This is a genomic window from Desulforamulus profundi (genome assembly GCF_002607855.1).
In genome coordinates this window covers 115343-173013 of sequence record NZ_AWQQ01000088.1, presented here as the reverse complement: position 1 = coordinate 173013, position 57671 = coordinate 115343, and the positions used below count along the sequence as shown (strand labels likewise).

At 50.2% G+C, this 57671-nt stretch carries 46 protein-coding genes and 14 pseudogenes (2 of these 60 running past the window's edge); 27 read left to right on the top strand and 33 right to left on the bottom strand.

Features of this window, described 5'->3' with window-relative positions; all coding sequences use genetic code 11:
* Positions 1–291: pseudogene (locus P378_RS22005) on the bottom strand (IS66 family transposase) (its annotated part extends 354 nt beyond the left edge of the window); the annotation flags it as partial.
* Positions 292–429: 138 nt separating this feature from the next.
* On the opposite strand from P378_RS22005, the gene P378_RS19750 reads away from it, so the two are divergent.
* The 22 genes and pseudogenes from P378_RS19750 (at position 430) to P378_RS13820 (ending at position 19265) form a co-directional block, all read left to right on the top strand.
* Complete coding sequence (locus P378_RS19750) at positions 430–759, top strand: hypothetical protein (RefSeq protein WP_180261109.1); 330 nt, start codon at positions 430–432, stop codon at positions 757–759.
* Positions 760–780: 21 nt separating this feature from the next.
* Entirely contained in the window at positions 781–966 is a 186-nt protein-coding gene (locus P378_RS13920) for a hypothetical protein (RefSeq protein ID WP_099083667.1), read from the top strand.
* 288 nt (positions 967–1254) lie between these two features.
* Positions 1255–1504, top strand: a pseudogene (locus tag P378_RS13915) (transposase); the annotation flags it as partial.
* A 70-nt stretch (positions 1505–1574) separates the two neighbouring features.
* Positions 1575–2114: a restriction endonuclease subunit S domain-containing protein gene (locus P378_RS13910; RefSeq protein ID WP_207654062.1), complete on the top strand. Its 540-nt coding sequence runs from the start codon at positions 1575–1577 to the stop codon at positions 2112–2114.
* A gap of 4 nt (positions 2115–2118) precedes the next feature.
* The gene (locus P378_RS23125) at positions 2119–2931 is read left to right on the top strand and encodes a class I SAM-dependent DNA methyltransferase (protein WP_274378731.1); all 813 of its coding nucleotides are present in this window, start codon (positions 2119–2121) and stop codon (positions 2929–2931) included.
* A complete protein-coding gene (locus P378_RS23120) occupies positions 2898–3632 on the top strand; it encodes an N-6 DNA methylase (protein ID WP_274378730.1) in 735 nt (244 codons plus the stop codon). Before P378_RS23125 ends, P378_RS23120 begins: the two co-directional genes overlap by 34 nt.
* The gene (locus P378_RS13900) at positions 3629–4852 is read left to right on the top strand and encodes a restriction endonuclease subunit S (RefSeq protein ID WP_099083665.1); all 1224 of its coding nucleotides are present in this window, start codon (positions 3629–3631) and stop codon (positions 4850–4852) included. Before P378_RS23120 ends, P378_RS13900 begins: the two co-directional genes overlap by 4 nt.
* A gap of 2 nt (positions 4853–4854) precedes the next feature.
* Positions 4855–6336, top strand: a complete 1482-nt coding sequence (locus tag P378_RS13895; RefSeq protein ID WP_099083664.1) for a hypothetical protein — start codon at positions 4855–4857, stop codon at positions 6334–6336.
* Positions 6336–7091 carry a type I restriction endonuclease gene (locus P378_RS20215; protein ID WP_207654057.1) on the top strand — a complete coding sequence of 252 codons (756 nt, stop codon included), beginning with the start codon at positions 6336–6338 and terminating at the stop codon, positions 7089–7091. The genes P378_RS13895 and P378_RS20215 overlap by 1 nt, the downstream gene beginning before the upstream one ends.
* Positions 7033–9534 (top strand): type I restriction endonuclease subunit R, encoded by a 2502-nt coding sequence (locus P378_RS13890; protein ID WP_207654056.1) that lies wholly within the window; start codon positions 7033–7035, stop codon positions 9532–9534. Before P378_RS20215 ends, P378_RS13890 begins: the two co-directional genes overlap by 59 nt.
* Positions 9531–10226 (top strand): M48 family metallopeptidase, encoded by a 696-nt coding sequence (locus P378_RS13885; protein ID WP_207654055.1) that lies wholly within the window; start codon positions 9531–9533, stop codon positions 10224–10226. The genes P378_RS13890 and P378_RS13885 overlap by 4 nt, the downstream gene beginning before the upstream one ends.
* 29 nt (positions 10227–10255) lie before the next feature.
* On the top strand, positions 10256–10798 hold the full coding sequence (locus P378_RS13880) for a phosphorothioated DNA-binding restriction endonuclease (protein WP_420796007.1): 543 nt from the start codon (positions 10256–10258) through the stop codon (positions 10796–10798).
* Positions 10799–11501: 703 nt separating this feature from the next.
* Complete coding sequence (locus P378_RS13870) at positions 11502–11828, top strand: hypothetical protein (RefSeq protein WP_099083662.1); 327 nt, start codon at positions 11502–11504, stop codon at positions 11826–11828.
* 118 nt (positions 11829–11946) lie between these two features.
* The gene (locus P378_RS13865) at positions 11947–12501 is read left to right on the top strand and encodes a Wadjet anti-phage system protein JetD domain-containing protein (protein WP_143338494.1); all 555 of its coding nucleotides are present in this window, start codon (positions 11947–11949) and stop codon (positions 12499–12501) included.
* 53 nt (positions 12502–12554) lie between these two features.
* Positions 12555–13832: a hypothetical protein gene (locus P378_RS13860; protein WP_099083660.1), complete on the top strand. Its 1278-nt coding sequence runs from the start codon at positions 12555–12557 to the stop codon at positions 13830–13832.
* A 56-nt stretch (positions 13833–13888) separates the two neighbouring features.
* Complete coding sequence (locus P378_RS13855; protein ID WP_099083659.1) at positions 13889–14164, top strand: hypothetical protein; 276 nt, start codon at positions 13889–13891, stop codon at positions 14162–14164.
* Positions 14161–14870: pseudogene (locus P378_RS24280) on the top strand (DUF6063 family protein). Before P378_RS13855 ends, P378_RS24280 begins: the two are co-directional and overlap by 4 nt.
* On the top strand, positions 14857–15096 hold the full coding sequence (locus P378_RS13840; RefSeq protein ID WP_099083656.1) for a P-loop NTPase family protein: 240 nt from the start codon (positions 14857–14859) through the stop codon (positions 15094–15096). The pseudogene P378_RS24280 and the gene P378_RS13840 overlap by 14 nt, the downstream one beginning before the upstream one ends.
* Positions 15093–16424, top strand: a complete 1332-nt coding sequence (locus P378_RS13835; RefSeq protein WP_099083655.1) for a hypothetical protein — start codon at positions 15093–15095, stop codon at positions 16422–16424. Before P378_RS13840 ends, P378_RS13835 begins: the two co-directional genes overlap by 4 nt.
* The gene (locus P378_RS13830; protein ID WP_099083654.1) at positions 16364–18112 is read left to right on the top strand and encodes a coiled-coil domain-containing protein; all 1749 of its coding nucleotides are present in this window, start codon (positions 16364–16366) and stop codon (positions 18110–18112) included. The genes P378_RS13835 and P378_RS13830 overlap by 61 nt, the downstream gene beginning before the upstream one ends.
* Positions 18113–18348: 236 nt before the next feature.
* Positions 18349–18720 (top strand): hypothetical protein, encoded by a 372-nt coding sequence (locus P378_RS13825; RefSeq protein WP_099083653.1) that lies wholly within the window; start codon positions 18349–18351, stop codon positions 18718–18720.
* Positions 18696–19265 carry a hypothetical protein gene (locus tag P378_RS13820; protein WP_143338493.1) on the top strand — a complete coding sequence of 190 codons (570 nt, stop codon included), beginning with the start codon at positions 18696–18698 and terminating at the stop codon, positions 19263–19265. Before P378_RS13825 ends, P378_RS13820 begins: the two co-directional genes overlap by 25 nt.
* A 75-nt stretch (positions 19266–19340) precedes the next feature.
* On the opposite strand, the gene P378_RS19745 is transcribed toward P378_RS13820, so the two are convergent.
* The 9 genes and pseudogenes from P378_RS19745 to P378_RS13775 form a co-directional block, all read right to left on the bottom strand.
* Positions 19341–19874 (bottom strand): hypothetical protein, encoded by a 534-nt coding sequence (locus tag P378_RS19745; RefSeq protein WP_180261108.1) that lies wholly within the window; start codon positions 19872–19874, stop codon positions 19341–19343.
* Positions 19875–19894: 20 nt separating this feature from the next.
* Positions 19895–20108, bottom strand: a pseudogene (locus P378_RS13810) (FAD-dependent oxidoreductase); the annotation flags it as partial.
* Between the two features lie 229 nt (positions 20109–20337).
* Positions 20338–21819, bottom strand: coding sequence for a glutamate synthase subunit beta (locus P378_RS13805; protein ID WP_099083650.1), 1482 nt, complete (start codon positions 21817–21819; stop codon positions 20338–20340).
* A 29-nt stretch (positions 21820–21848) separates the two neighbouring features.
* Positions 21849–26436, bottom strand: a pseudogene (gltB, locus tag P378_RS13800) (glutamate synthase large subunit).
* Between the two features lie 156 nt (positions 26437–26592).
* A pseudogene (glnA, locus tag P378_RS13795) lies at positions 26593–27926 on the bottom strand (type I glutamate--ammonia ligase).
* Positions 27927–28224: 298 nt separating this feature from the next.
* The gene (gene glnA, locus P378_RS13790) at positions 28225–29559 is read right to left on the bottom strand and encodes a type I glutamate--ammonia ligase (RefSeq protein ID WP_099083649.1); all 1335 of its coding nucleotides are present in this window, start codon (positions 29557–29559) and stop codon (positions 28225–28227) included.
* Between the two features lie 144 nt (positions 29560–29703).
* On the bottom strand, positions 29704–30288 hold the full coding sequence (locus P378_RS13785; protein WP_099083648.1) for an ANTAR domain-containing response regulator: 585 nt from the start codon (positions 30286–30288) through the stop codon (positions 29704–29706).
* Positions 30289–30458: 170 nt separating this feature from the next.
* Positions 30459–32033: pseudogene (locus tag P378_RS13780) on the bottom strand (FMN-binding glutamate synthase family protein).
* A 335-nt stretch (positions 32034–32368) separates the two neighbouring features.
* Positions 32369–32941, bottom strand: a complete 573-nt coding sequence (locus tag P378_RS13775; protein ID WP_099083647.1) for an ANTAR domain-containing response regulator — start codon at positions 32939–32941, stop codon at positions 32369–32371.
* A 298-nt stretch (positions 32942–33239) separates the two neighbouring features.
* On the opposite strand from P378_RS13775, the pseudogene asnB reads away from it, so the two are divergent.
* The 3 genes and pseudogenes from asnB (at position 33240) to P378_RS13760 (ending at position 37947) form a co-directional block, all read left to right on the top strand.
* Positions 33240–35078, top strand: a pseudogene (gene asnB / locus P378_RS13770) (asparagine synthase (glutamine-hydrolyzing)).
* 171 nt (positions 35079–35249) lie between these two features.
* Positions 35250–36635 carry a methyl-accepting chemotaxis protein gene (locus tag P378_RS13765; RefSeq protein ID WP_099083646.1) on the top strand — a complete coding sequence of 462 codons (1386 nt, stop codon included), beginning with the start codon at positions 35250–35252 and terminating at the stop codon, positions 36633–36635.
* 191 nt (positions 36636–36826) lie between these two features.
* Positions 36827–37947 (top strand): annotated as a pseudogene (locus P378_RS13760) (PRK06851 family protein).
* Positions 37948–38336: 389 nt separating this feature from the next.
* On the opposite strand, the gene P378_RS13755 reads toward P378_RS13760, so the two are convergent.
* The 7 genes and pseudogenes from P378_RS13755 to P378_RS21990 all read right to left on the bottom strand — a co-directional run bounded on the left by P378_RS13755 (position 38337) and on the right by P378_RS21990 (position 41513).
* Positions 38337–39020 (bottom strand): metal ABC transporter permease, encoded by a 684-nt coding sequence (locus P378_RS13755; protein WP_274378729.1) that lies wholly within the window; start codon positions 39018–39020, stop codon positions 38337–38339.
* Positions 39020–39181 (bottom strand): metal ABC transporter permease, encoded by a 162-nt coding sequence (locus tag P378_RS23115; RefSeq protein ID WP_274378728.1) that lies wholly within the window; start codon positions 39179–39181, stop codon positions 39020–39022. Before P378_RS23115 ends, P378_RS13755 begins: the two co-directional genes overlap by 1 nt.
* On the bottom strand, positions 39162–39650 hold the full coding sequence (locus tag P378_RS23110; RefSeq protein ID WP_207654054.1) for a metal ABC transporter ATP-binding protein: 489 nt from the start codon (positions 39648–39650) through the stop codon (positions 39162–39164). Before P378_RS23110 ends, P378_RS23115 begins: the two co-directional genes overlap by 20 nt.
* Positions 39620–39946 carry an ATP-binding cassette domain-containing protein gene (locus P378_RS23105; RefSeq protein ID WP_207654053.1) on the bottom strand — a complete coding sequence of 109 codons (327 nt, stop codon included), beginning with the start codon at positions 39944–39946 and terminating at the stop codon, positions 39620–39622. The genes P378_RS23110 and P378_RS23105 overlap by 31 nt, the downstream gene beginning before the upstream one ends.
* Positions 39947–40920: pseudogene (locus tag P378_RS13745) on the bottom strand (metal ABC transporter substrate-binding protein). It abuts the gene before it with no gap.
* Positions 40921–41121: 201 nt separating this feature from the next.
* Positions 41122–41295 carry a hypothetical protein gene (locus tag P378_RS13740; RefSeq protein WP_238473243.1) on the bottom strand — a complete coding sequence of 58 codons (174 nt, stop codon included), beginning with the start codon at positions 41293–41295 and terminating at the stop codon, positions 41122–41124.
* Positions 41235–41513: a hypothetical protein gene (locus tag P378_RS21990; RefSeq protein WP_238473245.1), complete on the bottom strand. Its 279-nt coding sequence runs from the start codon at positions 41511–41513 to the stop codon at positions 41235–41237. Before P378_RS21990 ends, P378_RS13740 begins: the two co-directional genes overlap by 61 nt.
* Before the next feature lie 245 nt (positions 41514–41758).
* Between P378_RS21990 and P378_RS13730 the strand changes: the two genes are divergently transcribed.
* Both P378_RS13730 and P378_RS13725 read left to right on the top strand, forming a co-directional pair.
* Positions 41759–42199: a hypothetical protein gene (locus P378_RS13730; protein WP_238473236.1), complete on the top strand. Its 441-nt coding sequence runs from the start codon at positions 41759–41761 to the stop codon at positions 42197–42199.
* Positions 42200–42842: 643 nt separating this feature from the next.
* Positions 42843–43178, top strand: a complete 336-nt coding sequence (locus P378_RS13725; protein WP_476588330.1) for a DUF815 domain-containing protein — start codon at positions 42843–42845, stop codon at positions 43176–43178.
* 119 nt (positions 43179–43297) lie between these two features.
* Here the strand turns inward: P378_RS13725 and P378_RS13720 are convergent, their stop codons facing one another.
* The 16 genes and pseudogenes from P378_RS13720 to P378_RS13655 all read right to left on the bottom strand — a co-directional run.
* Complete coding sequence (locus P378_RS13720; protein WP_099083645.1) at positions 43298–43690, bottom strand: transcriptional regulator; 393 nt, start codon at positions 43688–43690, stop codon at positions 43298–43300.
* Between the two features lie 102 nt (positions 43691–43792).
* Positions 43793–44299, bottom strand: a complete 507-nt coding sequence (locus tag P378_RS21985) for an HD-GYP domain-containing protein (protein ID WP_238473235.1) — start codon at positions 44297–44299, stop codon at positions 43793–43795.
* Positions 44296–44844: a PAS domain-containing protein gene (locus P378_RS21980; protein ID WP_238473234.1), complete on the bottom strand. Its 549-nt coding sequence runs from the start codon at positions 44842–44844 to the stop codon at positions 44296–44298. The genes P378_RS21985 and P378_RS21980 overlap by 4 nt, the downstream gene beginning before the upstream one ends.
* A 138-nt stretch (positions 44845–44982) precedes the next feature.
* Positions 44983–46545: a methyl-accepting chemotaxis protein gene (locus P378_RS13710; RefSeq protein ID WP_099083644.1), complete on the bottom strand. Its 1563-nt coding sequence runs from the start codon at positions 46543–46545 to the stop codon at positions 44983–44985.
* Between the two features lie 105 nt (positions 46546–46650).
* The gene (locus P378_RS13705; RefSeq protein WP_099083643.1) at positions 46651–47379 is read right to left on the bottom strand and encodes a metallophosphoesterase; all 729 of its coding nucleotides are present in this window, start codon (positions 47377–47379) and stop codon (positions 46651–46653) included.
* Between the two features lie 107 nt (positions 47380–47486).
* Positions 47487–48365, bottom strand: a complete 879-nt coding sequence (locus P378_RS13700; protein ID WP_099083642.1) for a glycosyltransferase family 2 protein — start codon at positions 48363–48365, stop codon at positions 47487–47489.
* Positions 48366–48546: 181 nt separating this feature from the next.
* Positions 48547–48675 (bottom strand): hypothetical protein, encoded by a 129-nt coding sequence (locus P378_RS23100; protein ID WP_274378727.1) that lies wholly within the window; start codon positions 48673–48675, stop codon positions 48547–48549.
* Positions 48676–48886: 211 nt separating this feature from the next.
* Positions 48887–49224: pseudogene (locus P378_RS13695) on the bottom strand (P-II family nitrogen regulator).
* Between the two features lie 39 nt (positions 49225–49263).
* A pseudogene (locus P378_RS13690) lies at positions 49264–50638 on the bottom strand (ammonium transporter).
* 180 nt (positions 50639–50818) lie between these two features.
* Positions 50819–52138, bottom strand: coding sequence for an ammonium transporter (locus tag P378_RS13685; protein ID WP_099083641.1), 1320 nt, complete (start codon positions 52136–52138; stop codon positions 50819–50821).
* Between the two features lie 116 nt (positions 52139–52254).
* A complete protein-coding gene (locus P378_RS13680; protein WP_099083640.1) occupies positions 52255–52593 on the bottom strand; it encodes a P-II family nitrogen regulator in 339 nt (112 codons plus the stop codon).
* Between the two features lie 199 nt (positions 52594–52792).
* Positions 52793–52954 (bottom strand): ANTAR domain-containing protein, encoded by a 162-nt coding sequence (locus P378_RS24275; RefSeq protein ID WP_420796006.1) that lies wholly within the window; start codon positions 52952–52954, stop codon positions 52793–52795.
* A 112-nt stretch (positions 52955–53066) separates the two neighbouring features.
* Positions 53067–53366 (bottom strand): ANTAR domain-containing response regulator, encoded by a 300-nt coding sequence (locus tag P378_RS21970; RefSeq protein ID WP_238473232.1) that lies wholly within the window; start codon positions 53364–53366, stop codon positions 53067–53069.
* A 14-nt stretch (positions 53367–53380) separates the two neighbouring features.
* Complete coding sequence (gene alr / locus P378_RS13670; RefSeq protein WP_099083639.1) at positions 53381–54502, bottom strand: alanine racemase; 1122 nt, start codon at positions 54500–54502, stop codon at positions 53381–53383.
* Positions 54503–54597: 95 nt separating this feature from the next.
* Positions 54598–55721 (bottom strand): annotated as a pseudogene (gene ald / locus P378_RS13665) (alanine dehydrogenase).
* A 686-nt stretch (positions 55722–56407) separates the two neighbouring features.
* Positions 56408–57671 (bottom strand): annotated as a pseudogene (locus tag P378_RS13655) (NAD(P)H-hydrate dehydratase) (it continues 301 nt past the right edge of the window).

The window sequence follows — 57671 nt, the reverse complement described above, 5'->3', positions numbered from 1 at the left end:
GACTTCCGCCAGCAAGAGATAGAGGGGCGCAAGGAGCGGCTCCAGCTTCTTCAGCATCCCTGTCAGGGTACCCTCGCTGATTTCAAGTCCCTGCATCCGCATGATCATGGACATCCGGTGCAATGGGATCTGGAAAAAGAATTTCATGACCAGGATATGGGCCAGAAGAGCGTTGGAGAATTTCCCCTTGGGTATGACCTGGGGCGGCTTGGGAGCGGTGACAGATCTCTGGCCGCGGCAGTTGCAGATGTTGAAGGCCTTCTGGCGTATATGCTTCTTGAGTACGAGCATTATCTCATAGTCGATCTCGTAAGATACTTCATAGAGGTTGGTGATCTTCCGGCGTTTCCCGCAGATATGGCAATACAACTGATCATCCGGGATCTTATGAAACACTTCGACCTCGGGAATGTTGGGGATCTTGCGTCCATGGCCCTTATGACCGAATCTGGCGCCCCGCTTCCTGCCTTGATCTGGCGCACGATCATTGGCGCTATCGCGACCACCTGTTTGTTGATCACTTTGAGCTGCCGGCTTCTTTTCGGAGGAACGGCCAAAAATGGTGCTATTGCGCTTGTTGAGCAGTGCCATCAGGCGCTCATTATCCTCCGCCAACTGCTGTTTTTCTTTCTGGATTTGCTCTATTTGAGCGGTGAGATGATCTATCACGCTATCCTTTTGCCTGACAATCAGGCAATCAGGAAAAGAGCAAATAATGGCGTTTACAAGACGGGTCAGATTTTCTTGAAGGCAAAATAAATATTTTATAGGAGTTTCGTTATGGTAAAAGATGGATATAAGTATAAGTTTACAATTGTTGAGTATTATTTTGATACGCCAGAGAAGATGAAAGTATACGAGTGTATTTGTAACATACTTGAACAATTTGGCATTGACGCTTGGCTAAATTTTAGAAATCAGATGATAATAAGAGAAACAGTAAAAATTGATGAGCGACACGGTTAGTAACGCATCAACCGTTCCTTATTAAATTACTGTATAAGTATCTAAAGGAAGCGAGGTTCGCTCCGTAGCGAACATACCCGCTTCCTTTAATTTTTATGGGAAGGTGGTTGGGTACCAACACGAAAGAAATTGTGGCCGCTGATGAGAGTGGTATGATTACACGGCATTACGGGGACTGCGTGAATTGCGGCGCTAAGGGGACCATGAAGGTTTACGAGTGTAACTTTGCTTCATGGAAGCAGGTTGAGAAGAGCTGCTCTATTTGTTTATTCTTGGAGAGGAAGGTCCAAAACAGAGATTCAGTTATGCGTTATACACCAAATCCGCAATTCCTTGAAATATGTGCCATACAAGGAACAAAAAGAGTTAATGGCGGATCTCAAGAAGATATACCAGGCCCTGACCATCGAGGAAGCAGAGTTGGCCTTTACGCACATTCAAAGAAAAGTGGGGCAAAAGGCACCCCATAATTATCAGGTCATGGGAAAATAACTGGGTTGAACTGACAGCTTATTTTAAATATCCGTATCAGATCCGCTGCAATTGGGACGTACCGCCACCGTCTCATTGGCTCGCCTTTCCGGTTTGTGGTGTCATAGGAAAGTTTGGTGGCCCACCCGTTTGGGAAAAAACTTTCCTTCCTGTGCTGGCTGTTTGATAGTTCTACCCGGAATCATACGTACCGGAAAGAGCCGGTCACTGTGGATGGGATTCTGCAAGAGGAAGATGAAAGTGCAACCTACCGGGATGCCTACCTTCTGATCAGTGATCTCATTTTTCGTTCTCGTGGGCAAGTAACATCATCTGCTATATTGACTGATGATCCTGGTAAAGCAGTTGTTGCAGCTCCCCTTCTGCGGATTCGGGTAAAGAGTAATTTTGTTATTCCCGAGTATCTCAATTGGTTTATCAATCAGGAACCGGCACAAGCCCTTCTGGCCAGTTGTGCGGAAGGAACCGCGCTGAAGATGATTAACAAACAGGCATTGGAGAATCTTGATGTTTTCATCCCCCCGATTGCGCGGCAAAGAACAATTATAACGGTAGCTACTTACGAGGAGGAAGAACAATTTCTGATTAAAAAGATTGCGAGCAAACGCAGGCAGTACATTGCATCAACATTAATGAAACTGGCTAAAGGAGAATGAAAAAATGGATACTATTAAAATCGATCAGAAAGATATTAACAATGCCGCGTGGGCGGCCTGCGACACTTTCCGTGGCGTTGTCGATCCCGCACAGTACAAGGATTACATACTGGTAATGCTGTTTTTGAAATACATCTCGGATGTATGGAAAGATCATTATGAAGAGTATCGCAAGCAGTATGGTGACGATGATGTTCGAATTCGTAGAAAACTGGAGCGTGAGCGCTTTGTTTTACCGAAAGGCGCAAGCTTCTATGACCTCTATGAACAACGTAACGAGGCCAATATTGGTGAGTTGATTAACGAAGCTCTTGATGCTGTTGAAGAGGCCAATAAGGCCAAGCTTGAAGGCGTGTTCCGCAATATCGACTTCAACAGCGAGGCCAACCTCGGCAAAACGAAGGACCGCAACCGCCGCCTCAAGATGCTGCTGGAGGATTTCAACAAGCCGCAGCTTGATATGAGGCCCAGCCGAGTTTCCGAGGATGTCATCGGCAATACGTATATCTACTTAATTGAACGCTTTGCATCTGATTCCGGTAAAAAGGCCGGCGAGTTCTATACTCCTCATAAAGTGTCGGAGCTGGTGGCCAAGCTGGCCGGTCCCAAACCTGGAGACCGCATTTGCGACCCAGCCTGCGGTTCCGGTGGTCTTTTGATTGAAGCGGCCCGTGAAGTAAAGGATCGAAATTTCGCTCTCTTCGGTATGGAGGTGAACGGAAGTACCTGGGCACTGGCACGTATGAATATGTTCCTGCATGGGGCGGACAGTGCCCGCATCGAATGGTGCAATACGCTCACCAGCCTGCGCTGGTAGAAAATGACCGTCTAATGAAATTCAATATTGTAGTTGCCAACCCGCCATTCTCGCTGGACAAATGGGGTGCCGATGAAGCCGAAAGCGATCGCTTCAATCGTTTCTGGCGCGGGGTTCCGCCCAAGAGCAAAGGAGACTGGGCCTTCATCAGCCACATGGTGGAGGCTGCGCTGGAAAAGGAAGGTCGCGTGTCTGTTGTGGTGCCGCATGGCGTTCTGTTCCGTGGAGCTGCCGAAGGCCGTATCCGGCAGAGCATGATTGAAGAAAATCTGCTGGATGCCGTTGTTGGACTGCCGGGAAACCTATTCCCAACCACCAATATCCCGGTGGCCATTCTGGTCTTTGACCGTAGCCGGGAAAAAGGCGGGGCTAACGAAAGTCGCAAGGATGTGCTTTTTATTGACGCCAGCCAGGATTATCTGCCTGGTAAGAACCAGAACGCCCTTTCGGATGAACATATCCAAAAGATCGTAGACGCCTATAAAGCCCGTGAGAATGTAGATAAATATGCTTATTTAGCCACCTTTGAGGAAATTAAAAAGAACGATTTCAATCTCAATATTCCCCGCTATGTTGACACTTTTGAGGAAGAGGAGGAAATCGACATCTATGCTGTGCAGCGGGAAATCGAGCAGTTGGAAAATGAACTGGCTGATGTTCGAGCAAAGATGGCAGAAAAAATCAAGGAGGCTGGAGTATGAGTGCTAATCAACTCTCGTTACATCCACTGAGGAGGGAAAGGTTACCCAAAGGGTGGCAGTTGCTTCCTGTCGGTAAAGTTTTAGTCGATTCTCAGTACGGTACCAATACCTCTGCCTCAGAAAATGGTAACACAAATGTACTAGGTATGAAGGATATTCAAAATGGAAGTATACTGACCACTAATCTTATTTGCGCTAACCTGTCAAAAGAAGAACGATCAAAGTACATTCTTAAAAAAGGCGATATTTTAATAAATAGAACAAATAGCTATGACCTCGTCGGTAAAGTTGGAATTTTCGATTCGGATGATGAAGTAGTGTTTGCATCATATTTGGTAAGGCTTAAAGTCAATGAAAAGTTAATTATCCCAGAATTTTTGAATTACTGGCTTAACAGTTATAGTGCACAAAAGACTATAAAACGCATTGCGACGAGAGCTGTTGGCCAAGCTAACATAAATCCGACTGAATTCAAAAAACACTGCTTTGTTCCGGTTCCGCCACTCTTTGAACAAAAAGAAATTGTTTCTCTTTTAAAATGCTGTTCGAGTGTCATCGAAAAGATTGAGCAACTTATTACAGCCAAGGAGAAGCAGTTTACTTGGCTAATAAAGACCTTAATTAGTGGGCAGTGCGAGCAATGGGAGCATTTAAGAGCAGAAGAGCTTTTCGACAATGTTACAGAAAAACACCACCCTGAGGAAGAGTTGCTTTCGGTTACACAAGATCGAGGGGTAATTCCTCGACGAATGCTTGAAGGTCGAGTAATGTCTCCTGAAGGAAGTACGTCATCTTATAAGCTAGTTCAAGAAGGTGACTTTGTTATCAGCCTTCGTTCATTTCAAGGAGGGATTGAATACTCCCGCTATAGAGGGATAGTTAGTCCGGCATATACAATTCTCCGCCCCAAGGTAGTATTGCATGACGAATTTTACAGGCACTTTTTCAAGTCATACATATTTATAGAAAAATATCTTCGAATTGCTGTAATTGGAATTAGGGATGGTAAACAAATCAGTATTCAAGACTTTTTGACTATAAAGATTCCCTACCCCTCAATGGAGCAGCAACAGATAATAGCGGAGGTCTTGAATACTGCACAGCAGGAAATCAATCTTCTAAAAAGACTGGCTGATTCCTACCGCAAGCAAAAGCGCGGCCTGATGCAAAAACTACTGACTGGGCAGTGGCAGGTAAACACTGACAAGGAGGCATTTTAAAGATGCTTGACCTTACCAATTACAAAAACAGAATCCTATCTGATGATGATATTCCTCTGTTCGAGGATGCTGTGAAGGCAGCTAGTAACAATGCATTAAGGGCTGCATATGTCATGATCTGGCTGGCCTGTGCTGAATCACTTAAACGCCGATTTCGTGAAGCGCAAAAGCGTGATAGTACAGCGGGGAGAATCGTTGGTCAAATTGAACAGAGAGAAGTTGAGCACAAATCAGTTGATAAATTTGTGCTCGAGCAAGCTCGTGTTTACGGATTCCTATCAGATTCAGCACATACAATCTTAACTCATGTTTATGATATGCGCTGTCTCTATGGTCATCCTTATGAAGAAGCTCCATCAGAAGAACAGGTTTCTCATGCTGCAGCAGTAGTTGTGGAATATGTATTGTCTCAGCCAGTGAAGCTTCGCGAAGGGTTTGGAGGGCAATTGCTGAAGAATCTTCTGGAAGATCCCAACTACCTGGATGATCAACGTGACACAGTTGAACAGTTTGCAAAAGAGATTCTTATGAAAATTGACGAGAAAATTTACATATGGTTTCTTGAAAAATACTGGAAAGGTTTGGAGCAAATAGCCGATGATTCAACGATGAAGGTATTCTTCTTTCGCGGCGTTTGGTTTACTCAAGCTTTTCTTAAACAAATTGGTGTAGATATTCTCAGTCATGATCAATGGCATGGACAGGTAAGTAAATTTCCGAAAACTCTCATTCGTGTTTTATCAGATTCAGAACTTTATTCCAAAATTGGTCAAAGAGCTCAAGATTATCTTCTTGGTAATATACTTGATGAGAGTGATAGTCGTCCTAGTCTTTTGCGGATTCTAGAAGACCTTCTAATCTCTAAAGTTTTAACGAACCGTCAGAAAGATCGTTTTCAGGAAAAGATAGAGAGCATTAAATCCACAAAGCTTTATGCTTCTGGGGTAAGCATGACCCGGTGTGTTGGTAGAATCATTGAAGATCTTAAATCGCATAACTGGTACACACAAAACCCGGCAATTAATTTCATTCTCTCGAATGATCCTGAGCAAGTCGCAAAATTATTTACTGATGAACAATGTGTACTTGGTCGAAATATTCTTCAATGCGCCGAAGGGAATGCGAGCTCCGCGATCAATATGCTGGAAGTCATCTCTGAATCAGACAAAAAATGGCCTATAGATTTCGTTAAAGGAATTGTGCTGGAATGCTTTACAAACGAGCAAAATCAGATTCGTTTTAAGAAGGAGCACTTATCTAAAACACTAGACATCTTGGCAGGTCTTGACACAGATGTTCAAAAAAGCATCATAGATGTTGTGACTAATTCAATTGAATGCGGAATCCCAAAATATCATTGGCTCGACAAGGATGATTTTGATTCTGTTATAGAAATAATTAGCAACTATAAATGGGCTATAGAATTACAAGAATGTCTTAAAAGTAAGGCGTCAACGTTGCCAGAACGTGAGGAGGGGGCTTGATGCAAGGATTTCAGTTTAATGAAAAATACCTTTCTCAGATCCCGGCACTTCAGGTCCTGTTGAATCTGGGGTTTGAATATCTCTCCCCTGCACAGGCTTTGAAAGAGCGCCAGGGTAAAAACGGCAATGTGCTGCTGGAGGGCATTCTGCGTGACCAGCTCAAACGGATCAACCGTATCAACTACAAAGGGCGCAAATATCTATTCAGCGAGGAAAATATCCAGTCGGCCATTCAGAAATTAAAGAACGTCAAATATGATGGCCTGCTGAAGACCAATGAGGTAGTATACGATCTGCTCACCCTGGGTACAGCCCTGGAACAGACCATTGAAGGCGATTCGAAAAGCTTTAATTTGAAGTACGTCGACTGGCGCAACTGGGAGAACAACAAGTTTCACGTAACCGCAGAGTTCAGCGTGGAGCGTTCCCGCAGTACGGAAACAGCGCGTCCGGATATTGTTCTCTTTGTCAACGGTATTCCACTTGCCGTAATTGAATGTAAGTCGCCCAAAGTCGAAATTGAACAAGCTATCTCCCAGTCCATCCGTAATCAGAGCGACGATTACATCCCCAAGTTATTTGTCTACTCGCAACTGGTAATGGGAATCAATAAAAATGCCGCACAATACGCCACTGCCGGAACACCCGCCAAATTTTGGGGCGTGTGGAAGGAGCAGCGCGATAAAGAGGCGGACGTTGCCAGAGTGGTCAATTCTGCCCTTTCAAATAAGCAAAAAAGCAGCTTTTTGCGGTGAATTCGCTGTTGCACGCCCATTCTTCGATTCTCTGGAGGCTGAAGGCGAACGTTTGGTTACAGAGCAGGACAAGGCGCTATACAGCTTATGCCGTCCAGAGCGCCTGTTGGAGCTGGCCTTCAAATTTACTGTTTTTGACGGCGGAATCAAAAAGATTGCCCGTTATCAGCAATTTTTCGTCATCAAGTCTACTCTTGAACGTGTCAAGCAGCTAGACGGTCAGGGCAAGCGCAAAGGTGGCATAATCTGGCATACTCAGGGCTCCGGTAAATCACTGACAATGGTAATGCTGGGGAGAAATCTTGCCCTGGACCCGGATGTCACCAACCCGCGAATCGTGTTGGTGACTGACCGTGATGATTTGGATAAGCAGTTGGGGAACACTTTTGCTGCCTGCGGCTTGGAACCGAACCGGGCAACATCGGGAAGGCATCTGTTAGAGTTGGTTGCAGAACACAAAGCGGGCATTATCACGACATTGATTCACAAGTTTGACAAAGCTATGAATATCAAAAAATATCAGGATGATTCTACCGACATTTTTATGCTAATTGACGAAAGTCACCGTACAAACTTCGGCTCATTCTCAGCAAGGATGCGGCAGATGTTTCCGAATGCCTGTTACCTCGGCTTTACTGGTACGCCTTTGATGAAGAAGGAAAAAAACAACTTCGCAAAATTTGGCGGTATAATCGAACCGCACTATTCCATTAGCCAGGCTGTGCAAGACGGGGCAGTCGTTCCTTTATTATATGAAGGCCGTCACGTGGAGATGGAGCAGAATAAAACCGCTATTGATCTATGGTTTGACCGGCATACACAAGGGCTGACCAAAGAACAGAAGGCGGATCTGAAAAAGAAATATGCCCGGGCTGAGATGCTGAATAAGGCAGAACAGGTTATTTACATGCGTGCTTTTGATATCAGTGAACACTTTCGGGCTAACTGGCAGGGAACGGGATTTAAGGCCCAACTGGTTGGGCCGAATAAGGCTGCCGCGTTGAAGTACCACCAGTATCTCAATGAAATTGGTTTTGTAACGTCCGATGTAGTAATTTCCCCGCCAGATACCCGTGAAGGCTATGAGGAGATAGATGATGAGCCGACTGACGAGGTGGTCAAGTTCTGGCAAAAAATGATGAAGCGCTACGGTAGCGAAGAGGAATACACTAAGCAAATTATCAATCAATTTAAGCATGGGACTGAGCCGGAAATTCTGATTGTGGTCGACAAGTTGTTAACCGGATTTGATGCTCCACGCAACGCGGTTCTTTACTTATGCCGTGTTTTACGCGAACACACACTGCTGCAGGCAATTGCGAGAGTGAACCGCCTTTATGAGGGAAAAGAGTTTGGGTACATTGTAGATTATGCGAGTGTTCTGGGCGAACTGGATAAAGCCCTCACTATGTATGGCGCGCTTGAAGAATTCGACGAGAATGATTTGGCTGGTACCCTGACTTCAGTTAACGCGGAGGTTGAGAAGCTTCCTCAGCGGTACTCCGATCTCTGGGATCTTTTCAAAGAAGTCAAGAACAGTTATGACGAGGAAGATTACGAGGTTCTCCTTTCCGATGTTGCCATTAGAGAGGACTTCTATCAGCGGTTGGCGGAGTACAGCAAAACACTGGGGATCGCTCTGTCGACCGAGTCCTTCATTATGAATATCGATGAGGCGAAACTGCGTCGGTATAAAGCAGACTTGAAGCGGTTTCAGAATCTTAAAGCAGCGGTAAAGCTCCGTTACGCTGAAACTATTGATTACCGGGATTATGAGCCCAAGATTAAGAAATTGCTCGATACGCACATCCAAGCAAATGAAGTTATTCAATTGAATGAGCCGGTGAACATTTTTGATGACAAAATGTTCAATCAGGTGAAGGAGGAGCAGGGTTTTTATGGATGTAAAACAACAGCGGCCAAAGCAGACGCCATTGCACATGCGACTAAGCGGGTTATTACCGGAAAGATGAATGAAGATCCGGCATTTTATGAAAAGTTTTCCAAGCTGATTCAGCAGTCTATCGAGGATTTTCGAACAAAACGTATTTCTGATTTGGAATACCTGAGCAAGGTTTCCGATATTCGGAATAAAGTTATTACTAAACATCATGATGACATCCCTGCCAAACTGGCCGGGAACGAAGATGCTATGGCGTACTTTGGCGTTCTCAAGCCATTCTTTGAGCAACATCATCTTGAAGATAGTGAATGCCAGGACATCACTGCAGATGTGGCTTTGGCTGTTCAGGAAATATTGAGCCGTCATTGGAAGGTTCAGTTCTGGGACGATAATGATGCCCAGAAACAGGCTATTAACGATATCGACGACTATCTATATGATGAGGTCAAAGGAAATAAGGGTATTGCATTCAGTCTTGACCAGATGGACGAGATTATAGAGCGAACAATGCAAGTGGCTAAGCACAGGAGCGTGAAATGAGTTTAAATAGCGGCACAATAACCTATGGCAAAGAGATTATTTGTTTCCATGTTTTCTATGTCGACAGAAAGACCCTGGAAATTGCGGTCCATCCAGATGGCAGCGTAGTGATTAAAGCGCCACTGGGGACGGAATACGAAGAAGTGCAAAAGATAGTTGTTAAACGCGCCCGTTGGATCAAGAGGCAACTGGATTATTTTGCGCAATTTAATCCGAGAACGCCTCAAAGACAATATATTGGTGGGGAAACACACCTGTATCTTGGAAGGCAATATCGCCTCAAGATTGCCACCGGTGATAGGGATGAGGTAAAGCTTACTCATGGTTATTTCTATATTACAGTGAAAGAGAATCCTGCTTATGAAAAGGTTAAAAAGCTGCTTGAAGATTGGTACTTAGAAAAAGCCACAGAGAAATTCAGTGAGAGCTTTGAGCGATACTGGCCATATTTTGGAAAACACTTCTTGTCTAAGCCAAGAATCCGGATTCGGCGCATGAAAAAGCGCTGGGGGAGTTTATCTAAGAAGGGAACGCTCACATTAAATGCAGATTTAATCCGTGCGCCCAAGGAGTGCATTGATTATGTCGTTACTCATGAATTGTGTCACTTGCAATACCACGACCACAGTCCAGCTTTTTTCAATTACTGGAAAGGCTTATGCCTGATTGGGAAAAGCGAAAGCATAAATTAGAGCTAGCTATGATCTAAGAGGGGGCAAGAATTGATAAGCGCCAGCCCAAGCCGTTAAATGAAATAATCAGTGAATTGGCAATTATTTTATTAGGGCAAAATTTTCCTGAAACCATGCATGAAGATGTACTCAATGAAGTTGGCTTGGATATGGAGTTAGCCGGAAAGTTACGTCGCGATCCTCAGTTTCGGGAACGTATTTTAAAGTCCTATGAGTACAGATGCGCTGTTTGTGGCTTTAATGTTCGATTGGGGAATATATTAATTGCCGTTGAGGCTGCTCATATAAAGTGGCACCAGGCAGGGGGGCCGGACCAGGAAGAAAACGGAATTGCGTTGTGTACAATGCATCATAAATTGTTTGACCGGGGAGTGTTTACTCTAAACGAGTCATTGAAGTTCCAAGTAGCGGAAGCAGCTCATGGCACAGAAGGGTTTGAAGAATGGCTGATGCGATACCATGGGAAAGAGATACGGCCTCCCCAGAGTCCACTTTACAGGCCGAAGGATTCCTATATTAACTGGCATGTAAGAGAAGTATTTAGAGGGCCACAAAGATACTTGGCCGATTAACTTTTTCAATGTCTGTTGGCTATGGCTGTGGGTACTCAAGGGCTGAGTCCCGATGAAGAGGTTCTTGCCAGGCCCGGCCATGGGCGAAAGGTTTCAGCCTGAGGCAAAGAAAATTACCAGTTGCCTGGTGTATCCCTGCAAAAAGCAAACATGGGAGTCCTTGAAAAAACGTGGGATGCTTTACCACAGGGCTTCTCTCAATGCCGGTAGAAGAAGTGTGAATTTAGTACTGACTGCCATACCCATGAATGCTGAGCTTGAGGAAATAGTCCAAATACTGGCAAGGGCTGTGAGTTGATTTATGCAATAGCTTTACGAGTCTTGTTCTCTTAATACGAAAAATGTCTATTAAAGGGCTTTAAGATGTCTGGATAGGTATTAACCATGGAAAGATTTTTGGATATAATATCTCCTCGGATTAAGGAATGTATCCTGCGTGACAAGCAGGTGATCATTTGAAAAGAGAATTGGTTTTTCTTAATGAACATGGGTTCTAGGAAGTCTTCTTTCAAATAAAAAGAACTCAAGTTAATTATAAAAAGCATATGTGGGCTAAAATGGAAGTCACGAAATTATAAAAATTTGTATAATTATTGTATAATTAGGGTGTGCTGATTCCAATACAGTACACCTGTTTTTTAACCGGATTATTTATAAAGTTAGTAGATATTCAGAATATAAGGATCCAAAAGAGGCGATTGTTATGAGTTCGGTTGAAAAGTTATTTGAATATGGAAAAACAATTCTTACTGAAACAGAACTACAGCAGGTTATCAAAGAAACGGATTATGGTCTTTTCCACCATGTGGTTGAAACACTGGTGGACGATGGAATTCTTGTACCGGTCAAGTCTTCCGGGTTGAACGGCAGGTTGCCGCCTTTGTTCAATAAATATCGCATTATTAAACCGAAGGAAGATTTCTCGGGATATTTTGAATCCATCCGTCATCTTAATCCCGCCTTAAATATCTCGGGTTATCTCAAAAGGCCGGAATTGTATAAAAAACACCGGGAGATTGTAGAGGCTTAAGCCGGTATCTGTGGTACTCGGCGGGATTGCTTGAAGAACCCATGTCGCGCAAGGAACGGTCATTTTCGGTGTGGGGCGGGGAAAAGCTGCTGGACAACCATTTTGCCTTGTAAGGGAAGTGCTGAGGTACAATGGTCTGGGGGAGGAATTCCTGAACTATTACGATACTCCGGAGCCATTTTTTGAGTATGTGCATGCCCGCCCGGAGCAGATGACCGTACTGATCCTGGAAAACAAGGATACCTGGTTTACTTTCCGGAAGCTAATGCAGGATACCGGGAAGAACATAGTCGCCGGCACTCCTGTGGATGTGCTTCTTTACGGCGAAGGCAATAAGATTTCCAAGTGCGGCGCCCTGGAGGAATACAATGCCGTCATGCTGGGGGGCAAAAGGGGACAGGCCGGGCGTTTTCTTTATTTCGGAGACCTGGATCGGGAAGGGATCCGCCTATTTTTCCGGGCCAGGGGGGCCAATCCCAATCTTGACATCAAACCTTTTTCCGCCTTGTACCAGCTGATGCTTAAACTGGCTGAAGGCATGGAACTCCCGGAGTCACCGGATGAAAGAGGGGTGGAGGCTCCCCTGTCAGACTTCACTTCCATGCTGGGGTTTGACAGGGTCGATGTGCTGACGGTTTTTTGGAAAAGGGCAGGTATATACCACAAGAGATAGTCAATTACCAGGTGGTGTCGAGTATCCTGAGTTAGAAACGAGGGAACGGATCAATGGATATGCGGGAGTTGGAGTTTCTCGAAGGTTTTGAGAAACGGATGCAGATTGTGGCGGCTATAGATTCGATTGTAAACCGCGGCAACCGGAAGATGGACATGGAGAGGTTGTTTGAGCCGGGACAGCTTGACAATATTATTTTCTCCGTCCTTGTATTCATCATGGAAAGGACTCTTACAGAGGATGAGGAATGCACCATAGATAGTATCGCAGCCTTTGTTGCAAGGATTGTCCCTGATTACGGCCTGGATTTTCCTTTGATAACCATTCGTAAGATCACGGAGTACATCATCAAGGACATATTGCAAAACGGCGGAGAAGCAAGATATTACCCGGTGATGAGGTACGGGCAGGGTATGGCCCCAACCCGGGTCAGGCTTATTGACGACAAGCTGAAGGAGAGCGACCGGGGATATGTGATGACCTACCAGCTTACGGACCAGGGCTATGATTTACTCTTTAGAACCAAGGAAGTGGAGCAGGAGATCAGCTTCACCATTGAAGAGTTGAAGCTGCGCGAACTGATCAGGCGCAAAAATTACAAGAAGGCCATCGGGCAGAGCGGTAACCTGGTGCAAATGATCAGGCAGAAAAAGAACGATATCAGGCAGTTCATGCAGAAAATACGGGAAAACATTTACGATGTGGACATCCGGGAGTTTGAAAGGCTTGTCGGCAGCACCTACACCCTGCTGGAGGAAGAGTACGGCATCATGAATGAAATCAGGGACATGATCGTGCTGTCGGAGGAACGCCTTAAAGAAGAGGAAGCTTCCAGGGGAACCCTGGATGAGGAGATGAAGAGAGCCCGCTCGGAGATCGCCGTCATCAGAAGAAACATCAATACCACCATCGACGAACAGAAGGAATTAATCCTCGAACGGCACGGCCTGTCAAAGATATACAAAGAAACCATAGCCGATTCTTTTTCTTTATCCCTGGCCCGGAACTATGACTATGAACGGGAAATCCTGGTGCGGCTGGAAAGATGCGATGAGAGCGTCGTCCCCTCCCTGTGGAAACTGTTGAATCCCCTGTTCAGGCCCAATCCTGACCGGAAGCTTAATCTGTTGTCGCTGTTTGAGCGCCAGGCCCGGCTCAGGCAGGAGGAGGACGGGGCTGAGGGAGTGGCCGTGGAGGAACTGGGAGAGGATATCGAACGCTTGAGAATCAAAAAATCAACGACGCCAATACAGAATTCATCCGCAGTATCCTGGAGTTTGCCGCCGGCAAAGGAGCCGGCTACAGGTTTGGCGAGCTGTTTGATTATCTGAAAGGCCGGGAGGATATTTTTAACCTGATAGTCGCTGATGATCTGGTTTTCAGATCGATGCTGAAGCTTTATGATCTGAACGTCATTGATATCAAGGCATGGCAGGCGCAGCACGATGAGGTGGTGGCCAACGCCACCGGAGAGCTGGATGTCGGCTTTTGCCTGTACTGCATTGAAAAGGACCGTCCTGATTTGTATGGGGTGAAGAGAATAGAAATCAGAAAGCCGGATGAAAGCGTATTTGAGGAGGAAGTCTTATTTCGTCAGGGGGACGTACTATTCAGCAGGCGCATAGCCATCAGTGATTTTATGATCGAGGTGAGCTTTGGATGAGCCATTTAAACACTGCGGTAAGGATATTTAAGAAATTGATGGACAAGGGGCAGATCGACAGGGAGACTGACGGAGACCTTTTTCTGGAGTTTCGCAACACCGAGGTCCGGTCAATTCTGGCGGAATTTGAGGACGAGATGGACTTCAGGATCGTGGAAGCGTCCAATACATTATACCTGGTCCCGGACAGCGGAAACAGCTTGCTGGGCTTTACCACCAAAGATTTTAGAGAATGGGTGGCCTCCGATGCCAGACTTGTTGATGCCTATTTGCTCTGCTATATCTCCATGTTCATTTTTACCTGTTCTACGGCAGCCGCAACCGGAATCCCAAGCAGCGGGAGTTTTTAAGAATCAGCAAATTGATCGAGGAGTTGGACAGGCGCTTTGCCATGGCCTTTGAAAACAGCGACCAGGCAACTGTGCTGGAGGAAAGGTACGCCATCAATTTTATCAGGGTGGCGGAACTTTGGGAAAGCAAGCAGGATTTCGAGGAAAAAGGCCGCAAGACCAAGGCAGGCACCATCCTGATCGCCTGCCGGTTGCTGGAGCGGGAGAATTTGCTCAGGATTGTGGATGACGACCGGGAAATTCGCACCACCAGGAAACTGGACGACCTGATGCTGAATTATTATCTCAACGACAGCAGGGTAGTTGAATTAAGAGGGTTATTTGAAGGAGGGGCTGGGGTGAATGCCCAGGATTAACCGGATCAGGATTGTGAATTTTTCTTACAACAATGATTCCCGGCACATACTTGATGAAACCTTTAATTTTCACGGCGGGGAGAATGCTCTTTTGAACCTGGCCAACGGCGGCGGTAAAAGCGTGCTGGTCCAGCTTTTTCTCCAGCCGGTGGTACCTGGCGTCCGGATCCAGGGCCGCAACATAGCGGGTTTTTTTCGCAAGAAAAGTTGCCGGCCTACGTTATGATTGAGTGGAAGCTTGACGGGGCCGGCGGGTACCTGCTGACGGGGATCGGGATTGTGTCCGCGGAAGCGCCGGGGGTGGAGGAAGAGAAGAACCGGATCAGATATTTTACCTTTACCTCGAAATATACCGGCGCCAATGCCTTCGATATCGCCCATATCCCTTTCGTGAACCGGAACGGTGGTGTCCTGGAAGTGATGCCGTTCCGGGAAGCCAGGGAGATGATGTCCGATAAGGAAAGAAAAGACCCCTTTGTCTTTGGGTATTTTCCCGAGGACGACGGGGACCGCTATGGGAAGTATCTGGCTGAATTTGGGATAGCCCAGGATGAGTGGCGGAATGTCATCGCCAAGATCAATGACAGTGAGGGCGGCCTGGAGGAAATCTTTCAGAAGTATAAAAACTCCGGCCAGTTGTTGAATGACTGGATCATCAAGACTGTGGAGAAGGCCATGTTCAGGAACAGGTCTGAAGCGCGCCGCCTGGAGGAAATGCTGGAAAGCCTGGTGCAGGAGGTTGTGGAGAACGAACGGTTCATCCTGGAAAAACAGCTTCTGGACGGCTTCCTGGGGACCTTCAGGGAACAGGTTGATGCTCTGGCCGGGCTGTTGCAAGGACTTGACGGGCAGAAAAAACTGGCCGGGCAGCTTTCCGCGCTGTACGGCTATTTAACCTCCGAAACAGGGTCGCTGCAGGGAAAATATGAGAAAAACCAGCTGGAGATAGAGGCCTGTAAAGCCGAGGAGCAGCGGGTACAGCTGGAGGAGCGGTCAAATGATTATTGGTTGAGGCAGTCGGAGCACCAGGAGGCCTTGAAAAGGCTTAAAACTGCCGAGACCATGAGCAGTGAAACGGAAACGGCCCTGCAAGAGGCCAAAGTACGCGAGAAAATAATGCAGGCAGCCCGCCTGGCAGAGGAAATCCGCCGGATGAGGTCGGAACTTTCGGGTATTGAGGAGAAGCTGTCGGCTGCAAAGGAGCAGTATGATACTGACGGCCGGGTGCGCAGCCTGGAATATTCCCTGAAGATATTATTTGAGGAAACCCTGGAGACAATTGCCGCCGATCTTACTCGCCTGCATGAAGAAAAGACGGAAAAGGAAAAGCTGATGAGGCAGGCCGGGGAAGATTTGCGAGCTGCCGACAGGGAAAAAAGCAGTCTCGATGCTGAAAAGGGAAGGCTGGAAGAACGGAAGAAAAATTTTGAAAAAGATGAAAAGGAAGTTCAGCGGAAGCTGGGCATCAGCTGGGGAGAAATCTCCTGGGGGAAATGGATGCCGCAGAGATACGGAAGACCAGGGCTGCGCTGGAAAATACCCGGGATGAGCTGAGCAAGAAGATCGAAATGCTGGAGGACGAGAAGACCGCCGGAGCGGCGCGCCGGCAGGGTATTGACAATGAGAAGAAAGAACTCCAGGCTGCTTTCTCTGATGAGAAAACGGCCTTAAATGGAATTGACCGGGATATCCGTGAATATGAACAAAAGGAGCAGGAAATAAAGTTTATCCTGGACAAATACGGCTTTGATTTTGATCTCAGGTTTGACCGGGAACGCCTCAACTCTGCCTTCGGGCAAAAGGTGAAAGACCTGGAAGCCAGTCTGGAGGAGGCTGCCCGGGTCCGTGACGAAGCTGCGGAGTCGCTCCATGCGCTTAAAAACGGGCGGCTGCACACCTCTGAGGAATTGGCCTCCTTATTGGCCGGCCTGGACATCCAGTATGATACGGGTGAAGCATACCTGCGCGGCCTGCCGCCGGAGATCCGCCGGACAGTGCTTGAGGGCAATCCGGTCCTGCCCTATGCCTTCATCATGTCCAGGGCGGATATGGACCGGGTGGCCGGCGCGGTGAGCAGCCTGACCATGCGACGGGTAATCCCCCTCATTGCCTACGAGGACCTGGGCACAACGGTGCCGGGCGGCGGACGGGTGGCCCATACCCGGGAGGGGATAGCTTTTGCCTGCCTGTATGAGGGCAGGATGTTTGAAAGCGAGGGCCTGGTAAAGCTGGTGACGGAGCTGGAGCAAAAGAGAGACGCGGCTTTGGAGCAGCATGGCCATTTCACGGACGCCCACAGGGCGGCGGTGTCCGACCGGGCGGTTTGCGCCAGGTTTGATTATGCGGCGGATTACCGGTACGGGCTGGGGAAAAAGAGAAATGAATCTGAAAAGCATTTATTGGAAATGGAAAGCAAGATCTCCACCCTGGAAGAAGAGAAGAGGAGACTTGAAAAAAGGGAAGGGGAACTGGAACAACAGATCAAGAAATTGCAGGGTGATCTGCAAAAAGCCGGGGAAGCCGTGGAGCTTTTTGCCCTCTTTATCGAAAAGGAGAAGGATTATCAGGACTGTCGGGGGAGACTGTCTGACGTCTTGAAGAGTATTGCGGATTTGGAAACCCGGAAGGCCAAGCTGACAAACAGCCGGGAAAGCTTGCAGGGAGATATCGGCGGGATCGAGCGGCAGGTTTGGCAGAGAGAAAAAGAGCAGCAGGAAGCCCAGGCGCAGTACAGCATCTATAAAGATGCTCCGGAAGCGGAAACGCTAGAAGGATGTATCGCAGAACTGGAGGAAAGGCTGAAGGCTTTAAAAGAGGAATACAGCGGGGAAATCGGGCTGCTGGAAAAACGCAAAAAGGAGTTGGCGCCGGATTGTGTTAGAAAGCAGAAGGAGCTTGACAAACTTGGCTTGAAGGAAGAAGAGTATACCGGCGTGGTTTATGATGAACCGGCCGCAGAGAGGATTGCTGAGGAAATTATCTCTCTGGAAAGACTGCTGAAGAAACGGCGGCAGGAGGAAAAGGATGCGGCCAAGGAAGAGGGGGCGGCAGACAGTGCCTTTAAAAATGCCCTTCATGAAGTAAAAAGGCTTGGCGCCGGGGATCCTCTTCCCCCGGAGGAAATCAAGGGTGATTTTGGGGAACGGCGCAAGAGGCGCGCCGGCGTGTTAATGAGCTGGAGGCAAATAATAAAAAGATTTCCGAACAAATCCGCGGATATGACAAAATACGGGAAAAAATAGAGCAACTGATAGATCCGGGCGCAACTGAGCCGGAAAAAGGTTTTATCCCCGGGCAGGATGTTACTGCCCAGGCCGCCGGACTGAGTCAGGCCTTTGGCAAAATCAAAAGTGAAAACAGCGCGGCTGCAAACAGGCTCAGAAACAAATATGCCGGGCTTAAGGCGGATTACCGTGATAAAAATTCCAACATCGATAATATTTTTAAAGGACTTGATCACCTCTGGGATAAGGCCGGAATGGAATTTGACGAGTTTTATTATCTCTATGAGCGTATGAGCCTGCATGCGGACAAACTTAACGAGTTGATTGCGCTGTACGAGGTCCAGCTTGCCAATCTGGAGCGGAACAAAAAGGATATGGTGCAGCAGAGTTTTCTGCATGGCAGGAGGTTTTATGAGGAAATCCAGTGGATCTCCGACAATTCCAGGATACGCCTCCAGGGTAGAACCAGGCCGGTGCAGATGCTGAAAATAGATCTGCAGCTGGACAACCAGGATGCGGCCATGCAAAGGATGAAAGATTACATCGAAGAATGCATCTTGAAGGTAAGAGAAAAAACCAGACAGGAAAAAGAGAGGATGAAGTGGGAAAAACTGTCGCCAGGCTGATGTCCAGCCGCGAACTGCTTAATGTGTTTCTGGGCAATCCTTATATTCCGGTCAGCGTGTTCAAGATTGACTTGAATATGCAGAACAGCCGCTTGAAGCTCTGGGAGGATGCTGTGCGCGAGAATTCCGGCGGTGAGAAGTTCGTTGTCTTCTTTTCCGTGCTTTCCGCCCTTATGACATATACCAGGGCCCGGGCCATGGAGGCGGCGGGAGCGGATGCCGATACCGATACCCGGGTACTGGTGATGGACAACCCCTTTGGGCCGATATCTTCGGAGCACCTTTTAAACCCGCTGTTTGAGATTGCCAGAAAACACCGTACCCAGCTCATATGCTTGTCGGACCTCAAGCAGAACTCCATCATGAACTGCTTTAACCTGATCTATATGCTCAAGGTAAGAACCAGCGCCATTGGCAGCAACGAATATTTAAAGTTTGAGGAAATTATCCGGGACGTTAACGTTGTCCAAAATGATGAAAGACTTGAAAAAGCCGTATTCAGGGCTTCGGATGTTAAACAGATATCTCTGTTTGACGGAATGTAAGCAAAACCCAAAATATGTACTATGCGGCTTTCAAAAATTATTGATCCTACTGTACCCTGTCGTCAACTGAGTTCCCTATGTAATTATCAGATCTTTGAGGAGGTTTTCCTGCTCTTCGAGGTTTTGCCGCTCCTTGGCCAGTTCAAGGCAGTTGCGGAGCATGATTTTAGCCTCTTCCCCGGTTACCTGCCGCAGTTTGCGCTGTTCCTTGATCTGGTTGATTTGCCCCCGCAGTTCCTGCCATTTTTCCCCCATCCGGGCCTGGTCCATAGTCTGCTCCCGGATTTGTTTTAAAGTTCCCAGGGCATTTTCCATGACACGGTTTGCCTGCCGGCCGTTAACCTTATCCGGGGCGCTTTGCCTGGTTTCCAGCCGTTCAGTGGTCTGCGTTTGGTCTTGGGAAGGATTGTGCTTACCGGAAGCCGGGCTTGCGTTGGAGCGAGAATCAGACGAGCCGGGGCCTGAACCGGGCGAGTTGGAGACCGAACCTCCCGATGTTTTGGAGCCTGAACCCGACCCGGAGCCTGATCCGTGACCGCCTTTTGCTGCAACCAGGACATTGCCCGAAGGCATTTCTACGGCACCCGCCTGGCTGAATGTTGCGGGCAAGATACACAGCGACCCAATCATAGCCGGATGCCAAACTCTTCGGCCCGGCGGACTTTATGCAGGGTCTCCGCGCCGGCCACCAGGGCTTTTGTTGGAATGCAGCCCCAGTTGAGGCAGGTCCCCCCCCACCTCGTCCTTTTCCACCAGGGCTACTTTGGCTCCCATTTGGGCCGCCCGGATGGCCGCCACATAACCACCGGGACCACCGCCGATTACAACCACTTGATAACTCAAGAAAAAACCCTCCTTTTGAGAAGTGGGATGTAAGAGGTTGGAGGCGGGAAAAAAGCGTAAAACCTCGTTTTATGAAGATAATTTATCCGTTAATCTTCTTAACAAAACATAGGAATGCAACCTCTGCTCTTGTACTTCGACTTAATGGCCGCAAAACCTTCCTGAGGCTGGATAAAGTATAACGCTCCCTTATTTAAGGGAGCGTTTGTTGAAAACTATAGCATTATTATCAAAGGTTTGTGAAACCCAGCAAGTAACGGTCGCACTCCCGTGCCGCTCCGCGTCCTTCATTGATGGCCCAGACAACCAGACTTTGACCCCGGCGCATATCCCCGGCAGTAAATACCCCCTTCACATTGGTGGCAAACTTGCCGTATTCAGCCTTGGCGTTGGTGCAGGCATCCCGTTCCACACCCAGACGGTCAAGCAGGGTATCCTCGGGGCCGGTAAATCCCATGGCCAAAAGTACCAGTTGGGCGGGCCAAACCTTTTCGGTTCCGGAAACTTCCCTGGGCATAAAGCGTCCCTGATCACTCTTGATCCATTCAACGTTAACGGTATGCACTTCTTTGACGTACCCCCGGTCGTCGCCAACAAACCTTTTGGTCATGATGCAATACTGCCGCGGGTCCTCTCCATAAAGGGCTGCGGCCTCTTGCTGGCCGTAATCAACTTTGTGTATTCTCGGGTACTGGGGCCAGGGATTATTGGGACCCCGTTGCAAAGGAAGCTGGGGCATAATCTCAAGCTGGACAACACTTCTGCACTTGTGGCGCAAAGCCGTGCCAACGCAGTCTGTGCCGGTGTCGCCGCCACCGATTACGATAACATCTTTCCCTGCGGCGGAAATAAAATTCCCGTCCCCGTGGTTGGAGTCCAGCAGGCTTTTGGTATTGGCGCCGAGGAATTCCACAGCAAGGTGAATGCCCTTGAGACTGCGCCCTTCCACCGGCAGGTCACGCGGTTTTGTGGCGCCCCCGCAGAGAACCACAGCGTCAAATTCCTTCAGCAGTTGATCAGCAGGATAATCCCGCCCCACTTCGGTATTGGTGACAAAGGTAACGCCCTCTGCGGCCATCAGGTCAACCCGTCTTTGAACAATTCGCTTGTCAAGCTTCATGTTGGGTATGCCGTACATCAGCAGCCCGCCGATGCGGTCCGCCCGCTCAAAAACCGTGACCCAGTGGCCGGCTTTGTTCAGTTGGGCCGCGCAGGCCAATCCCGCAGGACCTGAGCCCACCACAGCAACCTTTTTGCCTGTGCGTTTAGCCGGGGGCTGCGGTACCACCCAGCCCTCTTCAAAGGCTTTGTCAATAATGGCGCACTCCAGGCTTTTGACGGTCACCGGAGAACCCACAAGCCCCCCGGTACAAGCGCCCTCGCACAGCGCCGGGCAAACCCGGCCGGTGAACTCCGGAAAGTTATTTGTCTTCACGAGCCGGTTAAATGCTTCTTTCCACAAGCCCCGGTACACCAGGTCGTTCCACTCCGAAGGCACATTATGGTTGGGACAGCCTGAAGCCATCCCGTTGATGATCATGCCGCTGTGACAAAAGGGTGTGCCGCAGTCCATGCAGCGCGCTGCCTGTATTTTAAGTTTTTCTTCCGGCAATCGACTGTAAAACTCCTGCCAGTCGTTCACCCGCTCCAGGGGCTCACGATGCGCGGCGAGTTCCCGATTATATTCCATAAATCCGGTAGGTTTACCCATGACGTACCCCCCCAACCAATTTTGCCCGGTTAATTGCCACTGACCCGGGATTTATCCTTTTTGTTCTCTTCGAAGGCAGCCAGAACGGCCTCTTCACCGCTTAAGCCCATCTCGTAAGCACGTGCCAGGGCTTCCATCATGCGTTTATAGTCCTTGGGAATTACCCGCACGAACTTCGGCAGCAGGGTCTCCCAATGGTCCAGTATCCTGCGAGCCACTTCGCTTTGGGTATGGTTTAAGTGCTGCTCAATCAGGCCTTTAACCTCTTTAATTTCCTCAGCATCTTCCAGCTTTTCGAGAAGAACCATTTCCATGTTGCAGCGATTGGGGAACATTCCGTCTTCGTCCAGCACATAGGCAATACCACCGGACATACCTGCTGCAAAGTTCCTGCCGGTTGAACCGAGCACGACCACCCGCCCGCCGGTCATATATTCACAGCCGTGATCGCCTACACCTTCCACCACTGCCCGGACACCGCTGTTTCTGACGCAGAATCTCTCACCGGCCACACCGCGGATATAGCTTCCCCGGATGTTGCACCGTAAAAAGCTACGTTGCCGATAATGATATTTTCCTCAGGTACAAAGGTGGATTGGGCCGGCGGGTAAACAATGATCTTGCCACCGGAAAGTCCTTTTCCGATATAGTCGTTGGCATCGCCTTCCAGGGTCAGGGTTATTCCCTTGGGAACAAAGGCCCCGAAGCTCTGCCCGGCAGTTCCTTCAAAGGTTAATTGAATGGTGCTCTCCGGCAGGCCTGCGGCTCCGTAACGCCTGGTGACCTCACTCCCCAGAATGGTGCCTACCACCCGGTTAATATTGCGAATGGGCAGCCTGGCTTGCACAGGTTCTCCCTGCTCCAGGGCAGGCTGGCATATCTTCAGGAGTTGCTGCATGTCAAGGGACTGCTCCAGCCTGTGGTCCTGGGCAACCCGGCAGTATCTTCCCACGGTTTCAGGTACATCCGGCTGGTAAAGCAGGGTGGAAAGATCCAGTCCTTTTCTCTTCCAGTGGTTAACGGCGTCACTGACTTCCAGGACGTCGGTTCTGCCTACCATTTCATTGATGGTACGGAAGCCCAGTTGGGCCATCATCTCTCTCATTTCCTGGGCGATAAACCGCATGAGATTCACCACATGCTCGGGTTTGCCGGTGAAATTCTTACGCAGTTCCGGGTTCTGGGTGGCGACGCCCACCGGGCAGGTATCCAGGTTGCAAACCCGCATCATGACGCAGCCCATGGCAACCAGGGGAGCGGTGGCAAATCCGTATTCTTCGGCGCCCAGCAGCGTGGCGATGACCACATCCCGCCCGGTCATCAGCTTGCCGTCGGTCTCTACGATAATTCTGTCGCGCAGTTTGTTCAGCACCAGGGTTTGATGGGTTTCTGCCAAACCCAGTTCCCAGGGCAGCCCGGCATGCCTTATACTGGTCCGCGGGGACGCGCCGGTACCACCGTCGTAACCGCTGATCAGCACAACATCGGCCCGGCCCTTGGCGACCCCGGCAGCAATGGTGCCCACGCCCACCTCGGAAACCAGCTTGACGTTAATTCTGGCCCTCGGGTTGGCATTCTTAAGATCGTGAATCAATTCAGCCAGGTCTTCAATGGAATAAATATCGTGGTGCGGCGGTGGAGAGATCAGACCTACACCGGCTGTGGTACCCCGTACCTCCGCAACCCAGGGGTAAACTTTGCCGCCGGGCAACTGACCGCCTTCACCGGGCTTGGCTCCCTGGGCCATCTTAATTTGAATTTCATCCGCATTTACCAGGTAGTTGCTGGTAACACCGAATCTGCCGGAGGCCACCTGCTTGATGGCACTGCGCCTGGAGTCCCCGTTTGGATCGGGAACAAAACGAGCTGGGTCTTCCCCGCCTTCACCGGTATTACTCTTGCCGCCGATGCGGTTCATGGCAATGGCCAGGCATTCATGGGCTTCCTTGCTGATGGAACCGTAAGACATGGCCCCGGATTTGAACCGGCGGCAGATGGATTCTACGGATTCCACCTCATCGATGGGTACGGGCTGCCGGTTGGGCTTAAAGGTAAACAGCCCCCGTATGGTGCAGCTTTTTTGTGCTTCTTTATCCAGCAAGGTTGAGTATTCTTTAAATATGCCATAGTCACCGTTGCGGCAGGCCTGCTGCAAATAGTAAATGCTTTGCGGGTTATACATGTGGTCTTCCCCGTCATGCCGCCACTGGTAAGCGGAACCCGAATCAAGGGTATTATCATGACCGGCATAGGCCCGCCGGTGACGAAGTTCCGCTTCCCGGGCAATGGCAGCCAGGTCAATGCCGCCGATGCGGGAGGGCGTCCAGGTAAAGTACTTGTCAACAACGGACTGGTGTATACCAACGGCCTCAAAAATCTGGGCGCCGCAGTAACTTTGAATGGTTGAAATGCCCATCTTGGACATGACCTTAACAACACCCTTGGTAGCCGCCTTGATGTAGTTCTTGATGGCATCCTTCGGGTTCAGTTCGCAAATGTAGCCCTGTTGAATCATGTTGGCCAGGGTTTCTATGGCCAGGTATGGATTGATGGCGCTGGCGCCATATCCCAGCAAAACAGCAAAATGGTGTACTTCCCTCGGTTCCCCGGATTCCAACAACAGGCTGACCCTGGTGCGGGTCCCTTCCCGGATCAGGTGGTGATGGAGGCCGGATACCGCCAGGAGGGCGGGTATGGCGGCATTTTCCTGATTCATGCCTCGATCTGACAAAATCAACAGGTTGGCGCCGCCGGCGATGGCAAGGTCCGCTGCCTGAAAGAGGTCATTCAAAGCCTTTTCCAGTCCCTGACTGCCATGCGAAACGTTGTACAGGATGGGTAGGGTCACGGCTTTAAAACCTTCTTTGTTGATGCAGCGAAGTTTAGCCAGGTCTTCATTGCTTAAAATAGGGGTCTTGATGCGAATTCTACGGCAGCTGTCCGGCTCCGGTTGAATGAGGTTCTTTTCCGAACCGATGGTTGTTTCCGTGGCGGTGATAATCTCTTCCCGGATGGCGTCAATGGAGGATTGGTCACCTGGGCAAACAGCTGTTTAAAATAGTTATACAAAAGCTGTGGCTTTTCCGACAAGACGGCCAGGGAGGCGTCATTGCCCATGGCACCCACCGGGTCAACGCCGTTTTTGGCCATGGGTTCCAGGATTTTTACCAGGTCCTCATGGGTATAACCAAAGGCCTGCTGCCGCTGGGTGCTGTTTTCACAGGAAGGTTGCGGGACATCCGATGCTTCCGGCAGGTCTTCCAGGTTCACCATATATTCATCGATCCACTGGCGGTAGGGATGCTCGGAGACGATACGCTGCTTCAGTTCTTCGTCAGTCACAATGCGGCCCTCTTCGGTGTCCACCAGCAGCATTCTTCCCGGTTTGAGACGTTCCTTATAGGCAACGTTCTCCGGTTCTATATCCAGCACGCCCACTTCGGAGGCCAGGATAATCATGTCATCCTTGGTTACATAATAACGGGAAGGTCGCAAACCGTTGCGGTCCAATACCGCACCGATGATTCTACCGTCGGTAAAGGCAATGGCGGCGGGACCGTCCCATGGCTCCATCAAGCAGCTGTGGTACTCATAAAAGGCTTTCTTATCATCACTCATGCTTTCATGATGGGACCACGGTTCCGGAATCATCATCATCGCCGCATGGGGCAGTGAACGTCCGGCCAGGAAAAGAAACTCCAGGCAGTTGTCAAACATCAAAGAGTCACTGCCTTCCGGGTCAATCACCGGCAGAATCTTTTTAATATCGTCGCCAAACAGTTCGGATTGGCACATGGCCTGGCGGGCATGCATCCAGTTAACATTACCGCGCAGGGTGTTAATTTCACCGTTGTGGATTAAATACCGGTAGGGGTGGGCACGTTCCCAACTGGGAAAAGTATTGGTGGAAAACCGTGAATGCACCAGGGCAAGGGCAATTTCTATATCCGGGTCCTTTAAATCAAGGTAGAACCGGTCTAACTGCTCAGGGGTGAGCATTCCCTTATATACGATGGTCCTGGAAGACAGGCTGGCAAAGTAGAAGGTCTCCCCTTCTTTTAGCAGGGAACGGTGCGCCTCCTTCCTGGCGCGTTTTCTGATGACATAAAGCTTACGCTCAAAGTCCAGGCTGTCTTTAATTCCCGGGCTAGCCGCAATAAAAACTTGAAACATGGCCGGTTGAGCCAGCTTGGCGGTTTCGCCGATCATAGAATCGTCTACGGGGACTTCTCTCCAGCCAAGCAAGGTTTGACCTTCTTCTTGAATGGCCTGCTCCAGTATGCGCCGGCAACTTTCACGTTGATCTGCGTCATTGGGCAAAAAAAGCATACCAACCCCGTATTTGCCGGCAGGAGGCAGCTGAATATTTAATTTTGCACATTCTTTTTCAAAGAAAATGTGCGGTATCTGCATAAGAATTCCCGCACCGTCACCTGTATTGGTTTCGGCGCCCTGACCTCCGCGGTGATCAAGATTCACCAGGACGGTCAGAGCCTGATGTAAAATTTCATTTGATTTTTTCCCTTTAATGTTAGCTACAAAACCAATACCGCAGGCATCATGCTCAAACCTCGGGTCATACAGACCTTGTTTTGGGGGCAATCCGGAAAGACTCATTGTGTAAACACCTACCTTTTCCAGTTAGTTAGACAGTAAAATATTTTGAATATTCTGTTTATATACAGAGACAAAAATAGCCCGGGTTAAGGCAAACCCTTTTAAAAAGCAGCGCTACCCGGGCAAAACCTTCACTTCTATATCAATGGAGGGGTATTAGAATTTTGTCAGATATTCTTCCAGTTCCCAGGGACTTACTTGCATGCGATAGCGGTCCCATTCAATGGTTTTCGCTTCCATATACCGTTCAAAAATATGGGGACCAAGGGCTTCTTTGATCACTTCATCGGCCGCCAGCGCCTTTAACGCTTCGGCCAGGTTCTCCGGCAGGCTGCCGATGCCCAGTTCCTGACGCTCGGCCAGGGTCATTTCGTAGATGTTTCTGTCGCAGGGCGGCGGCGGCACCATCTTCTTCTTAATGCCGTCCAGACCGGCCCTCAGGCAGACCGCCAGAGCCAGGTAGGGGTTGCAGGACGGGTCGGGGCTGCGCAGTTCAATCCGGGTGGACATGCCGCGCTTGGCCGGAATCCGGATCAAAGGACTGCGGTTCCGGGAAGACCAGGCACATAGACCGGAGCTTCATAACCGGACACCAGGCGCTTGTAAGAGTTTACGGTGGGGTTGATAATGGCAGAAATGGCCTGGATATGGTTCATCAACCCTGCAATATAATTCATGCTCACCTCACTCATGCCAATGGGAGCATTGGGATCATAAAAGGCGTTTTTGCCCTCCTTGGTAATCAGGGACTGGTTCAGGTGCATGCCGGAACCTGCCATACCAAAGACCGGTTTGGGCATAAAGGTGGCATGCAGACCATGACGCTGGGCAATGGTCCGAACGGCCAACTTAAAGGTCACGATTTTATCAGCCACATCCAGGGCGTCGGAATATTTAAAGTCAATCTCATGCTGTCCCGGAGCCACTTCGTGGTGAGAAGCTTCTATTTCAAATCCCATCTGTTCCAGGTTTAGAACCATATCTCTACGGGCATCTTCACCCAGGTCGATGGGAGTCATATCAAAGTAACCGGCCCGATCGTGGGTTTTGGTGGTGGGGCGTCCCTCGCTGTCCACATGGAACAGGAAGAATTCCGCCTCGGGGCCTACGTTCATGGTGTAGCCCATTTGTTCCGCCTCGGCAATGGCCCGGCGCAGGGCATAGCGGGGGTCACCAATAAAAGGTGTGCCGTCGGGATTGTAGATATCACAAATCAGACGGGCTACCGCACCATCCCGGGGTTTCCAGGGGAATACCACAAAGGTACTGGGGTCCGGGCGAAGATACATGTCCGATTCTTCAATCCGCACAAACCCTTCGATAGAAGAACCGTCAAACATCAGCTCTCCTTCCAGGGCTTTATCCAGTTGTTCAACGGTAATGGCGACATTTTTCAACACCCCGAAGATGTCGGTGAACTGCAGTCGGATAAACTTCACATGGAGTTCCTTACATAATTGCCTAACATCGTCGTTAGTCAGTTTGGCCACAATAACACACCTTTCTTTCTGCTTGAATCTACAAGAAGTATTATATCACAGAAAACAAAAAAACCTACACACAGGTCGTCAAAAAATGCACACCCGCTGCAGGCCCCATTGCCCAAATAAAGTAAGCACGCCCTTGTGCTTTCCGTGGAGTTGTAATAATAGTATAGCAAATTCTCAACAAAAATCCATACTTTAAACGGATGAATTATGTATACTTTTAAAAAACAGCAAGAAAAGGCAAACCCTACCCTGGCCAGGGTAAAGTTTGCCTTCTGAGTATGCTATTGCACTTTAAATTCTAGTACAGGGTCAGGTATTTCTTAATTTCCCAATCGTGTACAGTGGTTCTGAACTCATCCCACTCTTCCATTTTACCTTCCACGAAACGGTTCAGGATGTGGTCGCCGAGAACAGAAGAGATAACCGGGTTCGCCTGAAGTTCCGCAATGGCCTCATGCAGGCTGCCAGGCAGACTGGCAATACCTTCCGCTGCCCTTTCTTCCGCATTCATGTGGTAAATGTTGCGCTCGGAAGGTCCCGGAGGCGCAATCTTGTTCTTGATACCATCTAAACCGGCCTTTAATGCAGCGGCAATGGCCAGGTAGGGGTTGCAGGCCGGATCCGGGTTGCGCAGTTCCACACGGGTGGACATACCGCGCTTGGCGGGGATACGAATCAGGGAGCTGCGGTTCCGCAAGGACCAGGCCACATAGCAAGGTGCTTCATAACCGGGCACCAGGCGCTTGTAGGAGTTTACGCTGGAGTTGGTCAGAGCGGCAAAGGCCCGGGCGTGCTTGATCAGACCACCGATGTAATATTTGGCTGTTTCACTCAGTTGATCCGGGGTGCTGGGATCGTAGAAGGCATTCTCGCCGTCCAGGGTAAACAGAGACTGGTTCATGTGCATGCCGGAACCGTTGATGCCAAAGATGGGTTTGGGCATAAAGGTGGCATGCAGGCCATGCCGCTGGGCGATGGTACGAACCACAAACTTAAAGGTCATAATTTTATCGGCTACATCCAGAGCATCGGAATATTTAAAGTCAATTTCGTGTTGACCGGGAGCCACTTCGTGGTGGGAGGCTTCAATTTCAAAACCCATTTCCTCTAATGTGAGTACCATAAAGCGACGGGCGTTCTCACCCATATCAATGGGAGTCATATCGAAGTAGCCGGCCTGGTCGTGGGTATGGGTGGTGGGATTGCCGTCTTTGTCTACATGGAAGAGGAAGAATTCACACTCGGGACCTACATTCATGGTGTAGCCCATTTCCTTGGCTTCGGCTAAAACTTTTTTCAGAGCGTAGCGGGGGCTGCCCTCAAAGGGAGTGCCGTCGGGATTGTAAACATCACAGATAAGACGGGCAACTGCGCCTTCACGGGGTCTCCAGGGAAATACCACAAAGGTGTCCGGGTCCGGACGGAGGTACATGTCTGATTCTTCAATGCGGGTGAAACCGTGAATGGAAGAACCATCAAACATTAATTCGCCGTCCAGGGCCTTTTCCAGTTGTTCTACGGTGATGGCCACGTTTTTCAGTACCCCGAAAATGTCGGTGAACTGCAAGCGGACAAACTTTACTCCCATCTCCCTGGCTTTTTCTAAAACTTCCTTTTTAACAGCAGCGTCCATAATTATCCACCTTTCTATTGATTAGTTTGGATGTTTTTTTAAAATAAAACGCCTTTTATAAAAAGGAATAGAAAACTCCCTCATAAAAGGCGCCATTGCCTAACGGACATCATTGTACCGGTTATGATTCAGTTGTCCCTTCCATTAGTCCTGATTGATATTATGGGCTAAAATGACTGCTTCGGCCACCGCCCGCATGGAGATGCGCTTGTTCATGCTCTGCTTTTGGATGCGTTTAAAGGCTTCATCTTCGCTCAATCTCATGGTTCTCATCAAGATCCCCTTGGCTTTTTCCACCAGCTTCCTGGTTTCCAGGGTATCTCTCAGTTCTTTGACCTGCTTTTCCAGTTTAATGATTTCCTGGTAGTTGCCCATGGCCAGTTCCACCGCAGGCATTAGATCATGTTCTTCAACCGGCTTAAGAAGAATGCTGAACACCCTTGCTTCCCGCGCCTTTTCAACTAAATCCTGCTGCATGTAATCGGTGGTTATGATCACTGGCCCTAGCTTATCTTCATACATAATGCGGGCTACTTCCAGACCGCTGAGGCCAGGCAAATGGTCCTGGATGATCAGCAAATCCGGGTGACGGGTACGCACTAACTTCAACGCACCGGGGCCGTCGGAGGCATCCCCCACAACCAGATAGCCCAGCTTACCCAACATGGTCTTTAAATGTTTGCACCATGCTTCATCCGAATCGATGATAATTATTCGTGGATTGGCCACTGGAATCCCTCCGAAATGCAAAAAGCCCAGACAGGTACAATACCTGTCTGGCAACGTTGCCATGATAGGATACAGCGTTGTATCCCTGTTATTCAACTATAGTTGTATTATAGGGTACCTTCATTAACTAGTCAATAGGCTTTAAGAAGTATACAATATATCCTTGTTAACTAGCCCAGGATTTTCTCCACTTCATCGGCATCTGCTTCCATAATGTATTTGATGCCACTTACCTGGCTGCTTCGGGTGTTAAGGCCACCAGGTCTTCACGGGTGATGTACTCCAGGCTGAACTTGCGGGCGCCGCACATAAACTGGCGGAGGCCCTGAGACAGACGTTCAAAGTAGGTGTAAACGCCGATGGCTCCTACCGGCAGAGCATCGAAACGGTCGCCCAGTTTGTCTTTCAGCACGGAGGTGTTAATGAAGACTTGTTCCAGGGTTTCGCCGTACTTCTTGTACTCATTGGGCACCTTGCCGCTCTTTAACAATTCGCCGATGTTCTTGCCCACCATGGCTGCGGTAAGGGCGGAGCGGGCCATACCGATGCATTTAACATAAGGAGCGCTCATGCAAAGCCTTTAAACATATGATCTTCCAGGGTAAAACCGCCGGCAATGGCGATGGGGGGCACATACTCGCCTCTGGCAGCCAGCTTGTCACAGTACTGGGTCAGCAGGGACTGGATATAAACAGTGGGCACACCCCATTCATTCATCATCCGCCAGGGGCTCATGCCGGTGCCGCCGCCGGCGCCGTCAACAGTCAGCAGGTCAATCTTGGCCAGGGAGGCAAATTTCACGGCTCGGGCCAGGTCGGCGGGACGGTAGGCACCGGTCTTCAGGAAGATGTATTTGGCCCCGGCAGCACGCAGTTCTTCCACCCGCTTGACAAAACCCTCTTCGGAGACCATACCGATGCGGGAATGGCGCTCGAACTCTTTAAAGGCACCGGCCTTATAGGCTTCCTGTGCTTTCGGGTCTTCGGGGTTGGGCAGCACAATGTAGCCACGACCCTTTAATTGAAGGGCCCGCTCCAGGGTGTTCAGCTTTACTTCGCCGCCGATGTCCTTGGCGCCCTGGCCCCACTTAATTTCCACCGCGTCAACGCCCAGTTTTTCCAGGGCATATTCCTGTACGCCCAGTTGGGTGTCTTCCACGTTGGCCTGCACGGCGATAAAGCCGGCACCCTGGGACCACTCCTGGAAGTCCTTCACCCTTTTGGCTAAATTGGGGGAATGAACCACACGGCCGTTTTTGATTTCCACATTGGGGTCCATGGCGCAGACGTTCTCACCGATGGCGATACCGGCGCCAGATATGGCGCAGCCCGCTGCCAGATGATCCCAGTTGTCTGCGGCCACGTTGGTGGAGCCCATGGCAGCCACCACGATGGGGGTGATCAGCTTGAGGTCTTTATTGGCGCCCAGGTATGTGTCCAGGTTGACAGCCGGGAAAATGGCTTTATCGGGATTTGCTTCAATACCATGGGCCCGACGGCGGTTCCCATGATATTGAAATGGGAGTAATCAATGGGGTAATCCTTCTGGGACGCGGAAGTGGTTTTGCCAAAGGGCTGGGGGTAAAGAACTTCTTTGCCCCGGATGGCGGACTTACCGATTTCACAGAAGCCGGGGCAGCCGTCCAAACAGGTGGTGCACATGCCGCTGAAGGGGCAGTAGCTTTCGGGGGTGCGCAGTTTAGTCAGGGTTGCGGTGCTGGCATTGGTGCCATTGCTGAATGTCATTACGAATTACCTCCTAATTTTTAGTTATTTTCTTAAAAGGTTAAACCTTTAACTGCTTAGTAATGGTGAGTATCTTTCAATTTCAACATGGTATTCCTGGGCCTTTTCCATCATCCTGAGCGGTAACAGGCTGCATCGTAACCCTCCTCGCTGGCCTCGTGGTGTAAAAAATAAAGGCGTCCCAACTAGACCCTTAGTTTTCCCTAAAGATCCAGTTGGGACGCCTTTGCCCCGGAAAAATATTTACCTGAAAATTAATATACCTTTTTTCATGTTTATCAGTCAATAAACTGACAGTAATTATATTGTATACATTTCTATACGACTCAATAATCTCAGGAGAGTGACGTAATAATCCGTTGGGCCACTTTGGTCAGAGAGCTGCTGTGGTCCATACTCAATTTCTGCATATGGCGGTAAGCCGCCTGTTCACTCATCCCCTTTTTCTCAATGAGCAGCCGCTTGGCCTGGTCCACCAGCTTCTTTTCTTCCAACATTTTTTTCAGCTTACGATTTTCCTGTTCCATTTTGTTCAGCCGCTTGAAGGTGGCCAGGGCCATTTCCAGGGCCGGCATGAGGTTTGCGTCATCAATGGGTTTGGTCAAATAACCCAGCACCGCGGAAAACTTGGCTTCTTCAATGAGTTCCCGGTGGGAATGAGAAGTCACCAAAACCACCGGCGCCAGCCGGTGCTCCTCAATAATCCTGGCCACCTCCAACCCTCTGGAACCCGGTATTTTTCCTTCCATAATAATGATATCGGGTTGGTTCTGAAAGGCAGCCTGCAGGGTGCTTCTGCCATCCTCCGTTTCGGCCACCACCAGGTAGCCTTGCTGTTGGAGCAAATCTTTCAGTTTTTTCCTGAACTCCGGATCCGGATCTGCCAGCAGGACGCGCCTTCCAAACATAGTTCACACCCCAAAAACTCTATTGAATAATAATTGTAATGCCATTAACAAGGAAAGTCTAGAACGCATTTCTTTTTCAAACTTTTCATGCATTACGGCTTGGTGCCATAAATTGTCTCCCCATTTTTAATGACACTTTTATCCCCGTCAGCGTACAATGAAATTAAGAGAAATGAAACCGTCACCGTAGCGTGACACCAGGGCAATGGCGCCACTTGGTTAAAGACTTTTACTTTAACGGGTGGCGTTTATTTTTGTTTATCACAGTAGACCTTTTTTCAAAGGAGGATGACAGCGTATGTGTGGTATTACAGGATGGATAGACCGCGAGATTCAACAGCCCCGGGACCGTGCCATTTTGGAAAACATGACCGCCACTCTTACCAATCGCGGGCCTGATGCCGAGGGATACTGGTATTCTAACCGGGCGGCCCTGGGCCACAGACGCCTTACGGTGGTTGACCCCGAGGGAGGCGCCCAGCCCATGGTCCGTACCCAGGGAGATAGGACCTATGTGATTGTCTATAACGGTGAGCTGTACAATACCCCGGAACTGCGACAGGAACTGGCATACCGGGGCTACACCTTCCGGGGTCATTCGGATACCGAAGTGTTACTGACTTCCTATATTGAGTGGGGCGCCAAATGCGTAGAGAAATTTAACGGCATCTTTGCCTTTGGTATCTGGAGCGAGGCGGACCAAAGCCTGTTCATGGCCCGGGACGCATGGGCGTAAAACCCCTGTTTTACGCCCGGCGGGGCAATGCTTTCATCTTTGGCAGCGAGTTAAAGGCGCTGCTGGCCCACCCCCTGGTAAAACCCGAAGTGGCTGCCGACGGTCTGGCGGAAATCTTTGCCCTGGGTCCCGCCCGCACCCCCGGGCACGGGGTCTTTAAGGATGTCCATGAATTGCGGCCCGGTTATTCCCTGACCTTTAAGGATGACACCCTCCGCATCCACCACTACTGGGGCTTGGTCAGCCGCCCCCATGAAGATGACCTCTGCACCACCATCAACAAGGTGCGGGAACTGTTGGAGGACTCCATCTCCAGGCAGCTGGTGGCGGACGTACCGGTTTGCACCTTTTTGTCCGGCGGATTGGACTCCAGCGCCTTTCAACCTTTGCCGCCAGGCTTATAAGAAGCAGGGCCTGGGACCCCTCCATACTTACTCGGTGGACTACGTGGATAACGACCGTTATTTTAAGGCCAGTATTTTCCAACCGAATTCCGATGCCCCCTGGGTGAAGCGCATGTCCGAATTCCTGGGCTCTCACCACCATTATATTTTCGTTGATACACCCAAACTGGTGGAGTCTTTAAAAATTGCCATGCTGGCCCGGGACCTACCCGGCATGGCCGATGTGGATTCCTCTCTGTACCTGTTCTGCAAGGAGATTAAAAAGGAGCCACCGTGGCCCTGTCCGGCGAGTGCGCCGACGAGGTCTTCGGCGGCTATCCCTGGTTCCACCGGGAAGAGGACTTAAATGCCAACACCTTCCCCTGGTCCCAGTCCACCCGTGAAAGAACCATGCTGCTTTCCCCGGAACTGGCTCATGCAATCAGACCCGAGGATTATGCAGCCACCCGCTACCGGGAAACCCTGGAGGAGGTCCCCGGATTGCCCGGTGAGGACCCTGCGGAAGCCAGAAGGCGGGAGATGTTTTACCTGAATATGGTTTGGTTTATGCAAACCCTACTGGACCGCAAAGACCGCATGAGCATGGCCACCGGTCTGGAGGTCAGGGTTCCCTTCTGTGATCACCGCATTGTGGAATATGTATGGAACGTACCTGGTCCATGAAAAATTTCAACGGCCGGGAGAAGGGTCTGCTACGCCTGGCCCTGGCCGGTGCCTGCCGGAGGATGTCTTGGAACGCCGCAAGAGTCCTTACCCCAAAACCCACAACCCGACCTACCTGTCTGCGGTGCGGAAACTGCTGCTGAATATTTTAAACGAACCTTCTTCGCCCCTGCTGCAGTTAATTAACGTTGAAGCCGTCCGGTCCATGGCGGAGTTTGAGGATGACAATTTCAGCAGGCCCTGGTTCGGCCAGTTGATGACCGGCCCCCAGCTCTTTGCCTACCTGTACCAGGTTAATGCCTGGCTCCGGGAATACAACGTAGTGATTAAATAGGCTGACTGCCGGGAATAAATTGTATTATGTATATCTCTCGCCAAACTATCCAAAGTAAAGCGGGCCGTGTTATATAATGGAGAATGATACAATGAGGTATCAAAAAATAAAGGCAGAGGCGCCTGTTTCCTGCGAAGGGGATGGGCGCTTTTTGGTTTGGGGGGAGAGTTGATGGCGGTGATTGAATTTGTGTCTGGCTTTGCGCTGGCATCTCTGATCTTTGCTGTTGTACACCGATGCCGCAAGAAACGGTATCATTTGTTCATGAGTAAACTTCAACAGGCGGCGGCCGACTGGCAGCGGGTTGAACTGCCTCCTGTGGACCGGCCCGCTGACGGTAAGGACGGTTCAAAATTAAGTGAAGCGGTTTGGCAGCTAATGAACCGGCTCCGGTTGTTGTCTCAGGAAATTCAACTGACGTCCCAGCAGGTACGGGCGGCCTCCGACCAGATGGACATTTCTGTTCGCTCCACCACAGATATCTTTCAGGCTTTTCAACAAATCCGGGGCATCGCCACGACCTTGCAAAATGCCGGTGAACGATTGGAAAAGGACTTCCTGGAGAGCGAGAGGGCCATTCAAGATAGTGTGCAGGCCATTCAGTCCGTCAATGACACTATTGAAGATATTCAATCCGGCAACAGCCAATTAAATGAACAAATTACAACATTAAAAGAAGCAGTGGAACAGGTCCGGTTTATTTCACAAAATATCGGGGAAATTTCTCAACAAACCAAACTGTTGGCTCTCAACGCGGCCATCGAGGCCGCCCGGGCCGGGGAACAGGGGCGGGGATTCGGTGTGGTGGCCCAGGAGATCGGCAAACTGTCGGATCTTACGGCCGGTGCGGTGAAACAAACCTCCGAGGTACTGGAGCAAATCAAGCAGGATGTAGCCACGGTGGTCAGCAGCATTAACGCCAGCTTAAATTCCTCCCGGGCAGCGGCCACCCAGTTATACAACATCCAGACTGTGTTTAACCGGAGCTTCGATTTTGTGCACAAAGTGAACAATACAGCACGGGAAACCCTGTGTGATGTGAATGGTAGCCTGCAGCAGGTGGCATCGGTACTGGAATCCCGCAACCGGGATCTGGAATCGGTGGTAAGCACTGGCATGCTGTTGGCCAACCTGGCCACGGATTTGGAAAAGGTAGTTGAAAACAGTCAGCTGTCCTATGTGGTACAGAAAAAAGCTTTATCCCGAATTGACCAAATAAAATCACTTTTAACCCAAGCTGCTCAGAACTCTGGGATCATTCAGATGGACAGGCCCCGGCACGAAAACATTCTTTTGCAACTAAAAGAGACCAACCCCGACATCGAAGCCATTTGGTCCAATGACTCTGAGGGCGCTTTCCTTTTTTCCCAGCCTGCCGCCGGCCTTGCCAACGCCAGAGTCAGAGAATGGTGGCAGCGGGCGGCTGCCGGTGAAATCTACATTTCACCGGTTTATATCTCGGCCATCACCAGACAGCCCTGCCTCACCGTCTCGGTGCCGGTTTCCCGGGGAGGTCAAGTCATTGGTGTGCTGGGGGCGGATGTGGGGTTGTCCTGAAGATGCTGCCATAAATTTCCCCCCGAAAAGATATCATACATGTCCTGTGTAATTAATACTTATTAAATATAATAGATTGTCACAGCGCAGTGACTCTGCTCATTAAGCGCCACCCTGGATTCAGGCCTCCCCTGATGCGTGGTGCTTTTTTGATGCACCTAATTTCCAAAATTTACAAGGGAGGTAAATTTATGGGTAAAGGCAAATTGAAAAAGGTTTTTCCCGGTGGAAATACCAGTCGCGGCTTTTTTTCCTATTACGACCATATCATCAATCCGGACGCCACCCGTATCCTGGTCATCAAAGGCGGCCCCGGCGTTGGTAAATCCACCTTTATGAGGTACATCGGGGAGAAAATGCTTGATCTGGGCTATGACGTTGAGTACCACTGCTGCTCATCGGACAACGGGTCCTGGACGGGGTTTGCATTCCCTCCATCGGCGTAGCCCTGCTGGACGGCACCGCCCCCCACGTGGTGGACCCTAAAAACCCGGGGGCAGTGGACGAAATTATTCACCTGGGCGACTTCTGGGACGAAGAAAAAATGAGGGAAAACAAGGAAGCTGTGTTAAAATCCAATGCCCGGGTGGGCCGCCTGTTTAAAATCGCTTACAGCCAGCTGGCCGAAGCCAGGGTCATTAAAGACGAGCTGGACAGCTACTATACCGAGGCCATGAACATGGCCTCCGTCAATGGCGTTATCCATGACATTACCGAGGATATCATTGAAGACGCAGAGATCCAGTTTGACCTGAAACCCAAGGACAGACACCTGTTTGCCACCGCTTTTACCCCCCAGGGTCAGGCACACTTCCTGGAAACCGTGTTAGACGGTGTTAAAAAACTGTATTTCATTACCAGCGATGCCAGTGCCCTTGGCTCGGAAGTGGTGGGCACCGTTGCCAGGGTCATGCATATGCACGGCCTGGATACGGACGTGTATCACTGCTCCTTTGAACCCACGGCGGTGGATTTGGTAGTAATTCCTGCCATGAAAACCGCTGTCATGAAGGATATTCCGGGTATCAACTTTAAAATCCAGTATATTCCGGGATTAAAGAAAGTAAGAATTAAGGACCTTAACCAGTATCTCGACCCAAATGTACTGGCGGTTTACGACAAAGAAATCAAGTGCGCCGGCGAGCGACTGCACTCCGCCCTCTGCCGGGCCATCAGCTACATTGCCGCCGCCAAGGCCGAACACGACGTCATGGAAACCTACTACATCCCGGCCATGGATTTTGAGGCTATCAATGCCAAACGGGACGAGGTACTGGCAAGAATTTTGAAGTATGCGGAGGAGTTTAAATAACCAGCGAAAATCACCCCGCCTGGATGAGGTCGGGGTGATTTTTATTGACTCAATAGTTATGCGTCCAATTAAAGGGATTTTGCGAAAAGTGTATAACTGATTCCATACTGCAAAAAGTGTTTGGTTAGACGTGTTGTCCGGATAGGGTGGCGTTCCCTCCACCACAAATCCCACTGTCACCGCATCGGCCGCACAGCAGGCAATCACATAACGAGCTACCAGGTAAAGGGGTTCTGGGCCGGCTGCGGACCAATTTCCCCGGTCATAGGTTGTCTTTGGCCTGAACATACCAAGCTCCTTAACGATGACAAAATATCAGGCACAAACAAAACATGAGTTAAATAGGGCTTATCGCCCCTATTCCTGACACCGCTGGTTTGCCTCCCCGGTTACCGGGTTTCCCCCAGGAAAACTTTTTCCTTTGTTACCGCCGGTTGACTTACCACCTTTTGATAGGCCAGTGTGGCAAGCAGCAGGAACACCGAAGTCATGACAATGGCCCCACCCGGAGCCAAGTTTATATAAAAGGATGCAAAAAGACCGACCATGATGGCAGATTCTGCAAACAAAACAGCCAGCAACAGGGCCCCGCGGAAACTGCCGGCGATACGCATGGCGGTGGCCACCGGCAATACCATCAGTGAGGAAACCAGTAAAATACCAACCACCCGGATTGACATGGCAATGGTCAAAGCTGTCAAAACAGTGAAGCAAACACTGATGGCCTCCACCGGAATACCGCTGACTCTGGCGTTCTCTTCATCAAAGGAAATGTAAAACAGTTCCTTTTTTAACAGCCAAACTAAAGTGAGAATGGCCGTTCCCTGTAGCAGGATAATTTTTAAATCCTTCAGGTTGATGGCTACAATACTGCCAAACAGATAACTCATGAAATTGGCGCTGTACCCCTTACCCAGGTCCAACAAAATGGCCCCGATGGCGACCCCTGAGGAAAGGAGAATGGCGATGGAGATTTCAGAATAACAGCGGAAGGTCTTGCGCAGCCTTTCGATGACCAACCCCCCGCCGGCAGCAAAAAGAGAAGCAGTCAATACGGGATGCACACCGGTCATCAGCCGGCCGCCACTCCCGACAGGCACACGTGAGCCAGGGCGTCGGCAATCATTGACATCCTGCGAAGGGCGATAAACAGCCCCACCGCCGGGCAGATCAGACCCACCAGGAGACCGGCCAGGATGGCCCTCTGCATAAATTCATAATGAAAGATTTCCATAGCACGGCTCCTTTGGCTGGGATTCTGATAATTGGACCATCATTCTTCTGCCGCAGTGCTTCATTTGCGCCTCAGGGCTGGTATACTGATGACATGCACAGGTGCAAATGCGCTTATCCAAACAAACCTGCCGCGTCATGATCGAGGCGATTCCCTCCAACTCGTGGGTAACAATGAGCATGGTGGTTCCCTGCTGCCGGTTTAGAGTCTTTAATAATTGATAGACTGCATCCAGGGCGCCCCTGTCCACTCCGGTACCGGGCTCATCAAGAATCAAGAGATCCGGTTCGCATACCAGGGTCCTGGCCAGTAAAACCCTCTGCTGCTGCCCGCCGGAAAGATTGCCCACCGGCTCATTGGCAAACTCCGTCATCCCCACCATCTCAAGTGCCTGGTCGGCCTTTATAAAGTCTTCTTTCAACAGGGGCTTGAACAACCCTACCTTGGGCGTCCTGCCGGAAACAACCACTTCCCTGGCTGTGGCGGGAAACTGTGTGTTGAAATGGGTAGCCTCTGGGAAAGATACCCGATGCGGTATCTTTCCTCAAACCTGGCTGAGTCCACCCCGAACAGTTTGATGGTGCCTGATGCGGGTTTTAACTGGCCCAGCAGCAATTTCAGCAGGGTGGTCTTACCGGCCCCATTGGGGCCGGTAATGCAGACAACCTCACCGGAGTCAATATTCAAATTAATATCATCCAATACGGTATGGCAGCCATAGGTAAAACTGAGCCGGCTGATCTCTAGTACCGTTTGCTTATTCATTTAGTTGGCCCCCAGTGCGATTTTCAGGTTCTGGAGATTTTGACGCATGACCGAAAGGTAATCCTGACCTCCGGCCATTTCCTGGTCGGACAGTCCTTCAAGGGGGTTTAATACCAGTGTTTCTGCCTTCAGTTCGCTGGCAATGGCCTCGGAAACCTTGGGACTCACCAGAGTCTCGAAAAAATATGCTTGATGTTTTTCTCCCGGGCCAGTTTCACCACTGCCGCCATATCTGCGGGGCTGGGTTCACTTTCGGCAGAAAGCCCCCGGACAGGGATTTCGGTAAGGCCATATCGCTTGGCCAAATAACCAAAGGCGGCGTGGGAGGTTACAAATTCTTTAATCTTTGTCTGGGCAAGCCCGGATTGATATTCCTCATGGAGCTTATCCAGTTCTTTCTTGTAAGACTCGGCATTGGCCTCATAGAAGGATTTATTTTTCTCATCGGCTTTACTTAAACCGGTCAGAATATTATCCACCATCACTTTGGCATTTAAGGGGTCCAACCAAACATGGGGATCCTTGCCACCATGATCGTGGCCATGCTCTTCTTGCTTGCCGGGTTCCTCCTGGTGAGAACCTTCCTTATGAGCATCCTGTTCATGGTCATGCTCTTCCTTGCCGTCCTGATGCTCATTGTGCTCGTGTTTGACACCCTCGATTAACTCGATATTTTGGCCACCATAAACAACCGTCACTTTGGTTTGATCTATTACGCTTAACACCTTGTCCGCCCAGGGTTCAACACCCGTCCCGCTGAGGATTAAAACATCGGCGTTGCTCATCTGCGCCACGTCCTGCGGGGTGGGTTCCCAATCGTGGGGTTCGGCACCGGGGGGAATAATGTTCGTAACGATGATCTTGTCCCCGCCGATTCGTTTGGCAAAGTCGTACAGGGGATAAATGCTGGTGTATACCTTGAGTTGGTCCTGCTGACCGGGCCCCTTTTCCTCTGTGGTGCTGCCGCAACCCACCAGCAGCCCCGACAACAGAAAAAGGGCTGCAAAAGTAAATATAATTCTTTTCAAGACCGCTGTTTTTACCTCCTTAATAAGAATTTTTCCGATTTAATAATTATTATTACAGCACTAACCAATATATGTCAACTTATATAAGGTAAATTTAGGAAAAATAACAACCTCCACATTTATACAGAGGTTGTTATAAAAATCTTTCTACTTATTATGGGTTTTTACAATAAACTTTTCCACTTTACCATTTATATCAATGCAGGTCCATTCGATCACTTTATCTCCCATTTTAGGGATCAGTCTGGCCGGATAGTACCCTAACTGGTAGGGAATTCTTGTTTCCAGGGCACCGGCAGGACAGGCCTTGATGCAAGCCATGCAGTCCCAGCAATCCCGGGCGGAGCGGCAAAAAGCCTTTTTTGTGGTTTCATCCATTTATCCACTCCGGTCTTTTCAAAGGCACTCACCAGGGAAAGGGAGCCGCAAAGCAGCAGCCAGGTGCCCCAGATGGTGTTGGACTGAACCTTTTTCCAGGAGAGGTTGGTAAGTCCGGGTATGAACAACAGCATGACGACCCCCAGGGTTACCACCGCCATTTTATACCCTACCGATCATTTGTTTGAATAATTCTATTTTGTTTGTAATATCTAAAAATTCTTATAAATATATATTTATGTTTTGTAACTATTTAAAAAAGTTCAAAAAAAATTATAATTATAAAGAGGATTTCACTGTTAGATGTCGAATGATGTCATCCTAAATTCTTTATAATTGAAATGTGTTTTTGTCACGATGTCGCCAAACTGATAAAACGCAATTACTATCCACAATGGAGGTTATCATGATACAGGTTAATAATTTCAAAGAGGTTGTTACTATTCGCAAGTCCTGTGGTGAAAAGGATTATTCATCCTGCAAAAACTACACCTGCCCGTTAAAGGCAAAGGGCACCCTTGGCCTGACTGTCTGTGAGTTGGTCACTTCCCATATCAATACCGAGCCGGCATCGGTGGAAATTGTATGCAATTGCCCCGTGGAAGATGATCCGCTGGGGATTAAAGACTTCTTTGAGCACTGTGAAAAGGGTTATATCCGACCCACTTCCCGGCAATTGGAGTTTATGAAGCGACAGCACGAAAAATGCCAGAACTGCCCTGCCAACACCCGGTACACCATGCACCACTCCAAATTAAACATAGAGATATCCCCCATCTGTGCACCACCCTTAAGGCTACGGCCCAAACCATCAGAGATGCCGCCAAAGGGGGAGCATGCTGCTTGATCAGTCCAAGGACCTCTAAAAAATTACCCAAGGCTCTTTCCATGGGCAAATAATTTTCGGATAAAAGCAAACCCGAGGGCAGGCTTTTTAGCATCCCTCGGGTTTTAATCATGGGGACAACGTTAGCATCAGCGATTCCGTGGCCGGTCTTTGGTCATTTTCCAGGTGTATACTTTCCAGGCCGATACTGTCCAGGATTTCATTAATTAATTCTTTATTCAAACTTTCACCCCTTTTGAAACAACTATCTAAATTTATATGCAGTCAGCGTACAGAAAATACCTAATAGGGTTTTGTCTGCAAACCACATCAAGAAGCCTCTGACCCTTGGTTGATCTCCTTCAGTTGTTGCAACATGACAAACAGGGTTCTGGTTGGCAAAGTTAAGAATGTCCTGCAAATTTCCTGAAACCACAGAAGTTATATTAAAGGGCGCCTTAAAGGGTGAAGATTATTATGGCATTCAAATTTCAGATACGGAGCACTTAATATTAGGCAATCTCACCTCCTCGACAGGATATTATGGTAGAAGAAACGCTGGATGCCATGCACCGGGCGGCATCTATGATCACATCGGCTTTGGCTTTGCCCGATACTCCGTTGATAAGAAGTGGCTGGTGCCCCACTTTGAGGAGACGAGGAGATGCTGTATGACAATGCCCTGCGGGCCATTGCCTACCTGGAACCTACCAAATCACCTCCCCATGTTTGTATTTATGTAACCTCCAATCAAAGAAATCTCTTCAAAGAGTATTTTGGAGAACGGACCACCCGGATAGCCGGAGACGGTGAAGTTCACCCCGGGGACACCATGCAGGAAAAACTGTCCCTGGCGGACCGCTTTGGCTTGAAAATCACTTTCCTGGCGCCGGACAAGGAGGCCTTCTTAAACATTGTACGGGAACTGGCGGCACAGGAGGGAATTAAAATCGACCCCGGCACATTGGAAAGATTGGCCCTGGACGCTCTGGAACAATGAACGTTCCGGTCGAACCGCCCGTCAATTCATTGACCATATCAAAGACAGGGATGACTTTAATATCTTTTAGCGTCAGTCCATAAAAATCCCTTACCGTAGACAGGTAAGGGATTTTTCCTTTATTTCAGTTCCTGGAGTTTTTCTTGTTCCAGCATAACCTGGATTAAAGCATCCAGTTCTTCGTCGGTGATCCCCCTGGCAGCCTGTTCTTTGCTGATACGCAGAAATGGGGCCAGTCCGCCGCTCATCAGCTTTTGCTGGTCAAACACATTTAACCGGGAAAGAATCCGTTTAGGACCCACCACGTCGTCCCCCAGGAAGTAATAGACGTTAATGCCGGTTGCCAGGGCAATGGCCTGGACAATGGCAAGGTGGGAAGCTTTTTTGGGGTTAAACTGTTTTAGGCCTTCAATATCCGAAACTTCCAGCATGGTCCTTTGGGCCAGTTCTTCCAGGGAGATTTTTCTTAACTCAATAATTTCCTGCACTTTCGGTAAAATGTTCTTTGCCAACGTAAATCCTCCTGATATGCATTCATTAGCACGTATAATGAAAGGGTGATTTGTCCTTAAAATCCCCTGAATGAAGATTTTTAAAACTTGCTTTAGCGGGAGCTAAACTGCGGGTTGGTCCGGAGCCAGGAGATTGCCAACGTTCCTTTCCAAAGTTGTACCCGAAACGAATTGAATAAAATGATTGACGATCGTCGGGTCAAACTGGGTGCCGGCACAGCGCTGCAGCTCTTCCAGCGCGTACTCTATGGTAAACCGCTTGCGGTAACTGCGGTCTGAGGTCATGGCCTCAAAGGAATCCGCCACGGTAATGATGCGGCTGATCAGGGGTATGTCCTCACCCGCCAGCCCGTCCGGGTATCCCCGTCCGTCATAACGTTCATGATGGGCCCGAACAATGGCCACCAGATCGGAAAAGGTATCTATCTGTTTCAGAATATTGGCTCCCATAACGCTGTGTTCTCTGATTTTGTTGAACTCATCTTCGGTTAACCGGCCGGGTTTGTTTAAAATATGTTCCGGAATGCCGATTTTACCAACATCATGGACAAGGGCCGCAACATACACCACTTGATTAAGTTCCTGCATTCCCATTGCCGCGGTGATCATCTGGCATACTCCGCCACCCTTTCCGAATGGCCCCTTGTGTAGTCATCCCGGGCACCGATGGCTTCGGAAAAGGCCCGTACTGTTTGCAGTTGCTGGGCATTAATCATTTCCTTCAAATTTTGATTATTCCGCTCCAGACTCCGGTACAGGGTTAAATCTTTATCCAAGGCGTATACCCCGGCGGTTCTTCCCCGGGCATCCCGTAAAATTCCCGTTGTGGTGCGGCAGACAAAAAAGCTCTTCAGCAGCGGGGATTTAATACCGGTTTCCCTGTCTTTAAACTCCCTGCCTGTTTCCAGGGTTTCAATGATGGGGCTTATGTAATTTCCTTGATAGTCAAATTTTTTGCCTTCATAGACTACCTTTACCAGGGATTGACCCATCAGCTGTTTGGGGTTTACACTCAGAAGTCTGCCTACGGCAGGATTCATGGCAATAATGATGCCCCGGTGGTCGATTACGGTAATTAGATCATCGGAAGATTCCATGATCATCTGTGTAAATTTTTTCAACTCGGGGATGTTTATGAGAGCGTTTTTGGGCACCGTCATTCCCTCCTCCCAGGGAAGCTTCTTCTTCCATCGGGTCGCACCTAAATTTTACCTTAGTATTACGGTATATGACAACAAAAACGTACCAAATAGAGAGTAAAGGTTGCACAAAATGTACAACCTTCAACCGTTTTATACTTTAAACTTGGCTACAAGATGCTGGAGTTCATCGCCCATCCTGGCCAGATCCTGGGAAGCGCCGGCAATCTGCTGAACCGTGGCGCTGGCCTGCTGGGTTGCGGCGGCCAGGCTTTGGGCACTAAGACTGTTTTGTTCTGCCCCCTCAGCAATTTCACTGATGATGGTAACCGTGCGCTGAACTTGCTCTACGATTTCCTTTAAGGACTGGCCGGCGGAATGAACCACCTGAGTTCCCTGGTGCACCTCCTGCACGCCCAGGTTCATATCCTTCACCGCCTGTACGGTCTCCTGCTGGATTTGTTTAATAATGGTGCTGATCTCTTTAGCTGCCTGGGAGGACTGTTCCGCCAGCTTCCGCACTTCTTCCGCCACCACGGCAAAGCCCCGGCCCTGTTCGCCGGCTCTGGCGGCCTCAATGGCTGCATTTAAGGCCAGCAAATTGGTCTGATCCGCTATGCCGGTGATCACATCAGTGATCTTACCAATATCCTGGGACCTTTCTCCCAACCGGACCACCTGTTCGGAGCTCTTGTCCACCCTTGTCACAATGGAATTCATTTTTTCCACTGCCTGTTCCACCGCCAGGTTGCCCTGCTCCGCGGCCTTTTCAACTTCCCGGGAAACCACAACGGCGTTGGCGGCCCCTGATGCCTCCTGGCTGGCGGCGCTGGCCAGTTCAGTGGTTGTGCTGGTAATTTCCTCCACCGAGGCGCTCACCTGCTGGCTGGCCGCCGACAGTTCCTGGCTGTGGGCGACCAGGTTGTTACTCTTTTCCACCACCTGCCTGGCCATATCGTGCAGGTTTTCCACCATCTTGTTAAAGGCCATGGCCAGGTGGGCCAGTTCGTCATTCCCCTTCACTTCCACCCTTTGTGTAAGATCGCCGCCGGCCGCCACCGTAGTCTCCTGAACCAGGCGGTTAATAGGCCTGGTCACCGCCCGGGAGGAAAGGATGCTGAACATAACACCGAGCAGCACCGCAACCACACCAAAACCCATGGCGATTTCTTTTGTCTCTATACTGGCCTGCAGTGAGTTATTTTCTGCAGTCTTGCTTTCCTGCTTTTTATACTCTACATAGGCATCAATGGCTTCCCTTAATTGTTTGGCCAGCGGGTTAAACTGCTCTGCTTTAATTTGTCGTGCCTCTTCTATTTTGCCCTGCTCCACCAGGGGAACAATTCCAGAATGGAAAACCTGTTCCATTTGCTTATTTAAGTCCCGTACCCTGGTAATTCTGTCCAGGTTGACTTTTTGCCGGGTGATTTTGATTAATGCTTCTTCACGCTCCAGGGCCTCTTTTATTTTCTGTTCCACTTTTTGCTTATCATCCTGGGCGCCTGTCAGTAAATACTCCCTGATCAGAGAAGATTGCTCCTCAACGTAGTAGGAGATAGCAATTCCTTCCATGGTGCGTACGTTGTGCTTTTGTAAGCCGTCAATCTCTGTCGTAATCTGATTTACTTTGTAAATCATAACTCCTGCCAAAAGACCTGCCAGAGAAAGGATAACGCAGTACCCCAGCACAATCCGGGTTGTGAGCTTTAGTTTCATTTCCTTCCCTCCCCCAAGAGATACCTTCAAAAGAAAATCTGTGACAAAAATATATACCAATTCGGGAAATTTTTTCAACTAAAATTTGAAGGGTTGTGGAAAAAACTATTTTTCTGCAATTAACACCGGGGAAAAATTAAGATAATCGGCGCTGACCAGATGAAACTTAATACCCCAGGCTTCATCCGGCAGCCGGTAATTCCTGGCCCGGTCGTGCAGGTGGCCGTAAACCACCCGGCTCACTTCATATTCACAAAGAAGATCAATAAAACCAGAGCGTTCATGAACCTCATTGGTGGGCATAAAATGTATCATCACCATGATTTCGCCGGGATTGCCCTTAACACTGCGCAGGGAGTTTTCCAAACGAATCAGTTCTCTTTTATAGATTTTTTCGTCCTGCTCGGTGAACTGGTGGCTGTTGGGGCAGGTCCACCCCCTGGTGCCGCAGATGGCGGTATCGCCTACCAGAGCATGGTCGTTCTGAATGAGTTTTACATTTTCCGGAACAAAGGCACGGGTTTTGGAAACTCCCTGCCACCAGTAGTCGTGATTGCCCGGCACGGCATAAATGGTGCCCGGCAGCAGTCCTAAAAAATCTACATCATGCCGGGCTTCCTCCAGTCTGGTGGCCCAGGAAATGTCTCCGGGCAGCAAAACGATATCGTCCGGTTGCACCAGGGCACGCCAGTTTTCATAAATTTTCTGGTAGTGCCTGTGCCACTCGGGATTAAAAATATCCATTGGTTTATGAAGTTCCACCTGGTCCCAGTTGTTCGGGTCTACCGGTTTGGTTAAGGAAAGGTGCAAATCACTGATACTAAAAAATCTCACATCTAACAACTTCCTTTCCAAAACTACGGGTGGTGCTGTCCTGGATTACACCAATATCTGGTATCTAGACTTATCTTATCCCGCTGGTTTAAGGGTTGTCAACCTTGTTAAAGGGGAATTTGAAATTTCTCCATAAACCAGTCGTCATCGTACTTTCGCCGCTGGAAGTACTGCCGCCGCTGTTCCAAAACATCACTTTCAAAAAGGATTTCGGATACCAACTGGCCAAAGTTTTTCAGATCGGAGAACATATTCATGACATTTCCCAGCCGCCGGGGATTGAAATGGCTAAAAGCCAGACGCATGGCGTTGTAGGCATACTCCTCCATGGTGATGGGATAGGGATGCCGGCTGCGAAAATAGTGTTTGATGACAACCCCGGGGTCCACCAGCACCCGGTAACCAAACAGCCAGAGTTTGAGAGAAAACTCCGTATCTTCATACCCGTAAATCCGAAAACCCCGCTCAAATCCCCCCACGTCATAAAAGACCTCCCGCCTCACAGCCACACAGCCACCAGGAGCAAAGGGGACTTCCACGATACCGCCGGGGCCGGGCAGCCACCTGGCTTCCATGGCTTCATTCCAGGTCAAGCCGTAGCCGATGGCATAAACCTGGTTCATATTGGCGATGCCCGGCGATACCGCACCGATTCCTTCTTCCCCAAGGTCTTCGGCCAAAAGATCCAGCCAATCTTCCTCCACCGTAATGTGGGCATCGCAAAAAACCAGCACCTCTCCCGAGGACCGCCGGGCTCCCAGATTTCTGGCGTTGGCTGCCCCAATCCCCGTGGTGTTAATGAGTTTGACCCGGGGGTAGGTTTTTCGCCTGCTCTGGAGAAAGGCGCAGCAGCCGTCCGTGGAGCCGTCGTTCACCACTGTAATATCATACGGGATCTGGCTGGGCGTATCCAGGATGGACTCGATGGTTTGTTTAATAAGGTCCCCTTCATTTTTACAGGGAATCACAATGGAAACCTGCGGCATGGATGTTCCCCTTCCTGTTTTCCAATTTCTATATTTTATGAACCCGGGGATCAGAAATTGTCCGGCACGGGGAACTTCTCCCGCGTAAATGAAAAAATACCTGCCCCAGGGACAGGTATTCAAAACCTTACTATTTTTGTACTTTTAACATGCGGACAACTGTTTGATCGTAGGGGGATTTCTACCATTTGTGGAATTGAACGAGCTCGCCGTCAATTTCCGCCGGGGGTTTCGGCATGACAGAGGTTTTTACAACATCTGCATAAGCCGCCTGGTTAAAGACCAAGCCGGTGGCCAGGCAGCCCGCCACCAGGGCACCCACATTTTTTGCCCAAAGGAACTCACTCCCTCAAGAATCGTTTACCAGTAATGACGGTTTACCCAAAGATATGTAACAGGGTGCTGTAAAATTTTTGCACTGCCGGAAACTTATAAAATAATATACGCCGGTGGTCAAAAAGATACCCCGGCTTGGCCGGGGCTTAAATTAGAATATGGAGGAGTGTATGGAGTTTAAATGATTAAACGGCGTCATCACCCTGTTCGCCGGTCCTGATGCGAATAACGTTGCTGACCGGATAAACAAATATTTTACCGTCTCCGATTTCTCCGCTGCGGGCCGCGTCACTGATTGCATTAACGCATGCATCAACCCATTGATCCTTGACAATAACCTCTACCTTCACTTTAGGCAGCAGGTTTATGCTGTACTCCGCTCCCCGGTACACCTCGGTGCGTCCCTTCTGGTGCCCGCAGCCAATGACCTGGGAAACGGTCATCCCGTGAACGCCCAGTTTATTGAGGCATCTTTGACTTCTTCCAGTTTGCCGGGACGGATAATGGCTTCTATCTTGGTCATAGGGTTTCCCTCCTTAAGTAGATACTGGTTTTACAAATCTTAGACTGTTTTGACCGCTGTACTGGCAGCACCTGAGGAAACCTTACCTTCTCTGGTCAAAGAACCGCCAAAGGTGTCCGCATAGGCATAGGCGTTTTCACCGTGCACGCTGACATCAAGACCGATCACTTCGTCATCCGCGCTCACTCGCAGGCTGGTAAAGAGGCTGATGGCTTTCAGAATGATAAAGGTGGCCAGGCCGGCAAAAAGGATGGTGGCACCCACACCAATCAACTGTGTGGTAAGCTGGGCGGCGTTCCCGTAGAACAACCCGTCGGCGCCTGCCTCGTTGACAGCCTTGCTGGCGAACAGGCCGGTGGCGATAGCGCCCCAGGTGCCGCCTACACCGTGAATACCAAAGGCATCCAAAGAATCGTCATAACCCAGTTTGGCTTTTATGACTGCCACGGCAAAGTAGCACAGGGGGCCAACCACCAGACCGATCATGATGGCGGGCATGGGGGCCACAAAACCGGCGGCCGGGGTAATGGCCACCAGACCGGCCACTGCACCGGAGACACAACCCAGTACGGTGGGTTTGCCATGGTGGGCCCATTCCGCCAGCACCCAGGAGAGACCCCCGGCCGCAGCGGCAATGTGGGTTACCGCAAAGGCGCTGGCAGCCAGCCCGTTGGCGGCCAGGGCACTGCCGGCATTAAAGCCAAACCAGCCGAACCAGAGCAAAGCAGCGCCAAGAACAGTCATAGGGAGGTTGTGAGGAACCATGGGTTCACTGCCATAGCCTTTCCTCTTGCCGATCACCAGGCGGCTACCAATCCCGCCACCCCGGAGCTGATGTGTACGACGGTGCCGCCGGCAAAGTCCAGGGCGCCCATCTGCATTAACCAGCCGCCGCCCCAAACCCAGTGGCACAGGGAGAATAAACGATGGTGGCCCACAGAACGATAAAGGCCAGGAAAGCCGGAAAGCGCATTCTTTCAGCAATGGAACCGGAAATAATGGCAACGGTAATCAGTGCAAACATGAGCTGGAAGGCCATAAAGATAAAGTGAGGGATGGTGCCGCTGCTGGGCTCCTGCCCGACTCCTTTGAGTCCCAGGTAATCCAGACCGCCGATAATACTGTTAACATCCGGCCCAAAGGCCAGGGTATAACCGTATAAAGACCAAATGATACTCACCACACAGATCACGATAAAACTTAGCATAATGGTACTGAGAACATTCTTCTTCCTGACCATACCGCCATAAAACAAGGCCAGGCCAGGGGTCATAATCATCACCATCGCTGTGCAGATAATGATAAAGGTTGTGTCACCGGTATCAATGGCAGGGGCGTCTCCGGCCCAGGCGATACCGGGCAGTAATAATAAGGCCAATAATGAAATAAGGAATGTTTTCAACCTGCTCCTCATGGTAAACCCTCCTGTTTAAAGTATTTTTATTTGAAGCCTCCCTGTGGGTACCCTGGTTCAGAAAGACCTCCTGTTAAAAGTGAAGACGCCCCATCCAAGGGGGATTTCAACCACCTACCCTTGAATCAAGCGCCTTCGCTAATAACACAACCTCGTGTTAGTATTTAATTGTTTCATCGATCAAGTTGCCAATTTTTGTTTTATTTCCCCGACAGCGGGGCAGACACCGAAATCCGGTGCCGGTAATCCGTCCAGCCCCTGATTGAGGGCATTTCCACTGTAGGCCGGAATACCATGTTCCACAAGGTCCAGCCCCTCCAATTCTTCATCGGCGGAGACTCTGACACCCACTGTCTTTTTAATTAAATAAAAGGTTAGATAACTGACGCCAAAGGCCCAGGCAGACACCGCCAGCAGGCCCAATGCCTGAACCTCCAGCAGGTGGAAACCGCCGCCGTAAAGCAACCCGCCGTCTTCGGCAAAGATGCCCACAGCCAGGGCCCCAAAGGAACCACAAACACCGTGTACCGCAATGGCACCCACCGGGTCATCGGCCTTTAATTTATCAAAGAAAGGTACCGCTAGGACCACCAGGACACCGGCCACCGCTCCTATCACCACGGCGCCGGCCGGGCTGACAAAGGCGGTTCCCGCAGTGACCGCCACCAGGCCTGCCAGAACACCGTTAATGGTCATACTGGGGTCGGGCTTGCCGTATTTAAACATGGTATAGAGCGTTCCCATGGTGCCCCCGGCTGCTGCCGCCAGGTTGGTGGTTACCGCAATGCGGGCGATATTGCTGTCCAATCCGGTTAAGGCACTGCCGGGGTTGAAGCCGAACCAGCCTACCCAGAGAATAAAGGCTCCCAGAGCCGCCAGGTGCATATTATGGGCCGGCAGAACATTCACGGAACCGTCCGGGTTGTATTTCCCGGTGCGGGGTCCCAGGACAAGCACCGCCGCCAGGGCGCTCCAACCACCCACGGCGTGAACGGCGGCGGAACCGGCAAAATCCTTCATGCCCAGTTGGGCCAGCCAGCCGTCGGCGGACCAGATCCAGTGACCGGCTACGGGATAGATGATGGCGCAGGTGACGATGGAGTAGATAATGTAGGGTGCAAATTTCATTCTTTCGGCCACCGCCCCGGAAACGATGGAAGCCACCGCCACCGCAAAGGCCGCCTGGAACAACCAAAAAGCATAGACGGGAATTCGTAAACCCAGGTGACTGAAATCACCTTGTATAAAAAAGCCGCTGGTGCCAAACAGCCCTGCCTTATCCAAACCATACATGACAGCAAAACCAATGGCCCAGTAACTCAGTATTCCTACCGTGCAGTCCATAAATACTTTCATGACAATATTAAGAGAGTTTTTAGCCCGGATAAATCCGGCTTCCAAAAAGGCAAAACCGGCTTCCATAAAAAAGACCAGTGCTGCGCAAAGCAAAACCCAAACCGTATCAATACCCGCAGCCAATGTTTGAACATCCAACTCCATTGTTTTCCTGACCTCCTCGTCTTATAAAGAACAAAAGGCACCGTCATAGAATAAGGCGGACCAACCTTATTCCTGAAGGCACCTTTGCCCCAAAATTTATATCCTGTTGTAACTGATTAAAGGGCCTCGTCGCCGGACTCCCCGGTGCGGATTCGGATGGCATTTTCCACCGGGTAAATAAAGATCTTGCCGTCTCCCACTTCCCCTGTACGGGCGGTCTCGATGATCAGTTCCACCACCTCATCAACCCGGTTGTCCCGCAGAATGATCTCTACCTTAATTTTGGGCAACAGGTTGATGGTATACTCCTGACCCCTGTAAACATTGACCCTTCCCTTTTGCTTGCCGCATCCCATCACCTGGGTGACGGTCATGCCCTTAATGCCGTACTCATCCAGGGCTTGCTTTACCTGTTCCAGTTTACTGGGACGGATAATGGCTTCAATCTTTTTCATTGACCACCCCTCCTACATGCAAAACTTTAAAGCTGCGCAGGGATGGCAATAAATAAAGGCTCAACAACCTTGATCCGGTCATTGAGCCTTCGTTGGCTTTACGCTCGGGGTACGCCTTTGTTCCCCTGCTGCTACTGCTATTATATTCCCTCCGCCGTCTTTTGACAACGCCCGGAGGCAAGGAATTCTGTATACTTGGTCACATCTCTATTTCGTAGGCAGTAATAATCGCCTCCGCCACCGACTTCATGGTGGTCCTTTTTTTCATGGCCGTTTGCTGGATGGCCTTGAAAGCCTGCTCCTCGGTAAAACCTTTCTCTTCATGAGAAGTCCCTTGGCCCGCTCCACAATTTTCCGGGATTTCAGGGTCTCCTGCAGTTCATTCAACTGCTGCTGCAGCTGGGTGTATCTTTTGTAGGACGCCGCCGCCGCCTCCACCGCCGCGTAGACCTGGTCCTCCAGGTAGGGGCGCATCAGGAAGGCGGAGGCCACCTCTCTGGCGCGCTCCACCAGGGCCTTGTTGCCTGGGAAACCATCAGCACGGCCGGGGCCAGGTTTTCTTCCGTTAAGATTTTGGCCACCTGCATGCCGTCCAACACAGGTAGACGGTCGTCCAACAGCACCACTTCCGGCGAGGTGGTACGAACAGCCTTGAGAGCATTCATGCCGCTGCCGGCTTCTCCCACCACCCGGTAGCTAAGGCGGGGTAGCATTTGCCTCAACTGCTCCAGTTCATTTTTGTCTCCGCTGGCGATCACAATCCGTCTCTGCATAATCCATCTCCCGGCTACTCTGTATAAACCCGTGGGACCCTGCTTCCCACCCAGCAGACAACTTCATAGTTAATGGTACCCAACCAGGCAGCCACTTCTTCTACCGGTAATTTATTATTCTTATCCTGTCCGAAGATTATTACCGGGTCGTTCACCTGAACGCCTGGAATATGACCCACGTCCACCATACACTGGTCCATGCATACCCTGCCCACCACCGGCGCCCTCTGCCCCCGGACGAGCACCTGGCCCCGGGAAGAAAGCAGGCGGGGGTAGCCGTCGGCATAGCCAAGGGGCAGGGAAGCGATCACCGTTTGCTCCGGTACCGTGTACGTACAGCCGTAGCTGATCTTGGTCCCGGGCTTTACCCTTTTTACGTGGGCAATCCTGGCCTTTAAAGTCATGGCGGGGTATAAAGCCGCCCTGGATTTATCCACTTCCTTCGAGGGATATAAGCCGTACATCATAATGCCGGGACGAACCAGGTCCAGGTAGGATTCGGGAAAATCAATGATGGCCGCGCTGTTGGCACAATGCCGCAGGGGAAATGAAAGCCCCTGGTGTTCCAGGTTGTTTAACAGGGACAAAAACCGGTCCAACTGCCACCGGGTATAACTCTTGTCCGTTTCATCCGCCGCCGCAAAATGGGTATAAATTCCTTCAACCTGAAGGCCCGGTAGCAGGCAGACTTCTTTTATCTGCGCCGCCCCCTCTTCCTCAGCCGGAAAACCCAGTCTCCCCATGCCGGTATCCACCTTCAGATGGACGGTTGCCCTTATGCCCTTTTTTTCAGCTGCCCTGGCCGTTTGTTCGGCCATATCCAATCTGTAAACGGTTAAAATGATTTGGTTTTCCAGGGCACATGCCAGTTGATCCCGGGGGACATACCCAAAAATTAAAACAGGCACCTCAATGCCGGCCCTGCGAAGTTCCAGCGCTTCCGACAAACGGGCCACTGCCAGTCGCGCAGCTCCCGCTTCCAGGGCGGCCCGGGCCACCTGAACAGCACCGTGGCCGTAACCGTTGGCCTTGACCACAGCCATAATTTCCCTGTGGGGTCCCACCAGTCGCCTCACTTCTTTTATGTTATGCCGGATGGCCCCCAGATTTATCTCCGCCCAAACGGGTTCAGCCATTTTTCTTACACCTGCCAGTAAAACATAAATTTGCCTCTATTGTAGCATAAATGCAAAAAAATGCTTGGCCTGAGCCAAGCAAAGGTCATTTATGATTAGAAAGACTCGATAATCTGTAAGAGAGGAGTATATTCCAGGTTCAGGGCTTCAGCAACAGCCTTGAAAGTGCACTTGCCGTCCGCCACATTGACCCCTTTAGCCAGGGCACAGTTGTCTTTAACGGCCCTTAACCAACCCTTGTTGGCCAGCTGCACGGCATAGGGCAGGGTTACGTTGGTCAGGGCAAAGGTGGAGGTGCGGGATACGGCGCCGGGCATGTTGGCCACAGAATAGTGAATTACGCCGTATTTTTCATAAGTGGGTTCACTGTGGGTGGTCACCCGGTCAATGGTCTCGATAGAGCCGCCCTGGTCGATGGCCACGTCTACGATGACAGAGCCGGGTTTCATGGCTTTTACCATCTCTTCGGTGACCAGGCGGGGGGCCTTGGCGCCGGGAATCAACACCGCCCCTACCAGTAAATCAGCCTTTTTAACGGCCTCGGCAATATTATAGCTGTTGGACATCACGGTATGGATGCGCCCACCGAACAGGTCATCCAGGTAACGCAAACGATCAACATTAACATCCAGAATGGTAACATTGGCTCCCAGGCCCATGGCCATCTTGCAGCATTGGTACCGACAATGCCGCCGCCCACAATTACCACTTCAGCAGCCGGCACACCGGGTACGCCGCCCAGCAGCACACCTGCACCGCCATAGGTCTTCTCCAGATAACGGGCACCTATTTGAATGGCCATGCGGCCGGCCACTTCAGACATGGGTGTTAACAGGGGCAGGGACCCGTTCTCCAATTGAATGGTTTCATAGGCGACGCCGACCACTTTCTTTTTCAGCAGGGCCCTTGTTAATTCCGGTTCCGGGGCCAGGTGCAGGTAGGTAAAGAGCACTTGTCCTTCTTTGAATAAATCATATTCCGGCGGCAGGGGCTCCTTGACTTTCATAATCATATCGGCCCTGGCAAATACCTCTTTGGCGGTATCCACAATTTGGGCGCCGGCTTCCATATAAGCTTCATCGGTGATGCCGCTGCCCACACCGGCATTGTGTTCAATAATCACCTGGTGGCCATTGTTCCCCATGGCCTGTACCCCTGCGGGTGTAATAGCAACACGATTCTCATTATTTTTTATTTCCTTTGGTACTCCGATTAACACAGTGAGTCAACCTCCTTGGTGAATGATTGCTAAAACTAAAGAAGCAAAACTCATGCCAAACAAATCTTCTTTCAACAGGCCCGGAAAACAAGGCCCTTTCTGTCGTTTTTATATTTCTGGAAAATATTATTTCCACAAACTTCTCTTTAACCGGTAAATTGGCAAGATATATTTCCATGTCCGGAAATATATCTTGCCAATAGAAAATTAATTTTAAGTTTACGTACTCTCAATATAACGTTAATACATGGGGATTATAATAAAAATGGTTTTTCCGGCCAACAAAACTTCATATTCTCCTTATATTTTTTCAAACTCCTGCCACCGACCGGGCAGGATATTTTTTTCTTACCAAGAAGCAAAAGATATCAAACATGATCGGGTCATCTACTTTAACCGAAAAGAGGATGTTTATAATGACCCGGACCGGCATTTTCTACTATTATTTAAAGAAGTACATATAGAGCATGTCATATTTGTTCTCCTAAGCAGGTAAATCTAACGGAGGCTGATCACTGAAAAGGGGTTGGTGGCTAGATTGATTGCCGAACCCCGGAATACCCAGGACTGCCGTGCGGAAACCGTTATGGATACCCGCTTGGTGACCGTTCCTCTTTCTTTAAATAACTTTATTAGCCCCAGATGGTTCTAAAAAGGTTTGCCAAGGACTGTAGGGTTGATATAAGCTACCGGTCTGATCTGCCCTCTACAATGTTTTTGATAACTTCGGGTAAAAACTCCAGAATATCGCCAGCCAGGGTGCTGAGCTGACCCAAACGGCCGGCGGCCAGGTCGCCGGCGGAGCCGTGCAGATAGACGCCAGCGGCTGCGGCTTGTTCCGGCGAAAGGCCCTGGGCCAGCAGACCGGCGATCAGGCCTGCCAGTACATCGCCGCTGCCCGCGGTAGCCATGCCCGGGTTGCCTGTGGGGTTGATGTAAAGGCTGCCGTCCGGCGTCGTGATTACCGTGCGGGCTCCCTTTAGAACCGTCACCAGGTTCCACCTTTTGGCCGCCGCCCTGGCCAGGTCAAGCCGGTCTTCCTGTACTTCGGCCGCCGAAAGGTCCAACAGGCGGCCCATTTCTCCGGGATGCGGGGTGATGACGGCCGGTATTGTCAGCTTTGCCAGCAGGCCGGTGACGCCGGCCAGGGCATTGAGGGCGTCTGCGTCGATGACAACGGGGATGGTCAACCTTGGCAGCAGCGCCCGCACCAGTTCAACGGTTTCCGGGTGGGTGCCGATGCCGGGACCGGTGATGAGGACATCCGCCGACCGGCTGGCTGCAAGAATGGGTTCCAGGGCGTCCACCGCCAGGGTCCCCTCCGGGGTCTCCGGCAGACCACGGGTCATGGCTTCATCGATGGCAGCGGTTGCCACCGGTTGTGAGCTTTGCGGCAGGGCCAGGGTGACCAGCCCGGCTCCGGCCCTGAGGGCTGCCCTGGCTGTCATGCGGGCTGCCCCGGTCATGCCTTGGGAACCGGCCACCACCAGCACCCGGCCGTAGGTGCCTTGTGTGCAGTTGGTTGTCTGGGTTTAAACCAGGGAGCGATGATTTCCCCGGTCAAAAGCTGCCGGGGTATTTCCTTGCTGTCCGTCAGGGTCCGGGGCAGTGAAATATCCACCACATGCAGTCTGCCGGCATAGCCGGCGCCGGGTTCCACCACCAGGCCGATTTTGGGCAGGCCAAAGGTAACGGTATGGTCCGCCTGGATACAGGGACCGTAGGCCCGCCCGGTGTCTGCTTCCACTCCCGAAGGAATATCCACCGCCACCACCGGTAAACGGCTGGCATTGATCAAGTCAATGACCCGCCCCACCTTTTCATTGACGCTGCCGTGGAAACCGGTGCCGTAAAGGGCATCAACGATAAGATCGGTGTTGAGCAGGGCCACCTTGACGATATTAATGCCGTTGATCTGGTTCACCTGGTAGAGGGGCTGTCCCATCTTTT

Excerpts from the sequence above, each read along its gene's own strand:
- P378_RS13900 (WP_099083665.1), top strand. The coding sequence starts at position 3,629 with ATGAGTGCTAATCAACTCTCGTTACATCCACTGAGGAGGGAAAGGTTA.
- P378_RS13700 (WP_099083642.1), bottom strand. The coding sequence starts at position 48,365 with ATGCCGCAGGTTTCCATTGTGATTCCCTGTAAAAATGAAGGGGACCTT.
- P378_RS13860 (WP_099083660.1), top strand. The coding sequence starts at position 12,555 with ATGGATATGCGGGAGTTGGAGTTTCTCGAAGGTTTTGAGAAACGGATG.
- alr (WP_099083639.1), bottom strand. The coding sequence starts at position 54,502 with ATGGCTGAACCCGTTTGGGCGGAGATAAATCTGGGGGCCATCCGGCAT.
- P378_RS13680 (WP_099083640.1), bottom strand. The coding sequence starts at position 52,593 with ATGAAAAAGATTGAAGCCATTATCCGTCCCAGTAAACTGGAACAGGTA.
- P378_RS13840 (WP_099083656.1), top strand. The coding sequence starts at position 14,857 with ATGCCCAGGATTAACCGGATCAGGATTGTGAATTTTTCTTACAACAAT.
- P378_RS13725 (WP_476588330.1), top strand. The coding sequence starts at position 42,843 with ATGCTGTATGACAATGCCCTGCGGGCCATTGCCTACCTGGAACCTACC.
- P378_RS13765 (WP_099083646.1), top strand. The coding sequence starts at position 35,250 with ATGGCGGTGATTGAATTTGTGTCTGGCTTTGCGCTGGCATCTCTGATC.
- P378_RS19750 (WP_180261109.1), top strand. The coding sequence starts at position 430 with ATGGCCCTTATGACCGAATCTGGCGCCCCGCTTCCTGCCTTGATCTGG.
- P378_RS23105 (WP_207654053.1), bottom strand. The coding sequence starts at position 39,946 with ATGAATAAGCAAACGGTACTAGAGATCAGCCGGCTCAGTTTTACCTAT.
- P378_RS21970 (WP_238473232.1), bottom strand. The coding sequence starts at position 53,366 with ATGCAGAGACGGATTGTGATCGCCAGCGGAGACAAAAATGAACTGGAG.
- P378_RS13870 (WP_099083662.1), top strand. The coding sequence starts at position 11,502 with ATGAGTTCGGTTGAAAAGTTATTTGAATATGGAAAAACAATTCTTACT.
- P378_RS13740 (WP_238473243.1), bottom strand. The coding sequence starts at position 41,295 with ATGGCTTGCATCAAGGCCTGTCCTGCCGGTGCCCTGGAAACAAGAATT.
- P378_RS13730 (WP_238473236.1), top strand. The coding sequence starts at position 41,759 with ATGATACAGGTTAATAATTTCAAAGAGGTTGTTACTATTCGCAAGTCC.
- P378_RS13685 (WP_099083641.1), bottom strand. The coding sequence starts at position 52,138 with ATGGAGTTGGATGTTCAAACATTGGCTGCGGGTATTGATACGGTTTGG.
- P378_RS13825 (WP_099083653.1), top strand. The coding sequence starts at position 18,349 with ATGGAATTTGACGAGTTTTATTATCTCTATGAGCGTATGAGCCTGCAT.
- P378_RS13830 (WP_099083654.1), top strand. The coding sequence starts at position 16,364 with ATGGATGCCGCAGAGATACGGAAGACCAGGGCTGCGCTGGAAAATACC.
- P378_RS23125 (WP_274378731.1), top strand. The coding sequence starts at position 2,119 with ATGGATACTATTAAAATCGATCAGAAAGATATTAACAATGCCGCGTGG.
- P378_RS21990 (WP_238473245.1), bottom strand. The coding sequence starts at position 41,513 with ATGGCGGTGGTAACCCTGGGGGTCGTCATGCTGTTGTTCATACCCGGA.
- P378_RS23120 (WP_274378730.1), top strand. The coding sequence starts at position 2,898 with ATGGTGCAATACGCTCACCAGCCTGCGCTGGTAGAAAATGACCGTCTA.
- P378_RS13775 (WP_099083647.1), bottom strand. The coding sequence starts at position 32,941 with ATGTTTGGAAGGCGCGTCCTGCTGGCAGATCCGGATCCGGAGTTCAGG.
- P378_RS13710 (WP_099083644.1), bottom strand. The coding sequence starts at position 46,545 with ATGAAACTAAAGCTCACAACCCGGATTGTGCTGGGGTACTGCGTTATC.
- P378_RS13885 (WP_207654055.1), top strand. The coding sequence starts at position 9,531 with ATGAGTTTAAATAGCGGCACAATAACCTATGGCAAAGAGATTATTTGT.
- P378_RS21985 (WP_238473235.1), bottom strand. The coding sequence starts at position 44,299 with ATGATCACCGCGGCAATGGGAATGCAGGAACTTAATCAAGTGGTGTAT.
- P378_RS23115 (WP_274378728.1), bottom strand. The coding sequence starts at position 39,181 with ATGGAAATCTTTCATTATGAATTTATGCAGAGGGCCATCCTGGCCGGT.
- P378_RS13755 (WP_274378729.1), bottom strand. The coding sequence starts at position 39,020 with ATGACCGGTGTGCATCCCGTATTGACTGCTTCTCTTTTTGCTGCCGGC.
- P378_RS13855 (WP_099083659.1), top strand. The coding sequence starts at position 13,889 with ATGCTGAAGCTTTATGATCTGAACGTCATTGATATCAAGGCATGGCAG.
- glnA (WP_099083649.1), bottom strand. The coding sequence starts at position 29,559 with ATGGACGCTGCTGTTAAAAAGGAAGTTTTAGAAAAAGCCAGGGAGATG.
- P378_RS13895 (WP_099083664.1), top strand. The coding sequence starts at position 4,855 with ATGCTTGACCTTACCAATTACAAAAACAGAATCCTATCTGATGATGAT.
- P378_RS20215 (WP_207654057.1), top strand. The coding sequence starts at position 6,336 with ATGCAAGGATTTCAGTTTAATGAAAAATACCTTTCTCAGATCCCGGCA.
- P378_RS13920 (WP_099083667.1), top strand. The coding sequence starts at position 781 with ATGGTAAAAGATGGATATAAGTATAAGTTTACAATTGTTGAGTATTAT.
- P378_RS13805 (WP_099083650.1), bottom strand. The coding sequence starts at position 21,819 with ATGGGTAAACCTACCGGATTTATGGAATATAATCGGGAACTCGCCGCG.
- P378_RS13835 (WP_099083655.1), top strand. The coding sequence starts at position 15,093 with ATGATTGAGTGGAAGCTTGACGGGGCCGGCGGGTACCTGCTGACGGGG.